General features: G+C 72.2%; 43 protein-coding genes (2 of these 43 only partly in view). 20 read left to right on the plus strand and 23 right to left on the minus strand.

The genetic code is table 11. The annotated features are described in order from the left end of the window. A protein-coding gene (locus ASC56_RS20635; protein ID WP_055492940.1) for a PLP-dependent aminotransferase family protein crosses the window boundary here: on the plus strand, positions 1-1,277 show its 3' portion. It extends 223 nt beyond the left edge of the window; the window shows 1,277 of its 1,500 coding nt (coding positions 224-1,500); the start codon falls outside the window, past its left edge; the stop codon is at positions 1,275-1,277. Between the two features lie 78 nt (positions 1,278-1,355). Here ASC56_RS20635 and ASC56_RS20640 read toward each other — a convergent pair whose 3' ends face one another. Then, on the minus strand, positions 1,356-2,909 hold the full coding sequence (locus ASC56_RS20640; RefSeq protein WP_055492941.1) for an ATP-binding protein: 1,554 nt from the start codon (positions 2,907-2,909) through the stop codon (positions 1,356-1,358). A 37-nt stretch (positions 2,910-2,946) separates the two neighbouring features. Continuing rightward, entirely contained in the window at positions 2,947-3,141 is a 195-nt protein-coding gene (locus ASC56_RS20645) for a hypothetical protein (protein ID WP_055492942.1), read from the minus strand. A gap of 335 nt (positions 3,142-3,476) precedes the next feature. On the opposite strand from ASC56_RS20645, the gene ASC56_RS20650 reads away from it, so the two are divergent. From ASC56_RS20650 to ASC56_RS20670, 5 genes are all read left to right on the plus strand, one after another. Further along, positions 3,477-3,869: an ankyrin repeat domain-containing protein gene (locus ASC56_RS20650; RefSeq protein WP_055492943.1), complete on the plus strand. Its 393-nt coding sequence runs from the start codon at positions 3,477-3,479 to the stop codon at positions 3,867-3,869. Positions 3,870-4,170: 301 nt separating this feature from the next. Next, complete coding sequence (locus tag ASC56_RS20655) at positions 4,171-5,589, plus strand: hypothetical protein (RefSeq protein WP_055492944.1); 1,419 nt, start codon at positions 4,171-4,173, stop codon at positions 5,587-5,589. Positions 5,590-5,728: 139 nt separating this feature from the next. Then, complete coding sequence (locus tag ASC56_RS20660; protein ID WP_055492945.1) at positions 5,729-6,895, plus strand: glycosyltransferase family 1 protein; 1,167 nt, start codon at positions 5,729-5,731, stop codon at positions 6,893-6,895. After that, positions 6,892-8,103 carry a glycosyltransferase gene (locus ASC56_RS20665; RefSeq protein WP_055492946.1) on the plus strand — a complete coding sequence of 404 codons (1,212 nt, stop codon included), beginning with the start codon at positions 6,892-6,894 and terminating at the stop codon, positions 8,101-8,103. Before ASC56_RS20660 ends, ASC56_RS20665 begins: the two co-directional genes overlap by 4 nt. Next, the gene (locus ASC56_RS20670) at positions 8,100-8,954 is read left to right on the plus strand and encodes an SGNH/GDSL hydrolase family protein (RefSeq protein WP_055492947.1); all 855 of its coding nucleotides are present in this window, start codon (positions 8,100-8,102) and stop codon (positions 8,952-8,954) included. The genes ASC56_RS20665 and ASC56_RS20670 overlap by 4 nt, the downstream gene beginning before the upstream one ends. 199 nt (positions 8,955-9,153) lie before the next feature. Here the strand turns inward: ASC56_RS20670 and ASC56_RS20675 are convergent, their stop codons facing one another. From ASC56_RS20675 to ASC56_RS20695, 5 genes are read right to left on the minus strand one after another with little or no spacing between them, the layout of a single operon-like run. After that, positions 9,154-10,023 (minus strand): biotin-dependent carboxyltransferase family protein, encoded by an 870-nt coding sequence (locus tag ASC56_RS20675; RefSeq protein WP_055492948.1) that lies wholly within the window; start codon positions 10,021-10,023, stop codon positions 9,154-9,156. Continuing rightward, the gene (gene pxpB / locus ASC56_RS20680; protein WP_055492949.1) at positions 10,020-10,637 is read right to left on the minus strand and encodes a 5-oxoprolinase subunit PxpB; all 618 of its coding nucleotides are present in this window, start codon (positions 10,635-10,637) and stop codon (positions 10,020-10,022) included. Before pxpB ends, ASC56_RS20675 begins: the two co-directional genes overlap by 4 nt. Then, entirely contained in the window at positions 10,634-11,386 is a 753-nt protein-coding gene (locus ASC56_RS20685; RefSeq protein ID WP_055492950.1) for a LamB/YcsF family protein, read from the minus strand. Before ASC56_RS20685 ends, pxpB begins: the two co-directional genes overlap by 4 nt. A 20-nt stretch (positions 11,387-11,406) precedes the next feature. Continuing rightward, complete coding sequence (locus ASC56_RS20690; protein ID WP_055492951.1) at positions 11,407-12,228, minus strand: putative hydro-lyase; 822 nt, start codon at positions 12,226-12,228, stop codon at positions 11,407-11,409. Further along, entirely contained in the window at positions 12,225-13,544 is a 1,320-nt protein-coding gene (locus tag ASC56_RS20695) for an MFS transporter (protein ID WP_055492952.1), read from the minus strand. Before ASC56_RS20695 ends, ASC56_RS20690 begins: the two co-directional genes overlap by 4 nt. Positions 13,545-13,682: 138 nt before the next feature. Between ASC56_RS20695 and ASC56_RS20700 the strand changes: the two genes are divergently transcribed. The 4 genes from ASC56_RS20700 to ASC56_RS20715 all read left to right on the plus strand — a co-directional run bounded on the left by ASC56_RS20700 (position 13,683) and on the right by ASC56_RS20715 (position 21,654). After that, entirely contained in the window at positions 13,683-14,378 is a 696-nt protein-coding gene (locus ASC56_RS20700) for a GntR family transcriptional regulator (RefSeq protein ID WP_055492953.1), read from the plus strand. A 91-nt stretch (positions 14,379-14,469) separates the two neighbouring features. Next, positions 14,470-15,996, plus strand: coding sequence for a hypothetical protein (locus ASC56_RS20705; RefSeq protein ID WP_055492954.1), 1,527 nt, complete (start codon positions 14,470-14,472; stop codon positions 15,994-15,996). A gap of 37 nt (positions 15,997-16,033) precedes the next feature. Next, on the plus strand, positions 16,034-16,921 hold the full coding sequence (locus ASC56_RS20710; RefSeq protein WP_055492955.1) for a hypothetical protein: 888 nt from the start codon (positions 16,034-16,036) through the stop codon (positions 16,919-16,921). A gap of 71 nt (positions 16,922-16,992) precedes the next feature. Further along, positions 16,993-21,654 carry a hypothetical protein gene (locus ASC56_RS20715; protein ID WP_055492956.1) on the plus strand — a complete coding sequence of 1,554 codons (4,662 nt, stop codon included), beginning with the start codon at positions 16,993-16,995 and terminating at the stop codon, positions 21,652-21,654. A 64-nt stretch (positions 21,655-21,718) separates the two neighbouring features. On the opposite strand, the gene ASC56_RS20720 is transcribed toward ASC56_RS20715, so the two are convergent. The 9 genes from ASC56_RS20720 to ASC56_RS20760 form a co-directional block, all read right to left on the minus strand. Beyond that, the gene (locus ASC56_RS20720; protein WP_055492957.1) at positions 21,719-23,269 is read right to left on the minus strand and encodes a GMC family oxidoreductase; all 1,551 of its coding nucleotides are present in this window, start codon (positions 23,267-23,269) and stop codon (positions 21,719-21,721) included. Between the two features lie 16 nt (positions 23,270-23,285). Continuing rightward, positions 23,286-24,857 (minus strand): APC family permease, encoded by a 1,572-nt coding sequence (locus tag ASC56_RS20725; protein WP_055492958.1) that lies wholly within the window; start codon positions 24,855-24,857, stop codon positions 23,286-23,288. 74 nt (positions 24,858-24,931) lie between these two features. After that, positions 24,932-26,398 carry an aldehyde dehydrogenase family protein gene (locus ASC56_RS20730; RefSeq protein ID WP_055492959.1) on the minus strand — a complete coding sequence of 489 codons (1,467 nt, stop codon included), beginning with the start codon at positions 26,396-26,398 and terminating at the stop codon, positions 24,932-24,934. After that, the gene (locus ASC56_RS20735) at positions 26,379-27,536 is read right to left on the minus strand and encodes an aromatic ring-hydroxylating dioxygenase subunit alpha (protein ID WP_055492960.1); all 1,158 of its coding nucleotides are present in this window, start codon (positions 27,534-27,536) and stop codon (positions 26,379-26,381) included. The genes ASC56_RS20730 and ASC56_RS20735 overlap by 20 nt, the downstream gene beginning before the upstream one ends. Positions 27,537-27,547: 11 nt before the next feature. Then, positions 27,548-28,702 carry an N-methyl-L-tryptophan oxidase gene (solA, locus tag ASC56_RS20740; RefSeq protein WP_055492961.1) on the minus strand — a complete coding sequence of 385 codons (1,155 nt, stop codon included), beginning with the start codon at positions 28,700-28,702 and terminating at the stop codon, positions 27,548-27,550. A gap of 9 nt (positions 28,703-28,711) precedes the next feature. Then, entirely contained in the window at positions 28,712-31,168 is a 2,457-nt protein-coding gene (locus tag ASC56_RS20745) for an FAD-dependent oxidoreductase (RefSeq protein WP_055492962.1), read from the minus strand. A gap of 45 nt (positions 31,169-31,213) precedes the next feature. Further along, positions 31,214-31,840 (minus strand): MBL fold metallo-hydrolase, encoded by a 627-nt coding sequence (locus ASC56_RS20750; protein ID WP_079102614.1) that lies wholly within the window; start codon positions 31,838-31,840, stop codon positions 31,214-31,216. Continuing rightward, positions 31,837-32,922 (minus strand): S-(hydroxymethyl)mycothiol dehydrogenase, encoded by a 1,086-nt coding sequence (locus ASC56_RS20755; RefSeq protein ID WP_055492964.1) that lies wholly within the window; start codon positions 32,920-32,922, stop codon positions 31,837-31,839. The genes ASC56_RS20750 and ASC56_RS20755 overlap by 4 nt, the downstream gene beginning before the upstream one ends. A 203-nt stretch (positions 32,923-33,125) precedes the next feature. Then, complete coding sequence (locus tag ASC56_RS20760; RefSeq protein ID WP_199836033.1) at positions 33,126-33,947, minus strand: IclR family transcriptional regulator; 822 nt, start codon at positions 33,945-33,947, stop codon at positions 33,126-33,128. A 409-nt stretch (positions 33,948-34,356) separates the two neighbouring features. On the opposite strand from ASC56_RS20760, the gene ASC56_RS20765 reads away from it, so the two are divergent. Together ASC56_RS20765 and ASC56_RS20770 are read left to right on the plus strand one after the other, a co-directional pair. Then, positions 34,357-34,680, plus strand: a complete 324-nt coding sequence (locus tag ASC56_RS20765) for a bifunctional 3-phenylpropionate/cinnamic acid dioxygenase ferredoxin subunit (RefSeq protein ID WP_055492965.1) — start codon at positions 34,357-34,359, stop codon at positions 34,678-34,680. Positions 34,681-34,723: 43 nt separating this feature from the next. Continuing rightward, positions 34,724-35,977 (plus strand): NAD(P)/FAD-dependent oxidoreductase, encoded by a 1,254-nt coding sequence (locus ASC56_RS20770; protein WP_055492966.1) that lies wholly within the window; start codon positions 34,724-34,726, stop codon positions 35,975-35,977. Positions 35,978-36,031: 54 nt separating this feature from the next. On the opposite strand, the gene ASC56_RS20775 is transcribed toward ASC56_RS20770, so the two are convergent. After that, positions 36,032-36,628 carry a hypothetical protein gene (locus tag ASC56_RS20775; protein WP_055493020.1) on the minus strand — a complete coding sequence of 199 codons (597 nt, stop codon included), beginning with the start codon at positions 36,626-36,628 and terminating at the stop codon, positions 36,032-36,034. A gap of 422 nt (positions 36,629-37,050) precedes the next feature. On the opposite strand from ASC56_RS20775, the gene ASC56_RS20780 reads away from it, so the two are divergent. From ASC56_RS20780 to ASC56_RS20800, 5 genes are all read left to right on the plus strand, one after another. Then, positions 37,051-39,843 carry a nitrate- and nitrite sensing domain-containing protein gene (locus ASC56_RS20780; RefSeq protein ID WP_055493021.1) on the plus strand — a complete coding sequence of 931 codons (2,793 nt, stop codon included), beginning with the start codon at positions 37,051-37,053 and terminating at the stop codon, positions 39,841-39,843. After that, positions 39,840-40,277: a roadblock/LC7 domain-containing protein gene (locus ASC56_RS20785; RefSeq protein WP_055492967.1), complete on the plus strand. Its 438-nt coding sequence runs from the start codon at positions 39,840-39,842 to the stop codon at positions 40,275-40,277. Before ASC56_RS20780 ends, ASC56_RS20785 begins: the two co-directional genes overlap by 4 nt. A gap of 9 nt (positions 40,278-40,286) precedes the next feature. Continuing rightward, entirely contained in the window at positions 40,287-40,682 is a 396-nt protein-coding gene (locus ASC56_RS20790) for a DUF742 domain-containing protein (RefSeq protein WP_055492968.1), read from the plus strand. 306 nt (positions 40,683-40,988) lie between these two features. After that, positions 40,989-44,606, plus strand: a complete 3,618-nt coding sequence (locus ASC56_RS20795; protein WP_055492969.1) for a hydantoinase B/oxoprolinase family protein — start codon at positions 40,989-40,991, stop codon at positions 44,604-44,606. Further along, the gene (locus tag ASC56_RS20800) at positions 44,587-45,192 is read left to right on the plus strand and encodes an ATP/GTP-binding protein (protein WP_055492970.1); all 606 of its coding nucleotides are present in this window, start codon (positions 44,587-44,589) and stop codon (positions 45,190-45,192) included. Before ASC56_RS20795 ends, ASC56_RS20800 begins: the two co-directional genes overlap by 20 nt. A 108-nt stretch (positions 45,193-45,300) precedes the next feature. On the opposite strand, the gene glpK is transcribed toward ASC56_RS20800, so the two are convergent. The 5 genes from glpK to ASC56_RS20825 all read right to left on the minus strand — a co-directional run bounded on the left by glpK (position 45,301) and on the right by ASC56_RS20825 (position 51,622). Further along, positions 45,301-46,821 (minus strand): glycerol kinase GlpK, encoded by a 1,521-nt coding sequence (glpK, locus tag ASC56_RS20805; RefSeq protein ID WP_055492971.1) that lies wholly within the window; start codon positions 46,819-46,821, stop codon positions 45,301-45,303. Between the two features lie 20 nt (positions 46,822-46,841). Next, complete coding sequence (locus ASC56_RS20810; RefSeq protein ID WP_055492972.1) at positions 46,842-47,603, minus strand: MIP/aquaporin family protein; 762 nt, start codon at positions 47,601-47,603, stop codon at positions 46,842-46,844. A gap of 576 nt (positions 47,604-48,179) precedes the next feature. After that, positions 48,180-49,796 carry a GGDEF domain-containing protein gene (locus tag ASC56_RS20815; protein WP_055492973.1) on the minus strand — a complete coding sequence of 539 codons (1,617 nt, stop codon included), beginning with the start codon at positions 49,794-49,796 and terminating at the stop codon, positions 48,180-48,182. Between the two features lie 192 nt (positions 49,797-49,988). Further along, positions 49,989-51,179, minus strand: a complete 1,191-nt coding sequence (locus ASC56_RS20820; protein ID WP_055493022.1) for a lipid-transfer protein — start codon at positions 51,177-51,179, stop codon at positions 49,989-49,991. Then, positions 51,176-51,622, minus strand: coding sequence for a Zn-ribbon domain-containing OB-fold protein (locus ASC56_RS20825; protein WP_371330202.1), 447 nt, complete (start codon positions 51,620-51,622; stop codon positions 51,176-51,178). The genes ASC56_RS20820 and ASC56_RS20825 overlap by 4 nt, the downstream gene beginning before the upstream one ends. A 257-nt stretch (positions 51,623-51,879) precedes the next feature. Here ASC56_RS20825 and ASC56_RS20830 point away from each other — a divergent pair, with 257 nt between their 5' ends. Beyond that, positions 51,880-52,416: an NUDIX domain-containing protein gene (locus ASC56_RS20830; protein WP_055492974.1), complete on the plus strand. Its 537-nt coding sequence runs from the start codon at positions 51,880-51,882 to the stop codon at positions 52,414-52,416. A gap of 109 nt (positions 52,417-52,525) precedes the next feature. Here ASC56_RS20830 and ASC56_RS20835 read toward each other — a convergent pair whose 3' ends face one another. Continuing rightward, positions 52,526-54,892 (minus strand): TIM-barrel domain-containing protein, encoded by a 2,367-nt coding sequence (locus tag ASC56_RS20835; RefSeq protein WP_055492975.1) that lies wholly within the window; start codon positions 54,890-54,892, stop codon positions 52,526-52,528. A 213-nt stretch (positions 54,893-55,105) separates the two neighbouring features. Here ASC56_RS20835 and ASC56_RS20840 point away from each other — a divergent pair, with 213 nt between their 5' ends. Next, positions 55,106-57,073 (plus strand): acetoacetate--CoA ligase, encoded by a 1,968-nt coding sequence (locus tag ASC56_RS20840; RefSeq protein WP_055492976.1) that lies wholly within the window; start codon positions 55,106-55,108, stop codon positions 57,071-57,073. Between the two features lie 102 nt (positions 57,074-57,175). Then, positions 57,176-57,671, plus strand: the 5' portion of a protein-coding gene (locus tag ASC56_RS20845) for a hypothetical protein (protein ID WP_055492977.1). 416 nt of this gene lie beyond the right edge of the window; 496 of the gene's 912 nt are visible here — the first part of the coding sequence; it begins with the start codon at positions 57,176-57,178; its stop codon lies off the right edge, out of view.

The raw sequence follows: 57,671 nt of genomic DNA on the forward strand, positions 1-57,671 counted from the left end.
CGGCCGCGTACGAGGCGCTGCGCACCGAGGGCTTCCTGGAGTCCCGCCGCGGAGCGGGCAGCTGGACGGCCGTGCCGGCCGGGAACCCGCTTCCGGCGCGCGGACTCGAACCACTCCCGCCCGAGGCGCTGGGCTCGATGATCGACCTGGGCTGCGCGGCGCTGCCGGCCCCGGAGCCCTGGCTCACCCGGGCGGTGCAGGGCGCCCTGGAGGAACTGCCGCCGTACGCGCACACGCACGGCGACTACCCGGCGGGTCTGCCCGCGCTGCGCGCCATGCTCGCCGACCGCTACACGGCACGGGGTATCCCGACCATGCCCGAGCAGATCATGGTGACCACGGGCGCCATGGGCGCGATCGACGCGATCTGCCATCTCTTCGCCGGGCGGGGCGAGCGCATCGCGGTCGAGTCGCCGTCGTACGCCAACATCCTCCAGCTGATGCGGGAGGCGGGCGCCCGGCTGGTCCCCGTGGCCATGGCCGAGGGGCTCGACGGCTGGGACCTGGACCGCTGGCGCCAGGTGCTGCGGGAGGCCGCGCCGCGGCTCGCCTACGTGGTGGCCGACTTCCACAACCCGACAGGCGCGCTGGCCGACGAGGACCGGCGCCGACGGCTGGTCGAGGCGGCCCGCTCCGCCGGGACGGTGCTGGTCGTCGACGAGACGATGAGCGAGCTGTATCTGGAGGACGGCGTGCGGATGCCGCGCCGGATGTGCGGCTTCGACCCGGCGGGCTCCACGGTCATCACCGTGGGGTCGGCGAGCAAGGCGTTCTGGGCGGGCATGCGCATCGGCTGGGTTCGGGCGGCCCCGGATGTGATCCGCAGTCTGGTGGCGGCCCGCGCGTACGCCGACCTCGGTACGCCGGTCCTGGAGCAGCTGGCCGTGAACTGGCTGCTGAGCACGGGCGGTTGGGAACAGGCGGTGGAACTGCGGCGCGGGCAGGCCCGGGAGAACCGGGACGCGCTGGTGGCCGCCGTCCGCAGGGAGCTGCCGACGTGGGAGTTCTCGGTGCCGCAGGGCGGTCTGACGCTGTGGGTGCGCACGGGAGGTCTGTCGGGCTCCCGTCTCGCGGAGGCCGGGGAGCGGGTCGGCGTCCGGGTGCCGTCGGGGCCGCGCTTCGGGGTGGACGGAGCGTTCGAGGGGTACGTGCGGCTGCCGTTCACGGTGGGCGGCGCCGTGGCGGAGGAGGCGGCGGTACGCCTGGCGGCCGCCGCCCGCCTGGTGGAGACGGGTGCCTCGGGCTCCGCCGAGGCACCACGCACCTTCGTCGCCTGACCCGGCGGCCCGGGGCCGGAGCTGCGACGGGCCGGCTGGTCTGCGTTCCCTGCCGCCGCCGGGGGTTGCCGGGGGGTGTCAGCCCTCCGTGGCCAGTGCCTCCGCCGGTACCGCCTCGACGGGGTCGCTGCGGCGCGGCAGCAGCCCCAGGACCGCCTGGCGGTGCTGCTCGCTGGTCGCGTCGTCGTACGGGTCCGGAGTGGCCGGTACCTGGAGACGGTGGACCGGGCCCGAGCCCAGGCGGGCGTAGCCGCGGCCGGGCGGGACGTCCTCGGTGGGCGTGGTGTGCGGCGGCGCGCCGAGTACGGCCTCCAGCTCGTCCGGCGCCGCGGAGCCGAGCACCACGCGCGCGCGGGTGTACTGCCGGACCGCGTCGGACAGCCCGTCCAGCCCGTCGAACTGCTCGGCGACCACCACCGTGACGTTGGCCGCGCGCCCGTGCCGCAGGGGCACCTGCAGCAGCGTCTGGGGATCGCCCCGGCCGTCGGCCGCCGCGAGATGCCCCAGCACGCTCGGCCGGTCCAGCAGGATCCACAGCGGTCGTCTGATGTCGTCCGGCGGAGGGTGTCCGGCCTGCCGGGCACGGTTGGCGGCGATCAGCCGCCGTTCCGTCTCGTGTGTCGCCCACTCCAGGCTCGCCATCGCCCCCGCGAGTCCCGACTCCACCGCCAGCACGCCGTGTCGGCCCGTCAGGCACGCGTACTCACCGGTGCCGCCGCCCTCGACGATCAGGACATCGCCGTACTGCAGCGCCTGGAGGGCGATGGAACGCACGAGCGTCGTCGTGCCGCTGCCGGGTCCGCCGACGATCAGCAGATGCGGTTCGGTGGAGCGCGTGCCCGTGCGCCACACCACCGGGGGGACGTCGCGCTGCTCCTCGCCGTGGGTGAGGGGGAGGGTGCGCTGGACGCCGGTCGGGTCGGTGAAGCCGAGGACCGTCTCGCCCGGGGCGGTCACGAAGCGCTGTGCGGCGATGTCCGTGGGCAGCGGCGGCAGCACCGTCACCGCCAGCTCGTTGCCCTCTTCGTTCCACGCGAAGTGGTACTCGCGGCCCCGGCCCGACTTGGCGTGCAGGAGCTGCTCGATCCGGGCCCGGGAGGCGGCCTCGCCGTCCGTGAAGTAGGCCGGGTAGCGGACGAGCAGGCGCGAGACGCGCCCGGTGTCGTCGAAGTCGTACGAGGGGAAGGCCTGCGTCCAGTCCCCGCCGTGCGCGTACAACGGAGCCGGGTCCCCGGCGGCCGAGAAGTACGGCACCAGCGCCTCGTACAGCGACCGAAGGCGCTTGGTCCCTGAGTCGTCCGGCCCCTTGGGCGCGGGCGTGCCGCGGCCGCGGCCCTGCCAGGCCGCCGCCGCCATCACGGTGGTGACGGCGAACAGCGGCCCGTACGGCACCAGGGCCACGACCAGGATCACCGAGGCGACCAGGAAGAGGAGCGGTCCCCGCCGGTCCTTCGGTGTGTCCGCCCACCTGCGCCGCCCTGCCCCGGCCAGCAGGCGCAGTCCACGGGTGACGGTGATCAGCGGCTGGAGGATGTCGGTGGCGCCGCCGGCCGCGGTTCGCGCCAGCTCCCGGCTGCGGGCGATCTGTGCGCTGCCGTTGCTCAGAATGCGAGGGAGTGGGCGCCGGGCCACGTCGTTCTCCTGGGTGTACGTGCGGTCGGGAGCGGGGTCAGAAATTGAGCCCGCTCAGGAGTCCCGCGAGGCTTTGGCCACCGGCCTTGATGCTCGGGGCGATCGCGGTGCTCGAGAGGAAGAACCCGAAGAGCCCGCAGACCGTGGCGTGAGAGCTCTTCAGGCCGTGGTTTCGGCAGAACAGGAAGACGATGGTGCCGAGCAGGACGACGCCCGAGATGTTCAGAATCATTTGCTCTCTCCTGGTTCGTGGCGGCAGTTACCATGAGTCCTTCCAGGTTCACAGAATGTATCCATAGGATAAAAGGTGCAACCGGGTGAAAACTAATGCAATTCGTCCGACTGGGGGAGTAGTCTGCACCGCCTGAGCAGGGCTGATGCGCTCAACAGGCGCTGCGCCGATCTTTGCCTGGTGCGGCGCCCGTCATGGGCCATGAAAGCCAGTACGCTGGCGATTCACCCGTACGGCGTCACCACTCGCCGCCGTTCGAGCCCGTGTACGACCGCTCCGCTCGCTGTCGTACGCTCCCGCAGTCCCAGCAGTCGCAGTGAGAGGCGGTCCGGCCGATGACTGAAGCCCCCGACCCCGAGGTCGTGGAGCTCGCGACCAAGATCTTCGATCTGGCGCGCCGAGGCGAGACCGAGACGCTCGTGGCATACGTCGACGCGGGCGTGCCGGCCAACCTCACCAATGACCGCGGCGACTCCCTCGTGATGCTCGCCGCCTACCACGGCCACGCCGGCACCGTCCGGGCGCTGCTGGAGCGCGGCGCGGAGGCCGACCGGGTCAACGACCGAGGCCAAACCCCGCTCGCGGGCGCGGTCTTCAAGGGCGAGGAAGAGGTCGTACGGGCCCTGCTGGACGGCGGCGCCGACCCGGCCGCGGGCACCCCCTCGGCCATCGACACCGCCCAGATGTTCGGCAAGAAGGACCTGCTCGAACTGTTCGGCGCACACTGATGCGAACGCTCTGACCAGCGAAGACGACGAAAACGGGGGAGGCGGTACGGGGCCGCCCGAAATAAGGTCGCGGCAGCGAGAGACGCCGGGTCATCATGACGTCGTGGTTCACGGACGCGATGGCTGGGCAGGTGTTGCCGCACCGCGCGGACCGTGATGCGGTCCGCACGGGCCACCGACGAGAGGCAGAGGAAGATGGTCTACAGCAAGCAAGAGACGGCGGGTGCCCCGACGTGTTGTCACGCGGCCAGGTAGTGCGTGTTCCCCGGTTGCGTCGACGCTTGATGTGAGGCTGTTTCCCATGTTCGAACCGGTCATAGCGCCCAGCGGTACGCTGCTCGGCCTGCTCCAGAGGGGTCGCGGCGACGGTACGCTGCATGCGCTCACCGCACCGCGTGCCGAGGCGCTCGCGGCTCTCGACCACTGTGTGCTGCGCGACCCCCGCCACGACTGGCAGGTGGAGAACCGCTCCCTGTACTACGCCCGGCTCTACGTCGATCTGAACGGCGAGCTGGACGGCATCGAGGCCCATCTCTTCAGCGCCGAGGACGTCCTCGACACCGACGAGTGCCGCACCGGGCTGTCCCTCGCGGTCCTCGGGCACCTCGCCTCCTACGGCAGGCGCGACGCGCTGGAACTGCTGCGCAGGTACGCGGCCTCGGGCGCCAACTGGGCCTGGGCCCTCGACGAGCTGGCGCTGCGCGACGACGACGCGGGGCTGCGCGCCCTCGCCGCCCCGGTCCTGGCACGCTTCCCCGCCGACGCCGAGGGCGAGGCCGAACTCGCCGTCGCCGTCCGGGACGCCTTCGAACCGCGGCCCTGGCGCCTGTGGGCCGACGACCCGCGCGAGTCCATCGCCACGCGGGTCCGTGCCGCCCATGAGGCCGGCTGTTTCGACCGCTGGCAGCGGCAGCTGCGACCGCAGGGACCCCGGCCGGGGTGGAGCGTGCAGGCCGTCTTCGACTGGGCCCAGCAGGGCATCGAACGCGGCGCCGCGCTCCATGTGCCCGCCGCCCGCTGCCTCACCGCCGTCGCGGGTCCCGAGGACCGCCCCGAGATCGTCGAGGCCGCGCGCGGGGGCAGCGACGGGGCGCGTTGTACCGCCCTGCGCTACCTCGCCGACGGCGACGATCCCGACGCCCTCGATCTCATCGAGGGCGCCGTGTCCACCGGATCCGCGCTCGTGGCCGACGCGGCCGCGGACGCTTTCGAACGCATGCGCAGTATCGCTGCCGTCGAGCGGGCGCGCGGCTGGGCCCACCGGCCGGACGTTCTGGGTGCCGCCGCCGGGCGCATGCTCGCCTGCCGGGGCGGTGCCCAGGATCGCGACCTGGTGCTCGCGGCGCTGCGGGAGGCGGTACGGGGCGAGGGCCCCGACGCGCCGACCCTGTGGACCCTCGTCGACGGCGCCGGACGGCTGGAAATCGCCTGCGCCGCACCCGTGCTGCGCCATGTCTACCGTGAGACCGCCTCGTCCCATCTCCGCGGCCGCGCGGCCCGCGCGCTCGCCGCCACCGACCCCTCCTTCCCCGCCGGGTTCGCCGTCGAATGCCTCTGGGACTGCGAGGAGTCCACCCGCGAGATCGCCGCACGGCACGCCGAGACCGGGGACGCCCGTGTCGTCGAGCAGTTGCGCCGGCTCGCCGCGGATCCGGCCGAGGAGGCCGAGGTGCAGACAGCGGTACGCAGCCGGATCGGGCCCGACATGCCTGCCGTATGAACGTTCGGTGACCCGGGAGTCAGTAACGCATGGACGCGGGCTGACCTGCTCGGCCGCGCAGCCCAACGCTCACAGGACGTTCCCCGGCTGGAAAGATCGACGTTGACGCGGCCACGTCCGGCGCGGCGAGAACACGGGTATGCGTGTCGTCATCGTGACCGAATCCTTTCCCCCCGATGTGAACGGCGTGGCCCACTGCGCGCTCCAGACCGCCCGGCACCTCGTCGATCGCGGTCACGTTCCCCTCGTCGTCGCTCCGGCCTCCCCCAAGTCCTCGACCTCGTCCGGACCGGGAGGCAGCGCCATCGCCGGCACCGGGCCGGACGCCCTCGCGCCCTGCCCCGTCGTCCGTGTCCCCTCCCTTCCGCTCCCCGGCTACCCCCAGGTGCGCGTCGCACTCCCCAGCCGACGCGTCGCCGCGGCCATCACCGAGCACCGCGCCGACATCGTGCACCTGGCCAGCCCCTTCATCCTCGGCGTCCGCGGCATGGCGGCCGCGGCCCGGCTCGGCATCCCGGCCGTCGCCATCTACCAGACCGACCTGGCCGGATACGCCCGCACCTACATGGGCGCCGGCGAGGCGGCGGCCTGGCGGCGCATCCGCTCGGTGCACGCCGCCGCCGACCGCACCCTCGCACCCTCCAGTGCGGCTCTGCAGGACCTTGAGGCACACGGCATTCCCCGGGTGAGGCTGTGGCCGCGCGGCGTCGACACGGTCCGCTTCCGCCCCGACCTTCGCAATGAGGCCATACGGCGGGAACTCGCCCCCAACGGCGAGCTGATCGTCGGCTACGTCGGCCGGCTCGCGCCCGAGAAGCAGGTCGAACTCCTCGCCGGTGCCTGCGGACTGGACGGCGTACGCGTCGTCGTCGTGGGCGACGGGCCGAGCGAGACGAGCCTGCGGGGCGCCCTGCCCGGCGCCGCCTTCCTGGGCCGCCGCACCGGCGACGAACTCGCCCGGATCTTCGCCTCCTTGGACGTCTTCGTGCACACCGGCCCCTTCGAGACGTTCTGCCAGACCGTGCAGGAGGCCATGGCGAGCGGTGTTCCGGTCGTCGCGCCCGCCGCGGGCGGGCCGCTGGACCTGGTCGCCCACGGCCGCACGGGACTGCTCGTCCCCCCCGGCGACGTGGCCGCGGTGCGGGACGCGGTGTGGGCGCTGGCCGTCGACCCGGCGCAGCGGCAGGCGTACGGGGCCGCCGGACGCGCCACCGTCGAGGGCCGCACCTGGGCGGCCGTCGGCGACCAGCTCATCGGGCACTACGCCGATGTGCTCGCCGAGCGCCGGACGGCGGTGGCGGCATGAGCTTCGCCACCGAGCGGACCGGCGGCGGTCTGCGGATCGTGCGGCTCGCCAACTTCGTCGCGCCCGCCTCCGGCGGTCTGCGCACCGCGCTGCGCGAGCTGGGCAAGGGCTTCAAGGAGGCCGGACACGAGCCGGTGCTCGTCGTGCCCGGTGACCGCCACACCGACCAGGAGACCGAGCAGGGCCGGGTCATCACCCTGCCCGCGCCGATGCTGCCCGGCACCGGCGGCTACCGCGTCCTGACGGACAAGCGGCGTGTCGCCGCCCTCCTGGAGGAGCTGGCCCCCGACCGCCTGGAGGTCTCCGACCGGACCACGCTGCGCTGGACCGGCAAGTGGGCGCGGCGCGCCCGGGTCCCCGCCGTGATGGTCTCCCACGAGACCGCCGACGGCGTCCTGCGCACCTGGGGCCTGTCCGAGAACCTGTCCCGGCGGGCCGCGGACGCCCTCAACATCCGTACGGCGCACACCTACGCGCGCGTGGTGTGCACCACCGAGTTCGCGGAGCGGGAGTTCGTCCGGATCGGGGCCCGCAACGTCGTACGGGCCCCGCTGGGCGTCGACCTGGAGCAGCGGCATCCGGCGCTGCGGGACCCGGCGCTGCGCGACCGGCACGCGCGCGGGGACGAGACGCTGCTCGTCATGTGTTCCCGCCTCTCCGTGGAGAAGCGGCCCGGTACGGCCCTGGACGCCCTGGAGGCGCTGCTGCTGCGCGGGCGGCGCGTAGTGCTGGTGGTCGCCGGGGACGGACCGCTGCGGGCCCGGCTCGAACAGCGGGCGCAGGAGCGGCGGTTGCCGGTGACCTTCCTCGGCCATGTCGGCGACCGGGACCTGCTCGGCGCGCTCCAGGCCTCCGCCGACGTGTGCCTGGCCCCGGGGCCCGCCGAGACGTTCGGGCTGGCCGCCCTGGAGGCGATGGCCTGCGGCACGCCCGTGGTGGCCAGCGCCTTCTCCGCGCTGCCCGAGGTGATCGGCTCCGCCGGGGCCACCGCCGTGAACACCGGCGACGCCTTCGCGGACGCGATCGAGCTGCTGATGGAGAGGTCCGAGGGCGAGCGTCGGCAGGCGGCACGCGCGCGTGCCGAGTGCTTCGGCTGGAAGAACGCGGTGGACGCGTTCCTCGCCGCCCACGACGCGCAGCCGGACACCGCGCCGTCGGCGGCCGGTGACGCCCGTGCGCGGGACGCGGCCCGGGAGGGCGTGCGATGAGACCCCTGCGGTTCGTCGCACTCGGCGACTCGCTGACGGAAGGCGTGGGCGACCCCCTCGGGGACGCCTGGCGGGGGTGGGCCGCGCTCCTCGCCGGAGGCCTCGGACCCGCTCACGCGCCCGCGGAGTTCACCAACCTCGCCGTCAGCGGCGCCCAGACCCGCGACGTCCTGGAACGGCAGACCCCGGCGGCGCTCGATCTGCGCCCGGACGTCGTCTCCGTCGTCATCGGCGTCAACGACACCCTGCGCTGCACCTTCGACATCCACGCCGTCGCGGCCCGGCTCGACAAGGTGTACGCGGCCTTCCGCGCCCAGGGCACGCTGGTGCTCACGGCCTGTCTGCCCGACCCCGGGACCATGCTCCGGCTGCCCGGGGCGCTGGCGCGTCCGCTGGCCCGTCGGCAGCAGGCCGTGAACACGGTCGTGCACGCACTGTCCGAGCGCTACGGGGCGGTGCATCTGCACGCCGCGGACGGGGACTGGATCACCGACCGTTCGATGTGGAGCGCGGACCGGCTGCACCCGGGGGAGCGCGGGCACCGGCAACTCGCCCTGCGGTTCCACGCGCTGCTCGCCGAGGCGGGCCTCGCGACCGGCACCGCCCCCGCGGCCGAGCCCGAGTTCCCCGCGCCCACCCGTTCGGCCAGCCTCTTGTGGCTGGCCACCGCCGGGACGGCCTGGGTGATGCGGCGGTGCACCGATCTGCTGCCCCAGCTGCTCACCCTGGCCGCCGCCGAGGTGCGCCACAAGGCCTGGGGGACCAGCTCCCGGCTGGACCTGAGCGCCTCGCACGCGGTGGCCTCGGCGCTGGCCGCGCTCTCGGCGGCGGAGCAGGCGGACGCGGCCTGAGCGGGCCGTCCAGGGCGCTTCTGACGGATCTCCGTGGACGACGAGCGGCGTCCGGTGCGTGCTCTCGGCGTGACGGGCGGAAGTCCTCGTAGCGGCGCTGCGTGGGCTTTCGCGCGGTGCGGCGGGCGGGGGCACCTCCCGGCCGAAGGCTGGGGGTGCACCGGGCGTCGCGACGCCGCGGAGATCCATCAGAAGCGCCCTAACGGCGGCCCACGACCCTGAACCGGACAGGGGTGCCCGGAGTCGCCTGGGCGGCCGCCGCGAGGTCGGCGGCGCGCACGACCGCGATCACCGGGTACCCCCCGGTGGTCGGATGGTCGGCCAGGAAGACGACCGGTCTGCCGTCCGGCGGCACCTGGACCGCGCCCAGCACCATGCCCTCGCTGGGGAGTTCACCCCTCAGGGCACGTGTCAGGGCGGGCCCCTCCGTGCGCAGTCCGATGCGGTTGCTCGCGGCGGAGACGCGGTACGCGCGTGTGACGAGGGTGCGCATCCCGTCCGCCGTGAACCAGTCGTCGCGCGGTCCCAGCGTCACACGCAGCACCAGTTCGGCGGGCGGACCCGGCTGCGCAGCGGCGTCCACGCGCGCGGGGGGCCCGGCCGGCCTCCCCAGGGGCAGCACGGCACCGTCCGTCAGCGGCGGCGGACCGAGCCCGGAGAGCAGGTCCGTGGAGCGGCTGCCGAGGACCGGCTCCACCGCCACGCCGCCCGCGACCCCGAGGTAGCTGCGCACCCCCCACCGAGCGGGCCCGATGTCGAGCAGCGCCCCGCCCGGCACGCGCACCGGCGCACCCCAGGGGGCAGGGCGGCCGTCCACGCTGACCGGACAGGGCGCGCCGCCGACCGCGACGACGACCGTCGAACGCGGGCGTACGGCACAGCCGCCCAGGGTCGTCTCCAGCACGGCCGCCTCCGGCGGATTGCCGACCAGCCGGTTGACGAGCGCCGCCGCGGGCGCGTCGAGGGCCCCGGAACGCGGCACACCGAGGTGGGCGTGGCCGGGCCGCCCCCGGTCCTGCACGGTGGTCAGCGCCCCGGCCCGCACGACGGACAGCGCACGGTCCGTCATCCGCACGCCACCGGGACGAAGCGGACCCGGGCGCCGGGAGCGAGCAGCGCGGCCGGTACGCGCGCGTGGTCCCACAGGACCGTGTCGGTCGTGCCGATGAGCTGCCAGCCGCCCGGCGACGAACGCGGGTACACCCCGGTGTATGGGCCCGCGAGCGCCACCGAGCCCGCCGGGACGGCCGTGCGCGGGGTGGCCCGGCGCGGCACGTCGTAGCGCTCCGGCAGCCCGGTCAGATAGCCGAAGCCGGGCGCGAACCCACAGAACGCCACCCGGAACTCGGCGGCCGCGTGGATCCGGGCCACCTCGTCCCGCGGCACACCCCACACGGCGGCGACGTCCGCGAGATCGGGACCGTCGTACCGTACGGGGATCTCGATCGGCTCCTCCACGGGCGCGGGGACCGGCGGGATCTCCCAGGCGGCGAGCCGGGCCGCGAGCCGGGCCGACTCGGACAGGCCGTCGAGCAGGACCGTACGGGCCGCCGGGACGATCTCCCGCACCGTGAGCTCCCCGGCCGCCCTGCGGCGCAGCAGCTCGGCGTGCAGCGCCTGGGCCTCATCACCGGAGGACACCTCCACGAGCAGTGCGTCGTCTCCGACGGGGAGCGCCTTCATGCGAAGGCCTCCACCCGGACGCCCGAGGCCTCCAGGCCGGCGCGGACCCGGTGGGCCAGGTCGACCGCCCCGGGCGTGTCACCGTGCAGACACAGGGAGCGGGCCCGGACGGGGATCTCACGCCCGGAGCGCGCGGCGACGACCCCCAGGCGCGCGAGGCCCACCGAGCGTTTAACCACCGTGTCGGGATCGGTGACCACCGCGCCGTCCTCGCCGCGCGGCACCAGCGTGCCCTCGTCGGTGTACGCGCGGTCCGCGAACGCCTCGGTGACGACCGGGAGTCCGGCCTTCCCGGCCACCTCCAGGAAGCGGGATCCGGGCAGCCCGAGCACGGGAAGGGCGGCGTCGGCCAGCAGCACCCCGTCGACGACCGCCTCGGCCTGCCGCTCGTCGCGCACCACCCGGTTGTAGAGCGCGCCGTGTGGCTTCACATACGACACACGGGAGCCCGCCGCTCGGGCGAACACCTCCAACGCCCCGATCTGGTAGGCGACTTCGGCCGCCAGCTCGGCGGGCGGCACGTCCATCGCGCGCCGCCCGAACCCGGCCAGGTCGCGGTAGGAGACCTGGGCGCCGATCCGTACGCCGCGTTCGGCCGCCAGCTCGCACACCCGGCGCATGGTCGCGGCGTCCCCGGCGTGGAAGCCGCAGGCCACGTTGGCGCTCGTGACGACCGACAGCAGCCGCTCGTCGTCGGTGAGCCGCCAGCGACCGAAGCCCTCGCCGAGGTCGGCGTTCAGATCGATCATGGTCCCTCCTGGTCGGGACGTCAGGCGACGCGGTACTGGTCGTCGCGGGCGTCGGTGATGAACATCTGCCCCGGCGCGTGGGTGATGGCGAACGGCGGGCGCGAGGCCATCACCGCCGCCTGCGGGGTCACACCGCAGGCCCAGAACACCGGGATGTCGTCCGGTTCGGCGTCCACCGGGTCGCCGAAGTCGGGCCGGCCGAGGTCCTCGATGCCCAGGCCCGAGGGATCGCCGCAGTGTACGGGGCTGCCGTGCACCGCCGGCAGCAGACTGCTCTCCCGGATGGCGGCGGCCAGGTGCTGCGGCGGCACCGGGCGCATGGACACCACCATGGGGCCGTGCAGCCGTCCCGCCGGACGGCACTGGCGGCCGGTGACGTACATCGGGACGTTGCGGCCCTGCTCGATGTGGCGCAGGGGGACGCCCGCCTGGGTGAGCGCCCACTCGAAGGTGAAGCTGCACCCGATGAGGAAGGACACGAGGTCGTCGCGCCAGTGGCCGAGCACGTCCGTCGGCTCGTCCACCAGTCGGCCGTTCTGCCACACCCGGTAGCGGGGCAGATCGGTGCGCAGGTCGGCGCCGTCCGCCAGGACCGTGGTGACGGAACCGGCGTCGGTGACGTCCAGGACCGGACAGGGCTTCGGGTTGCGCTGGCAGAACAGCAGTGTCTCGTAGGCCCAGTCGGCGGGGACCGAGATCAGGTTGACCTGGGTGTGGCCCGCGGCGGCCCCGGCCGTGGGGCCGGTCAGGCCCTCCCGGAAGCGGGCCCGGGCGTCCTTCGGGCTCCACGCGTGCGCGTGCTCGTCGACGAGGGTCAGGGGGCGGTCTTCCGTACGGTTCACTGCAGCTCCTTCCCGCGGGTCTCCGGCAGCCCCAGCAGCGCGAGTGCCGCGAGGCCGTAGCCCACCGCTCCGAAGACCAGCGCACCGCCCACGCCCCAGCCGTCGGCGAGGAAGCCCACGAGGGTCGGGAAGACGGCGCCCACGGCGCGGCCGGTGTTGTAGGTGAAGCCCTGTCCCGTGCCCCGGACCGCGGTCGGGTACAGCTCGCTCAGATAGGACCCGAAGCCGCTGAAGATCGCCGACATGCAGAACCCGAGGGGGAAACCGAGCACCAGGAGCAGGGTGTTGGCGCCGCTGGGGATGTTCGCGTACACGAGGACGCAGATCGCCGAGAGCAGCGCGAAGAGCCAGATGTTGCGCCTGCGGCCCAGCCGGTCGGTGAGGTGGCCGCCGGTCAGATAGCCGATGAAGGCTCCGGAGATCAGGAACGTCAGATAGGAGCCGGTGCCGACGACGGACAGGCCGCGTTCCGTCTTCAGGTACGTGGGCACCCAGGTCGCCAGGGTGTAGTAGCCGCCCTGGACACCGGTGGAGAGCAGGCCCGCGAAGACCGTCGTGCGCAGCAGACCCGGCGCCCCGGCCCTGCCCGGCTTGAAGATCGCCGCGAAGGAACCCCGCTGGGGGCTCCGTTCGCGCTGGGCCGTCGCCTCCGGCGCGTCGTGCACCCGGCGGCGCATCCAGATCACCAGCAGCGCGGGCAGCGCCCCGGTCCAGAACATCACGCGCCAGGCGAGGCCGGCGCCCACGAAGGAGAACACCAGGGTGTAGACGATGGCGGCCAGCGCCCAGCCGACGGCCCAGGAGCTCTGGATCGCGCCGAGCGTACGGCCCCGGTGCCTGGCGCTCGCGTACTCGGCGACCAGGATCGCGCCGACCGCCCATTCGCCACCGAATCCGAGGCCCTGGAGGGCGCGGAAGACCAGCAGCGTCTCGTAGGTGGGAGCGAAGCCGCAGGCGACCGTGAAGACGGCGTACGTGATCACCGTGATCATCAGGGCCTTGACCCGTCCGATGCGGTCGGCGACCACGCCCGCGACGGCGCCGCCGACCGCCGAGACGACGAGCGTGACCGTGGTGAACAGACCGGTCTGGCCGCTGTCCAGACGGAAGTACGCCGCCAGCGCGACCATGCTCAGCGGCAGCGTGAAGTAGTCGTAGGCGTCCAGGGCATAGCCGCCGAAGGCGCCCGCGAAGGCGCGTCGGCCGCGTGGACCCAGGGCGCGCAGCCAGCCCGACGCGCCGTCGTCGGCGCTGAGTTCACCCGTGTCGGAAGGGGTGTCAGGGGTCAGGGCCCGGGATGGAGGGGTTGTGCTCATGGGCACCTCGCAGTGAGGGACGAAGGGTGCTTGAGGGATGAGCCGTGCGGTGAGCCGTTGCAGCAACGTAGAGGATCGTTGAACGATCCTTCAATACCCCTGTTGTTTCGTTCTCGTGTCTGCGATTGAATTCCGGGCATGGCAGAGCAGCTGACGGGCCTGGCCGACGACCGCGCCCTGCTGGGGCGCACCAGCACCGCCGAGCGGGTCTCGGACATCCTCAGAAGCCGGATCGCCGAGGGCTACTTCCCGCCCGGCACCCGGCTGTCGGAGGACAGCATCGGCGGCGCCCTGGGTGTCTCCCGCAACACCCTGCGCGAGGCGTTCCGGCTGCTCACGCACGAGAGGCTGCTCGTTCACGAGCTGAACCGCGGGGTCTTCGTACGGGTACTGACCGTCGAGGACGTCGAGGACATCTACCGCACCCGCAGACTCGTCGAGTGCGCCGTCGTGCGGGGCCTCGGCGAGCCGCCGTACGCGCTCGACGGGCTCGCCGAAGCCGTCGCGGAGGGGCAGCGGGCCGCGCGCGAAGGTGACTGGAAAGGGCTGGGTACGGCCAACATCCACTTCCACCGGGAGCTGGTGGCGCTGGCGGCCGGCGAACGCACGGACGAGCTGATGCGCAGCGTCTTCGCCGAACTGCGGCTCGCCTTCCATGTCGTGGACGAGCCGCGCCGGCTGCACGAGCCGTATCTCGTACGCAACCAGCAGATCCTCCAGGCCCTTCAGGCGGGCCGGAGGGACGAGGCCGAGGAGCTGCTGGCGGTCTATCTGGACGACTCGCTGGAACGGGTCGTGGAGGTGTACCGGCGGCGGGTCGGCGGTGACGGGTAGCGGGTCGGCCGCGGCGGTGTGACGGCGCGGACGCCGGGGCGTATCTGCGTCGTTTGGGTTGTTGTCACACCGAGGACCTAATCTGTGCACCGTGACTTCGCCTGCACCGACGGACCGTGTTCCGCCCCAGCTCAGCGCGGGGCCGCGCCCCGCTCCGGGGCCGGCCGCCGACGAGGGGCTGGCGCGGCGGCTGCGCGCGCTCGCCTGCACCGCGCCGCTGCACGACCTGGACGCGCGCAAGGCGAACCTCGCGGGCGAGTACTCGATGTACGGGATGGCGGAGATCGCCCTCGCCGCCATCGACCTGGTCACGCTGAACATGGACTTCGACACGGGCGCGGACCACGACCAGATAGTCGCCCGCCTCCTCCCGCGCATCGCCGCCCAGGCCCCGCGGCGACCGGTCGCCGAGCATGAGCGCGTCGCCCGCTGGGTCCTGGAGAACCTGATCAACGTCGGCAGCGTCGACCGAGGCTTCCGGGCGGTTTACGGCACGTTCGCGCCGGATGGCACCTATGTCCGCCGGGACTACGACTTCAAACTGATCGAAGAGGTGCCGGGGCACGGCGGAAGCGTCTACCTGCGGACGACGGACGAGGCGGTCAACGTCCTCGTCGGCGCCCTGGACACGGACGTGACCAGCGCTCAGATCGCCGCCGAGGTCAAGCTGGAGGTGCTGATCAGCCGCGGCCGCCTCGCCGACGCCCAGCTCGCCGCCGAGCAGGCGCGCTACCGCACCGTGCAGTACTCGGAGTCGCTGCGCAGGGCCCTGGACGCCACCCGGCGCAACGTCCGGGCGGTGGACTGGCTGAACGCGGTGCCGGACATGATCGCCGAGGCCCTCGACCACGTCGCCGACCGCTACCGCCACGAGAACGCGATCCTCACCAACATCCGCAAGGCCCGCGACGAGTCGGAGGACCCGGAGCAGAAGCGACGGGCCGCCGAGCTCGTCGACATCGTCAAGGACTGCATCCGCCGGCACACACAGCTGCAGTCCCGCCTCCTCGAAGCGGGCCCGCTGTTCCGCGCCGAGCAGGACCGGCAGGCCTTCGCCACGCCGATGACGACATCGGGGACGGATCTCTACGGGCATCTCCTGGCGCCCTTGCTGCCGCTCCCGCTGGAGCAGGCGATCCGGGTGACGGACGCCTTCTTCGCGCACGGGACGGGGCTGCGCACACCGGGCGCCGTGCGGGTCGGGGACCTCGTCGACCTGCTCCTGACACCTCCGGTGGAGCGTGAACACCTCGGGGCCGAGATGCCCGAGCCGGATCTGATCGCCACGCCGGACGACAGCCGGTTCAGCGAGGAGCAGCTGGCCGCCGCGACAGAGCTGCTCGACCTGCCGGCGGATGCGCCGCGCCGGCTGTCCGGGCTGCTGGCGGAGGCGCGTCGCCGGGATCCCGAACTGCCCTACCTCGTCGCCCTGCTGGCCGTGCACGCGGCCAGTCCGCCCGTCGGTACGGCCTATCGGCAGGGCGAGGAGAAGCTGTTGTTCGCCGTGGACGACGGGAGCGAGCTGGATGATCCCGAGTTCGGCGGCGCGGACCTGATCGTCGGTACGGCGCTGCTGGACGCGGCGGGCATGGCGGCGGACCGGACCGAAGCGGCATGACCAGCAGTCAGTACCAGTGCAGCAAGGAGCCCCAACCGTGACCGAGCACGTCGAGTGGAGTGAGCCGGAGGCCGCCGCCCCGTCGGTGAGCAGTGCCGTCACCCCCGCCGACGCCGCCGACGCGGCGCGGCTCGTCGCCTTCGGGCTGCAGCCCAAGCTGGGGCCCGCCCGCGACCAGGAGTACGCGGAGCTGCTGCGCCGCTACCGCGAGAACCCGCCGTTCGCGCGGCTCGCCGACGCGGTCGCCACCGGGCTCGGGCTGGTCGTCCTGGAGGTGTCCCCGCGCGCGGGCATGGCCGTGACCGCCGGCGAGGACTCCGTGTTCGCGGCCCGCATGGGGGACTACGCGCGTCGCACCTCGGCCGACTCCGGGGACCGCTTCCTGCACGGTCTCGCCCATCTCGCCGTCGCCGCCCTGGCGTTCCCGCGCCCCGAGGACCTGGCGGACGACGGCTACATCGGGCGGGTCACGGTCAACGGCGTCGACGCCTTCGTGCGCCAGGCCTGCCGCCGACTGGAGGAGCGTGCCGACGAGCGGGGTGAGAACACCGACCCGGCCACGGAGGCGCCGGGCCTGGAGGCGGCCTGGCGGATCTGGGCCAGACGCAGCGCGACCGGGGCCACCAAGGACGCGCGCAGGCTGGCGGGTTCGACCACCGGAATCGTCGGCAAGGCCGTGACGTTCCTCACGGACTCCGGGTTCCTGCAACGCACGGGCGACGAGCACGGCGGCACCTACCGCACGACGGCCCGCTACCAGCTCCAGGTGCGTGACATGGCGGGCAGCGCCGCACTGTCCGAACTCCTCGAACTGGGGGTCGTCCCGGTGACCGACGGCACGGCCACCCTGCTGCCCGCCGAGGACACCGACGACCTGGAACTGGTGGCCGACGCCGGGCTGCCGTTCCACTCCGGAAGCTCCTGAGACTCACCCAGCTCACCAACTGCCCCGCGTTTCCCAAGACTTGGCACGCCTTACCACGAGAGTCCGCCACCATGTACGAGCTGTCCCGGGTCCGCCTCTACTCCATCGGTCCGGCCGGTGCGCGCTATGCCGACACCGTGCTGGACCTGCGGGGTGTGGGTGATCCGGTACCCGACCCCGCGCCCACCCAGGCGGAGTTCTTCGAGGAGGAGCCCGCCGGGCCGCCGCGCCGTCCGGCGCCCGCGGGCGTGCTCTTCCTGGAGAACGGCGGCGGCAAGTCCGTCCTGCTCAAGCTGATCTTCTCGGTGATGCTGCCGGGCCACCGCAACACCCTCGGCGGCGCCAGCTCCGGTGTGCTGCGCAAGTTCCTGCTCGCCGACGACTGCGGGCATGTGGCGCTGGAGTGGCAGCACACGCTGACCGGAGAGTGCGTGGTGGTCGGCAAGGTGAGCGAGTGGCGTGGGCGCCAGGTCTCCAACGACCCGCGGAAGTTCGCCGAGGCCTGGTACTCCTTCCGGCCGGGTCCGGGGCTCAGCCTGGACAGTCTGCCGGTCGCCGAGTCCACCGCCGTACGGCCGCCCGTCGAGGGAGCGTCCGGGGCGCAGGGGCGCCGCCGCACGATGAAGGGGTTCCGGGACGCCCTGATGGAAGCGGGCAAGGCGTACCCGCATCTGGAGGTGCACTGGGAGGAGATCCACGACCGTTGGAACGAGCAACTGACGGATCTCGGTCTGGATCCCGAACTCTTCCGTTACCAGCGGGAGATGAACGCCGACGAGGGTGAGGCAGCCGGTCTCTTCGCGGTCAAGAAGGACTCCGACTTCACGGACCTGCTGCTGCGCGCCGTCACCGACACCCGGGACACCGACGGGCTCGCCGACCTCGTCAGCGGTTTCGGCAACAAGCTGGGTCGGCGCTCCGAGCTGATCGCCGAGCGTGACTTCACCGCCGGGTCCGTGGACCTGCTGGGCCGCATCGTCGACGCCGCCGAGGCGCGTTCGCGGGCGCGCGACATCCACGCCGGCGCCGAGCGGCGGACGCGCACGCTGGCGCGACGGCTGTCCGCGCGCGGGGTGCAGGAGCGGGTGCGGGCCGGTGACCTGGCCCAGCGGGTGACCGCCGCCGCCTACGCCGTCACGCACGCCGAAGGCACCAGGGAGCGCAGTGCGCTGATCGCCGCCGAACTCGCCTACCGTCACGCCTCCCTGGCACTCGCCGGCGCGGAGAAGGCCGCCGCCGCGCAGAAGCGCGAGCTGGCCGACGCACGCCAGTTGTACTCCGCGTGGCAGGCCGCCGAGGCCGTGCTGCGGCACCGTGCCGCCGCCGACCGCTCCGCGCGGGTGGCCGCCGCGATCCGCGAGGCGGAGCGGGACGCCGCACCGGCACTCGCCGCCCGCGCCAAGGCGGCCGTCGATCTCGTACGGGCGTTGCACGCGGCCGCCGAGAGCGCCGAGTCCCTCGCCAACGAGGAGGAGGAGCGGTCCGCCGCGCTCCAGGAGGTGGGCGAGTCGGCGTACCGGGACTCGACCGCCGCCGCCACCGAGGCGCAGCGGGCCCGCAGCGAGGTCGGGCACCTCAAGCAGCGGCTCGCCGAGGTCGAGCAGGAGACCGCCGAAGCCGTGCGGGCAGGCTGGCTGGACGACAGCGCGCCCGACGCCGACCCCGCACGGGCCGCCCTCGCCGCGAGCGACGCCGAGAAGACGGCCGTCGCGGCCTGGGACACCGCCCGCGAGGCCGCCCGCCGGGCGTCCGAGCACGCGCGCGAGACGGCGTCCGCCGAGTCCCGCGCGGAACTGACGGCGGCCCGCGCGGCCGACGCGGCGACGGCCGCCGAGCGGGCGTACGAGGCCGAGCGCCGGACGGCCGCGGCACTGGCGGCCGAGGAGCGCCCGGCGGAACTGCTGAGCCTGTCGGGCAGGGACGTGCGTGCCCGGGTGCCAGGACCTCGGCACGAGGCGGACACGAGCGCGGCCGGCGCCCCGGCCGCCGAACCGGCCCCCGAAGGAGGCCCGCTCACCGCCGAGGAGCTGGACCGCTTCGCCGACGAGCTGCGCGAGTTGCTCGACGGCTCCGTCTCCTCCGCCGAGCGGCAGCTGTTCGAGCTGCGCACCGCGGCGGCCGACGACGCGCGCATCCTCGGTGCGCTCGGTGACGGCGGGCTGCTGCCACCGGGTCCGGACGTGCTCGCGACGGTCGCGTTCCTCGGCGAGCACGGTATCCCCGCGCTGCCCGGCTGGCGCTATCTCGCGCAGGCCGTCGACCCGGCCGACCACGCGCGCGTGCTGGCCGCCCGCCCCGAGCTGGTCGACGGCGTGATCATCACCGACCCGGACTCGCACGCCCGGGCCCGCGAGGCGCTCAGCGACGCCGCGCTGCTGCCGCGCTCCGCCGTTGCCGTCGGCACCGCCGCCGCGCTGCTGGCCCCGACCCCGGCCCTCGACGAGGGCGACGGCGGGGTCCCCGGCGTCTTCCTGGTACCGCCGAACCCCGCCATGCACGACGAGCACGCCGCCGACGAGGAGCGGCATGCGCTGCGCGCCCGGGCCACCGAGCGGGACGAGGAGATCAGGAAGCTCGCGGCCCGGCTCGGCAAGGACCGTGAACTGGCGGCCCGCCTGGCCTCCTGGCGCACCGGCTGCCCGGCCGGCCGGCTGACCGAACTCGCCGCGGCCGCCCGGGACGCACGTGCGTTCGCCGAGGAGGCCGAGGCCGAGCTGGCCGCGGCGCACACCGCCCGCGCCGAGGCCGAGGAGGCCGCCGCCGAGGCTGCCCAGGTGCGCGAAGAGCGGCAGGAGGCCGCACAGAAGGCCCGGCGTGCCGCCGACGCACTCGCCGGGCTCGCCTTCCGGCTGCGCGAGCGCGCGGGCTGGCAGGTCAAGCTGCGCGAACTCGCCGACGAGGCGGTCGAGTCCGAGGCCCGCGCCCAGTCCTGTCTGGAGCGCGCCCGGGCCGCCGACGAGGACCGCCGCGCCGCCCAGCGCGCCGCCGACGACGCTCGGCGCACGGCGCGTGCGCTGCGCGCCGAGCGCGCCGAGATCGCGGGCGCCCCCGACGAGGTACCGGACGACGACACGGACGCGCCGAAGACGTCCCTGCCGGCCCTTCGCGAGGCCTACCGGGCCGCCTCCCAGGTCTACGAGAAGGTCGGTGTCGGCGCCGACCTGCGGGCCGAGCAGGCACGGGCGGAGAGCGACGAGTCCGCCGCGCTCGCCGAACTGGACCGGCTCACCAACAAGGTGCGCACACGCGCCGAGCAGCTGCTTCAGTCCCCGGACGGCTCCGACGGCCCCTCCCGGCAGGCCGCCGCCGTGCGCGCCGAGGAACTGGTGCAGCTTCTGGAGACGCGCATGTCCACGGCGAGCGAGCAGCTCGGCCGACTGCGCGGCGAGGCCGAGCGGCACGCGCCCGAGAACGGCGAGGCCCACACCGAGCTCCCCGCGGAGCTCGTCCCCCGCGACACCGAGCACGCCCAGGCCCTGCTGCGCACGGCGACCGGTGAACTCGCCTCCCGCACCGAGGCGTTGAGCCAGGCACGCGAGGCCCACGCCGAACTCCTGGAGGCCCATCGAGCGGCCGAGGACGCGGCGGGCGGCTTCGACGAGATCGCCGCGATGCTCCGCGACCTGCTGCGCGAGCAGGCCTCGGACGACGATCAGGGGGAGCCGGAGCCGTACCCGGGCACGCTGGAAGAGGCCCGTCGGACCGCGGCCGAGGCCCGCCGGTCGCTGCGTGGCTGCGCCGCCGACCTGTCCGCCGCCGAGGCAGCCGTGCGCGAGGCCTCCGACGTGCTCGTCCGGCACGCCAACTCCACGCGGTACGAGCACGTCCGCACACCCGCACGGCAGCAGATCCGCGAACTGCCCGCGTCCGCGCTGCCGGAGCACGCACAGAGGTGGGCGGAGGCCTTCGCGCCCCGATTGAGGGTCCTCACGGACGAACTGGCGCAGCTGGAGCGCAACCGCGACTCGATCGTGGACCGGCTGCGGGGGCTCGTCGAGTCGGCCCTCGCCACGCTGCGGTCCGCGCAGCGGCTCTCCCGGCTCCCCGAGGGGCTGGGCGAGTGGTCGGGCCAGGAGTTCCTGCGCATCCGCTTCGACGAGCCCGACCAGGCCACGCTCGTCGAACGGCTCGGCGAGGTCATCGACGAGGCGACCCGGGCCGCCGTCAAGAAGAACTCGGACCTCAGGCGTGACGGCATGTCACTGCTCCTGAGGGGCGTCGGCGCGGCACTCCAGCCGAAGGGTGTCGCCGTCGAGATCCTCAAGCCGGACGCCGTGCTGCGCGCCGAGCGGGTGCCCGTGGGGCAGATGGGGGACGTCTTCTCCGGGGGTCAGCTGCTGACCGCGGCCATCGCGCTGTACTGCACGATGGCGGCGCTGCGCTCCAACGACCGCGGCCGCGACAAGCACCGCCACGCGGGCACGCTGTTCCTGGACAACCCCATCGGGCGCGCCAACGCGACCTATCTGCTGGAGCTGCAGCGGGCCGTCTCGGATGCGCTCGGCGTCCAGCTCCTCTACACCACCGGTCTGTTCGACACCACCGCGCTCGCCGAGTTCCCGCTGGTGATCCGGCTGCGCAACGACGCCGACCTGCGGGCCGGGCTGAAGTACATCCGGGTGGAGGAACACCTCCGGCCGGGACTGCCACAGCAGCCCCGGGCCGGAGAGGCGGTGCACAGCGAGATCACGGCGACACGGATGTTCAAACGACCGGCTGCCGGCGCCCCGTGAGGGGCGGGGAACTGCGCGATCCGCCACGGACCACTCGCAGTTCCCCCGCGACCCGTCGCCGTCCCTAGGCATCCTCCTTCAGGAGATCAGCGCACTTCTCGCCGATCATCATCGTCGTGATGCACGGGTTGACGGCGATCAGGTCCGGCATGACCGATCCGTCCGCGACCCGCAGACCCTCGACCCCCTTGACCCGCAGCCGCGCGTCGAGCGGGGCCGAGGGGTCGTCGTCCGCGCCCATCTTCACGGTGCAGGAGGGGTGATACACGGTGTTGTGGGTCTTGTGGATGTAGTCGATCAGCTCGTCGTCGGTCCGCACGTCCGGCCCGGGCGCCAGCTCGGCGCCCGCCCAGCCGCTGAGCGCCGGCTGCGAGGCGATCCGGCGCGCGAGCTTGAGCCCGTACGTCATCACGCGCACATCGTGCTCGTGGGTGAAGTACCGCGGATCGACCTTCGGCTTGTCCCGGTAGTCGCGGGTGCGCAGCCGCACCGTCCCACGCGACTTGGCGCGCGTCACGTTCGGTGTGAGGCAGAACGCGTTCTCGGACGTCGGGTATCCGTGCCGCGCGGTGTTCATGTCGAACGGCACCGAGCCGTAGTGGAACATCAGATCGGGCCGGTCGAGGCCCGGTTCGGTGTCGTAGAAGATGCCCGCCTCCCACCACTGGGTGGACGTGGTGGTCATCGGCTGCCGGGCCTCCCACATGATGACGCCCTCGGGGTGGTCCTGCAGGTTCTCGCCCACGCCCGCCGAGTCCACGACCACGTCGACGCCCACCTCGCGCAGGTGTTCGGCGGGCCCGATACCCGACAGCATCAGCAGCTTCGGGGTGTCGATCGAGCCGCAGGACACGACGACCTCACGCCGGGCCCGTACGGTCCGGGTGTGGACCAGGTCCGGGTCCAGATAGTCCGCGCCCACGCACCTGCGCCCCTCCAGGACCAGCTTCTTGGCCCGCACCCCGGTGCGGATCTCCAGGTTGGGGCGCTTGCCGATGATCGGGTGCAGGTAGGCCACCGACGAGGACTGACGGATGTTGTTCTCGTCGGAGTTGATCTGGAACCAGTTGGCTCCGCGGACCACGGTCCGGCCCGTGTTGAAGGGCACCGTCGGGATGCCCGCCTGTGCACACGCCTCCAGCAGGGCCGTCCCGCACGGGTCCTCGCCCTTGAGCGTGCGCAGCTTCACCGGGCCCGTGCGGCCGTGGTGGTCGCCGGGAGCGTCGTTCGACTCCAGCCGCCGGTAGAGCGGGAAGAGATCGGCCGCGCTCCAGCCGGTACAGCCCTTGGCCGCCCAGTCGTCCAGGTCCTCGGCCGGGGCCCAGAACGCGATGCACGAGTTGTGCGAGGAGCAGCCGCCGAGCACCCTGGCGCGGGCGTGCCGCATGAAGCTGTTGCCGCTGGCCTGCGGCTCGACCGGGTAGTCCCAGTCGTAGCCGGACTCCAGCAGGCCCATCCAGCGCTCCAGCTTCAGGACGTCGTCGTCGCCGACGTCGCTGGGCCCCGCCTCCAGCAGGCAGACGGTGACGGACGGATCCTCGGAGAGCCGGGCCGCGACCACGTTGCCCGCGGTGCCGCCGCCGACCACGACATAGTCGAACTCGTCGAAGCTCATGAGCTGGTGACCTCCTTCAGTCGGCCGCCGGGGCGGCGAGGGGAGCGGTCGGGACGGCGGCAGCCGGCTCCAGCCGGTGCTCGGCCAGAACACCGGTCCGGTGCCGCTGGACGAACCAGTAGTAGGCGAAGCCGCCGCCCGCGATGACCGCGACGAACAGGACCGCGCCCCAGCGCAGATACCAGTGGTACGGGGCGGCCGCGTTGTAGACCGCGGCCCGCGGCCAGATCAGGTTGACGGTCATGGCCACGCCCCAGACCACGGCCACGATGTTGACCAGCAGCCCCCAGCGGCCCAGCGAGAACTTGCCCTCGGCCGCCGGCTGCCACTTCCCGCGCAGCCTCGCCACCAGCATCGGCGCGGTGACACCGAGGTAGGCGAGGTAGATCATGATGATGCCGATGCTGGTGACGACCGTGAAGATCTGCGGCTGACGGATGTTGACCACCAGGATCGCCAGCGCCAGGACCCCGATGATCACGGCAGGGACCACCGGGGTCTGGAAGCGCGGACTCACCCGGGCCATCAGCGAGGACGCGGGCAGGTTGTTGTCACGGGCCATCGCGAAGGCCAGCCGGATCGCGGCCGTGTGCACGGCCAGCGCGCACACCGTGACCGCGATGAGCACACACCACAGCATCGCCTTGCCGGCCGTCGGGCCGAGCACGTCGAGCACGATGTACTGCAGACCGTCCGTGGACAGCTTGTCGCCCTTCAGGCTGGAGACACTCATCAGGGCGAGCAGCAGCACCAGCCCGCCCAGGATGAAGGAGGCCACGATCGCACGGATGATCGCACGCGGCGCGTTCCGGGACGGGTCCAGGCACTCCTCACCGAGCGAGGAGGCCGTGTCGAACCCGTACATGACGTACGCCGACGCCAGGGAGGCCACCAGGAACGCGCCCAGGTACCCGGTCGAGTACCCCGCCCCGGTCCCGGCCGTCTGCATGACGACCTGCGGGCCACGGGTGATGTGCACCGCGAACAGGACGATCAGTACGACGGTGGCGACCAGTTCGATGAACACACCCGCCGTGTTGATGGTGGCCATCAGCTTGACGCCGAAGGCGTTCACCAGGGTGGTGAACAGGATCAGCACAGCGGCGAGGACGACGGCGTTCGTCGCCACGTCGTACTTGCCGGTGCCGTCTCCCACGAACTGGAAGACGGACGAGATCTGCGGCAGCGTCAGCTGGTAGGCGAGCGCCACGGCCGAGATCGACACGATCGACGCGATCAGCATCATCCAGCCGGCGAGCCACCCGAGATGCGGATTGCCCACCTTCTTGGACCAGTTGTAGACGGAGCCCGCGATGGGGTAGCGGGCGGCCAGCTCCGCGAAGCACAGAGCGACCATGAACTGGCCGACGAAGACCATCGGCCACGACCACCAGTAGGCGGGGCCACCGCTGCCGTAGCCGAAGTAGAACAGCTGGAAGGTGCCGGTCAGGATGGAGATGTAGCTGATCCCGGCGGCGAAGGTGTGGAAGTTGCCGAGGCTGCGCTTGAGCTCGGGCTTGTAGCCGAACTCGGCGAGTTCGGCGTCATCGCCCTGCTGTGGGCCTGACGGTTGCTCGATTGTCGTCATGAGCGGACTCCTGGTGGGCCAGGGGGAGGGGTGAGGGAGCGCGGCTCCTGCGGGTGCCGTGGTTTGGGGGGGAGTTACGCGAACCAGCCCTGCGGTGCCGGGTCGGTGTTCCGCCAGATGTGCTTCGCCTCCCGGTACTCTGCGAGTCCCGAGGGCCCCAGTTCCCGGCCGAAACCGGACTGCTTGAAACCGCCCCACTCGGCCTGCGGGACGTATGGGTGGTAGTCGTTGATCCAGACGGTGCCGAGCCGCAGGCCGGCCGTGACCCGCTGTGCCCTGGCCTCGTCGCTGGTCCACACGGCGCCCGCGAGCCCGTAGATCGTGTCGTTGGCGAGGCGCACGGCCTCCGCCTCGTCCGTGAACCGCTCCACGGTCAGGACCGGACCGAAGGACTCCTCCTTGACGACGCTCATCCCCGGGGAGCACTCGTCCAGCACGGTCGGCAGATAGTAGAAGCCCTCGTCGAGGCCGGGACCGGACGGCCGGGCGCCGCCGCAGCGCAGCACCGCCCCCTCCTCGATCCCTCGGGCCACATACGCCTCGACCTTGGCCCGGTGCGCCGCCGAGATCAGTGGCCCGGTCTGCGCCCGGTCGTCGAACGGGCCCCCGAGCCGGATCCGAGCCGCCCGCCGTACGACCTCCTCGACGAACCTGTCGTGCAGCCCGTCCTCGACCAGCAGCCGCGCCCCGGCCGAACAGACCTGCCCGGAGTGCAGGAACACCGCCGTCAGCGCCATGTCGACGGCCGCGTCGAAGTCGGCGTCGGCGAAGACGATGTTGGGGTTCTTGCCGCCGAGTTCCAGCGCGACCTTCTTCACCGTCCCGGCCGCCGCCGCCATCAGCCGACGGCCCGTCTGAAGACCCCCGGTGAAGGAGACCAGGTCCACGTCCGGATGGTCGCCCAGGGGCGCGCCCGCCTCAGGACCGGCGCCGAGGACCAGGTTGGCCACGCCCGGCGGTAGACCGGCCTCCTGCAGCAGCCGCATCAGATGGATCGCCGTGTGCGGGGTCAGCTCGCTCGGCTTCAGCACGAACGTGTTACCGGCCGCGAGGGCCGGAGCGACCTTCCACGCCGTCTGCAGGAGGGGATAGTTCCAGGGGGTGATCAGGGCGCAGACGCCCACCGGCTCGTACACGACCCGGCTGTCGACGCCCTGCGTGCCGGTGTCGATCACCCGGCCCGTCTCCTGCGCCGCGAGCCGCCCGAAGTACCGGAAGCAGCGCACGATGTCGTCGATGTCGTACGCGCTCTCGACGAGTCGCTTCCCGGTGTCCAGGGATTCCGCGCGGGCGAGTGCGTCCTTGTCCCGGACGAGCAGACCGGCGACCCGCAGCAGCAGGTCACCGCGTTCGTTCGGAGAGGTGCGCGGCCACGGGCCCTCGTCGAAGGCGCGGCGTGCCGCGGCGATCGCCTCGGCCGTGTCCTTGCCGCCCCCCTCGTCGACGACTCCGACCAGGGAGCCGTCGGCGGGACAGCGGATCTCCCGGGTGCGCTCGTCGACCGCGCCCCGCCACTCGCCGTCAATGAACAGGTCCGGCATGACCGCCTCCCAGCTTCTCGATCATCCATGCGTGGAAGATCCCGATGTGGTGCTCGGTGGGAACCAGCACGCCGCCCTTGCGGTACGCCCGGGACGACATCGCCGGCTGCGTCCGCTCGCACGCCTCGAAGTCCTGGGCGTTCACCCGATGGAACAGTTCCACCGACTTCGACACGTCGGCGCCGGACTCGACGACGTCCGGCGCGTACAGCCAGTCGCACTCGACGACCGTGCGGTCCTCGGCGAGCGGGAACATGCGGTGCAGGATCACATGGTCCGGGACGAGGTTGATGAAGACCGTCGGCTTCACGGTGATCGCGTAGTAGCGGCGGTCCTGGTCCTCCGACACGTCCGGCAGCTTGGCGAAGCCCTCACTGCCGTCGACCGTGAAGCCCCGGATCTCCTCGCCGAACTCGGCGCCGTGCCCCACGTAGTACTGGGCGGCGTACCCGTCGGCGAACTCCGGGAGCACGTCGACCAGTTCGGGATGGATCGTCGCGCAGTGGTAGCACTCCATGAAGTTCTCGACGATCAGCTTCCAGTTCGCCTTCACGTCGTAGACGATCCGCTTGCCGAGCGCCAGGTTCTCGGTGCCGTAGTGCTCGATCGCGGCCGTGTCGCCGAGCCGCTCCACGGCCGCGCCCATCACCGTGTCCTCGAAGGAGGGCGGCTCGTCGGCCAGGCACACCCAGGCGTAACCCAGCCACTCGCGCAGCGCGACCGTGGTCAGGCCGTACTCGACGCGGTCGACGTCCGGCATCTTGACCAGGTTCGGCGCGGCGACGAGCTTGCCGTCGAGGTCGTAGGTCCAGGCGTGGTACGGGCACTGAAGGTTGCGCTTGACCTCGCCGGACTCCTCCAGGCACAGCCGGGCCCCCCGGTGGCGGCAGACGTTGAGGAAGGCGCGCAGCTCGCCGGTGCGGGTGCGGGTGATCAGGACGTTCTCGCGGCCGACCTGGACGGTGCGGAACGCGCCCGGCTTGGCCAGGTCGGCACTGCGGACGGCGCAGAACCACATCGACTCGAAGAGCAGCTCCTGCTCCTGCCGGAAGACCTCCGGATCGGTGTAGTAGTGCCCCGGGAGGGTGGCGATCAGGCTCGGCGAGATCTGCTGGGGGGAGACGGGGATCGTCGTCACGTGCGTGCTCCTCAGGCGGGCGCGGCGGCGAGGCGGGAGGGGTCGAACAGCCCGATGGGGTGCTCGGTGGTGCCGGTGAGGGCCAGGTCGGCCAGGATCTCGCCGACGACGGGCACGAACTTGAAGCCGTGCCCGGAGAAACCGCAGGCCACGGTCACGGACTCGGGGTGTGCGGGGTGGCGCGAGATGACGAAGTGCTCGTCGGGCGTGTTGGAGTACATGCAGGTGGCGGCCTTCAGGAAGGTGCCGGGCAGATCCGGGATGCAGCGGGACATGTGGTCCGCCATGGCCTGGATCTCGTCCTCGTGCACGGTCCGGTCGATGGTCTCCGGGGTGCAGACGACGCCCTTGCGGAAGAAGGCGACCTTGGCGCCGAGGTCCGGGCCGTCGATGGATGGGAAGCCGTAGACCTGGACCTCGTCGGCGTCCTCCCAGATGTAGATGGGGTGGTTCTCCGGGAGGAAGGGCCGGACGCCCTGCTTCGGCTGGAACCAGTACATGACCTGCCGCTCGATCGTGAACGGCACCCCGAGGTCCCTGAGCAGCTGCGGAGCCCAGGCCCCCGGGCAGATCACCAGCCGGCCCGCGGTGTAGGTGTTCTCGGCGGTGTGCACGCGGACCCCGTCCCGGTACGGCTCCCAGCGGACCATCGGCTCCTCGAAGTGCAGCTCCGCGCCCTGCCGGGTGGCCAGTTGGAGGTGCGCGGCGACCATGTTCTCGGGGCGGACCAGGCCGGCCTTCTTCTCGTAGAGCGCGACCTCGTCGTCCTTCGGGGCGAGGGTCGGGAATCGGCGGCGGATCTCCGTGGCGTCCAGCATCTCGTGCGGCAGATCCCACTCGACGGCCGAGCGCAGCGAACCGGAGACGGTACGGGACTCGGGCGGCCCGACCATGACACCGCCGCACAGCGTGGCGATCTCACGGCCGGTGGCCCGCTCCACGTCCTCGTACAGTTCGTACGCGCGCAGCAGCAGCGGGACGTACGCCGGATCCTCGAAGTACGACTGCCGGGTGATCCGCGAACCGCCGTGGCTGGAGCCGCGGTTGTGGACCGGGCCGAACTTCTCCAGACCGAGGACGCGGGCGCCGCGTGCGGACAGATGGTGGGCGGCGGCGCTGCCCATGCCGCCGAGACCGATGACGATGACGTCGTAAGAGGGGGACACGGGCGTCTCCTAGCGGCGGATGCGGGTCATCTTCGGGTCGAACAGCGGCTCGTCGGCGACGGTCGCGGGCACCTTCTCGCCGAAGTACTCGATGTGCACACCGGTGCCGGTCGCGAGCGGCGGCAGCCAGGCGTAGGCGATGCAGCGGCCGAGGGTGTAGCCGTACGAGGCGCTGGTGACATAGCCGGCCGGAAGGCCGTCGACGTACACGGGCTCCTTGCCCAGGACGTTCGCGGCAGGGTCGTCGAGCAGCAGCGGGGTGAGCCTGCGGGTGGCCTCGGGCAGGCCCTGGAGCGCCTCCTGTCCGACGAAGCCGTTCTTGTCCATGCGGACCGCGAAGCCGACGCCGGCCTCGTACGGGTCGTGCTCGTCCGTCATGTCCACGCCCCAGGAGCGATACCCCTTCTCCAGGCGCAGGGAGTTGAAGGCGGACCGCCCGGCCGCGATCACCCCGTGCTCCTGGCCGGCCTCCCACAGCGTGTCCCAGAGGCGCAGCCCCAGGTCGGCGGTGGTGTACAGCTCCCAGCCCAGTTCGCCGACGTAGCTCAGCCGCATGGCCGTCACCGGGACATGGCCGAGGTAGGTCTCCTTGGCGCGGAAGTAGCCGAAGCCCTCGTGCGAGAAGTCGTCACGGGTCAGGGGCTGGACCAGGTCCCGGGCGAGCGGGCCCCAGACGCCGATGCAGCAGGTTCCTGACGTGATGTCCCTGAGGTGGACGTCTGCGGGGGCGTGCCGTGCCAGCCAGTCGAGGTCGGCCGGGGAGTTCGCGCCCACCTGGAAGCGGTCGGGGCCCAGCCGCGCCACGGTGAGGTCGGAGCGGATGCCGCCCGTCCCGTCGAGGAGCAGTGTGTAGGTGACCGCGCCCGGCTTCTTGCGGAGGTTGTTGGTGGTCATGCGGTCGAGGAAGGCGAGGGCTCCGGGCCCGGTGACCTCCAGGCGGCGCAGGGGGGTCATGTCGTACAGCGCGACCTTCTCGCGGGTCGCCCTCGCCTCGGCCGCCGCGATCGGCGACCAGTAGCGGGCGGACCAGGCGTCGCGCTCGGGCAGGGCGAGGCCGTCGACGAGTGGGGCGTTCGCCTCGTACCAGTGCGGGCGCTCCCAGCCGCCGCCCTCCAGGAAGAAGGCGCCGAGCTCCTGCTGGCGGGCGTGGAAGGGGCTGACCCGCAGCGGGCGCGGGTCCTCCATCGGCTGGAGCGGGTGGAGGACGTCGTACACCTCGACGAACTGCTGCGAGCCGCGCTCCGTGATGTACGCCGGTGAGCGCCGCGCGTCCTCGAAGCGGGTGAGGTCGCACTCGTGGACGTCGATGGACGGGCGCCCGTCGACCATCCACTCGGCGACCGCCTTGGCGACACCGGCGGAATGGGTCACCCAGACGGCCTCGGCCAGCCAGAAGCCGCGCACGGTGCGGGACTCGCCGAGGACCGGCATACCGTCCGGGGTGAAGGAGAAGACGCCGTTGAAGCCCTCCTCGATCTCCGTCTCGCGCAGGGCCGGGATCAGCCAGCGGCAGTCCTCCCAGCTGGGGGCCCAGTCCTCGGTGGTGAAGGGGTACGAGGAGGGCATGTCCATGTTCCGGGCGCGGGCCTCTTCGTACGCCGGGATCGCGAACGGGTCGACGGGCAGGGGCCGGTGGGCGTAGCTGCCGATGCCGATGCGGTCGGTGTGCTCGCGGAAGTAGAGGTCGCGGTCCTGGAAGCGGAGGATGGGGCGCGAGGCCTCGTGCCGGTGCTCCGCCAGATCGGGGAGCGGCTTGGTCCTTGCGTACTGGTGTGCGAGCGGCTGGAGCGGCACGTCGACCCCGGCCATCCGGCCGATGACCGGACCCCAGAAGCCGGCCGCGGAGACGACGTGGTCGGCGGGGAAGATGCCGTGGTCGGTGACCACGGCGGTGACCCGGCCGTCCTGCTGTTCGATCCCGGTGACCGTGTGGCGGTCCAGGAAGCGGGCGCCCCGGCCGGTCGCGCGCTCCATCTGCGCGCGGGCCGCGAACAGGGCGCGGGCCAGGCCGTCGTCGGGAGTGTGGAAGCCGCCGAGGACCACCGACTCGTCGACGAGCGGCCAGAGTTCCTTGCACCGGGCCGTGCTCACGACCTCGCCGCGCACGCCCCAGGAGGCGGCGAGGCCCGCCTTGCGGTGCAGGTCGGCCAGGCGCTCGGGGGTCGTGGCGAGCTCCAGTCCGCCGACCTGATTGAAGCAGGAGACCCCGTCGATCTCCAGGGAGCAGAACTTCTCGACGGTGTACTTCGCGAACGCCGTCAGGGTCTTGGACGGGCTGGTCTGGAAGACGAGACCCGGCGCGTGCGAGGTGGAGCCGCCCGGGGCGGGCAGCGGGCCCTGTTCGAGGACGGTGACGTCACTCCAGCCGCGGGCGGTCAACTCGTCGGCGAGAGAGCAGCCGACGATGCCGGCGCCGATGACGACCACACGGGGACTGCTGGGGCGGGTTTCGGGCGTGCTGGACATGCCCCTCCTTGTGGTGGCGGGGATGGCAGGTATCGGGGAAGCCGCCTAGGCGGCGGGCACGTTGGGCCGCTCGGCGGCGATGGTGGTGTTCTGTCCGTGTCCGGTGTGGACGACGGTGTCGCCGGGCAGGGTGAGCAGCCGGTTGCGGATGGAGGCCTCGATGGTCGGGCGGTCCGAGTATGAGCGTCCGGTGGCGCCCGGACCGCCGTGGAAGAGGGTGTCGCCGGTGAACACCGCGTCCAGGAACGGGGCGTAGAGGGAGCAACTGCCCCAGGTGTGACCCGGGTTGTGAATGACCTGGAGCTCGATGCCCGCGACCGTGAGGATCCGGCCGTCGTTCAGCTCGCCGTCCGGCTTGCGAGCTGGGTGGGTGTGGGACCACAGCTCGCTGTCGTCGGGGTGGAGGAGTACGGGCGCCCCGGTCAGCACCGACAGTTGGGCCGCGGCGCCGATGTGGTCGTCGTGCGCGTGGGTGCAGACGATCGCGGTGACCCGGCGGCCGGCGACCGCCGCGTGGATCGTCCGGGCGTCGTGCGCGGCGTCGACGATCAGGACCTCCTCGTCGTCGCCGACGAGCCAGACGTTGTTGTCCACGTCGAAGGTCTGGCCGTCGAGGCTGAAGGTGCCGGAGGTGACGACGCGCTCGACGCGCACGGTTCCGTGGGCGCTCACAGGACCACCACCGAGCGCAGCACCTCACCCCGGTGCATCTTGCCGAACGCCTGCTCCACCTGGTCCAGGGCGATCGTCTCGCTGACGAACGCGTTCAGGTCCAGCAGACCGTAGAGGTACTGGTCGATCAGGAAGGGGAAGTCCCGGCTCGGCAAGCAGTCGCCGTACCAGGAGGACTTGATCGCGCCGCCGCGCGAGAACACGTCGATCAGCGGCAGTTCCACCTTCATCTCGGGGGAGGGGACGCCGACCTGGACGAGCAGACCCGCGTGGTCGCGCATGTAGAAGGCCTGCTTGAACGTCTCGGGCCGGCCCACCGCGTCGATGGCGATGTCGACACCGAAGCCGTCGGTGAGGGCGCGCACGGCCTCCACCGGGTCCGTGCCTCGGGAGTTCACGGTGTGCGTGGCCCCGAACTTCTCGGCCTGGTCGAGCTTCTTGTCGTCGATGTCGACGGCGATGACCTTCATGGCACCGTTCAGACAGGCGCCCGCGATGGCTGCGTTGCCGACCCCGCCGCAGCCGATGACGGCGACCGAGTCGCCACGGCCCACGTTGCCGGTGTTGACGGCGGCGCCGTAGCCGGCCATCACGCCGCAGCCGATCAGCCCCGCGGCCTCGGGACGGGCGGCCGGGTCGATCTTCACCGCCTGACCGGCCGCGACCAGGGTCTTCTCGGCGAACGCCCCGATGCCGAGGGCGTTGGTCAGCGCAGTGCCGTCCAGCAGGGTCATCGGCTGCGCGGCGTTGCGGGAGTCGAAGCAGTACCAGGGGCGGCCACGGCGACACGAGCGACAGGAGCCGCAGGGGGCGCGCCAGGCCAGCACCACGTAGTCGCCGGGTTCGAGGTCGGTGACACCGGCGCCGACCGCCTCGACGGTGCCCGCCGCCTCATGACCCAGCAGGAACGGGAAGTCGTCGTTGATCGCGCCCTCCCGGTAGTGCAGATCCGTGTGGCAGACCCCGCAGGCCTGGACGTTGACGAGCACCTCGCCGGGGCCCGGATCGGGAACGACGATCGTCCGCACCTCGACGGGTGCGCCCTTCTTGACAGCGACTACGGCACGGACCTCGTGGGGCACGACAAGCTCCTCTGCTGTTGCGCAATGCACGATGGGTTGCGCGATGGGGAACATACTGAGAACGCCGTCACGGAGCCGTCAAGAGGGGTGCGTTAACCCTTGGCAAAAGGAACGGGGCGGCTGAAACCCGCCCGACACACGGCGGCGCGGGACCGGGAGAGTCCCGGTCCCGCGCCGTGGTGCGCCCGTCCGCGGGCGGTGCCTCAGAATCCGTAGCCCATCCGGCGGGACAGCTCGGCTCCCGCCGCCACGGTCCGCTTGGCCAGCTCCGGCAGCCGGTCGCCGTTCAGCCGGTACACCGGTCCCGAGACGCTGATCGAGGCGATCACCTTGCCGTCATGGGCGCGGACCGGTGCCGCGACGGCCGCGAGTCCCAGCTCCAGCTCCTCGATCGTGACGCCGTAGCCCTGCTCGATCACCGCCTCCAGTTCCGCGCGCAGCGCGCTCGTGCCGGTGATCGTGCGCTCGGTGAAGCGCGGCAGGGAGCGCGCGAGCAGGCCTTCGCGCAGCGTGGGCGACATGTGCGCGAGCAGCACCTTGCCGCTGGAGGTGGCGTGCAGCGGGGTGCGCCGGCCCAGCCAGTTCTGCGCCGTCACGGACGCTGTGCCGCGGGCCTGCATGATGTTGACCGCCGCGTCGTCGTCGAGGACCGCGATGTTGACGGTCTCACCCAGCTCGTCGGCGAGCTCCCGGCAGACCGGGACGCCCTCCTGCGAGATGTCCAGACGCACTGCCGCCGCCCCCGCCAGGCGTAGTACGCCGGCGCCCAGGTAGTACTTCCCGCGGTCCTTGGCCTGGGCCACCAGGCCGCGGTTCTCCAGGACGCCGAGCAGCCGGAAGGCGGTCGACTTGTGCACGTCCAGCTCGTCGGCGATCTCGGTGACCCCCGCCTCGCCGTGCCGCGCGAGGATCTCCAGCACGCTCACGGCGCGGTCCACCGACTGGACGGCACTGGCCGCGCCTCTGCCGTTCTGCTTCTGCTGATGCTCCTCGCCGCCCTCGGACTGCTTCTGCGTGCGGGTCATGACTCAACTCTCACCACCTGAGGGCCCTGTTTGGGCCGCATCTGCGGGAAACCCTTGACGCGACGGTCGCCCCGCCCGGATTCTGTTGCGCATAGCGCCACCTCGTGCGCCATACGAAACATCATGTTACCGAAGCGTCCGGATCCCGGAAGGGGACCGGCGCCGGAAAGGGGCCGGTCCCGCAAGGTGCCGACTCCCGGACCGGGTCCGGTTCCGCAAGGTGCCGACTCCCGGACCGGGTCCGGTTCCAGTTCCGCCAGGGGCCGATCCCCGGACCGGATCCGGTTCCGCAAGGGGCTCGACGACCTGGACCAACGACGGTCCCGGTCCTTCCGCACCTGCCTGAACTCCCTGACTGCCTGGACCGATTGGGTCCCGGACCGTGCGTCCCGGACCGAGAGGGGGGCCCGTGATTCCCGTCTGCCGCCTTGAAGACCTCCCCGCGGGTGAGGCCGTCCGCATCGACACCGAACCGCCCATCGCCGTGTTCCACACCGAGGACGGCGAGTTGTACGCCATCGACGACACCTGCACCCACCAGGACGCCTCCCTGTCCGAGGGCTGGCTGGAGGGGTGTCTCGTCGAATGCCCGCTGCACGCGGCCTCATTCGACCTCCGGACGGGCGCCCCCACCTGCCTGCCGGCCCGGCGCGCCGTGCGCACCCACCGGGTCACGGTCGACGAGGGCGTGATCCATGTGCACCTGGTGGTGGAGGAGGGCAGCGCGGCATGAGGATGCGGACCCGCATCGGCGTTCCCTCGCTGGAGACCGCCTCATGAGGACCGTCACCGTCGTCGGCGCCTCGCTCTCCGGGCTCTACGCCGCCCGCGAGCTGCGCGCCCAGGGCTTCGACGGACGGCTGGTGATCGTCGGGGAGGAGCCCCACCGGCCCTACGACCGCCCGCCGCTGTCCAAGGACTTCCTCACCGGCCGTGCCGACGAGGAGCGGATCGCGCTCACCGACGCCGAGGAGAGCGCCGGACTCGATGCCGAGTGGCTGCTCGGGGTAAGGGCCCGGGGGCTCGACGCCCGCGGCCGCACCGTGCTCCTCGACGGCGGCCGTACGGTGTCCACGGACGCGTTGGTGATCGCCACCGGAGCGTCCGCGCGCCGTCTGCCCGGCGACGACCTTGCCGGAGTGCACACCCTGCGCACCCTCGACGACGCCCGCGCACTCCGTGACGAACTCGCCCAAGGAGCGCGCCACGTCGTGGTCATCGGCGGCGGCTTCATCGGCGCCGAGACGGCATCCTCCTGTGCCGCCCTCGGTCACGACGTCACGGTCGTCGAGGCGGCCCCCCTGCCCCTCGTCCCGCACCTCGGGCCCGAGATGGCCGCCGTGTGCGCCGCACTGCACCGCCGCGGCGGCGTCGGACTGATCACCGGCATCGGGGTCGCCCGGCTGCACGGCGCCCCGGTCACCGGCTCCGAGGTCACGGGCTCCGAAATCACCTGGCCGCCCGGCACGGAGGGGCCACCGAGCCGTGCCGTCACCGGGGTGGAACTATCCGACGGACGCGTCCTGCCCGCCGACAGCGTGATCGTCGGCATCGGCGCGACGCCCAACACAGGCTGGCTCGCGGGTTCGGCGCTCGCCCTGCACGACGGCGTGCTCTGCGACGACGGCTGCGCGACGGCCCTCCCGCAGGTGGTCGCCGTCGGTGACGTCGCCCGGGTCGGCGGCCACCGCGCCGAGCACTGGACCTCCGCCACCGAGCAACCCCGCGTCGCCGTACGCAATCTGCTCGCCGGGCGCACGGTGGAAACGGTGCGGTCGCTGCCCTACTTCTGGTCCGATCAGTACGGCTCACGCATCCAGTTCGCGGGTCGGCGGCACGTGAGCGACACGGTACGGATCGCCGAGGGGGCGGTCGAGGACGGCGCGCCGGGCGCGGACGGCCTTCTCGCCGTCTATGAACGCGACGGCCGGACCACCGCGGTCCTCTCCGTCGACCGGCCCCGCCCCTTCATGCGGGCCCGGCGCGAACTGGCGCGCGGCGCCGACCCGGTGGAGTCGGCGGCACTCTGACGAGGCCACCGGCGGGGCGGGCCCGACATCGGCCCGCCCCACCTCCTCACCCAGCTACGGGTGCGACAGCTGTCCCGCCCCGGTCTGCCTGCGTATGCGCTTCTGTGCCCGCTCCGCGGCCCGTGCCTGGCGGCGGGCCGTGCGGAGCTCGCGGCGCAGGGCCCGGGCCGTGCTGCTGGGGGCGGACACCACTCCATGTCGCTGGCTCCACACCTGGCGCGTCACCCAGACGTCGAGCGCGCCCCAGGTCGCCACCACCGTGCTGGCCACACTGCTCAACACCATCGGGAAGGCCAGCCAGGATCCGGCGAGAGTGCAGAGGAAAGCGATGACCGCCTGGATCAGCGTGACCGCGATGATGAGCACCGCCCGCACCGCCGCCGTACGCACCGGATCGGGAAGCCGCCGACGGCGCGCTGGCTCCTCGACCCACAACGGCCGGTAGGACGACGTCCCGTACTGCTCCTCGTCCGTCGTGCCGCCCCGCCCGGCCGGCGGGGCATCGCCCCCGTCCACCGGGTCGCCCTCCTCCGCCGTGCTCCGGCCCCCGCCCGCCGGAGTACCGTGCTCCGGTGTCCGCGGGCCCCGTCGCGCCGTCGCGGGCGCCGCCGTGCCCGTCCCGCGCGTCTCGCGCTTCTCCGCCGTGCCCATCACCCTGTCACTCCCCACCGCCCGCAGACCGCTCGTCCCGGTGTCATCCGACTCCGGCTCCTCAGTGGCTGCCCGGCTTGCGCTCATCTACGCCGCCTGAGTGAGGCATACGGCACCTATGGCCGATTCCGCCCCCGGTTTCCCATACAGGAAGACGGCCGATGTGCCGCGAAGATTCCCGACCAACGCAAAATTCCGGCCAACCGGCCCGGATCCCCGATCCGTCGTCCGCCCGCTTCACACGCCGGATTCCGGGAGGCAATCTCCCGTAATGACGGGACAACCGCCCCTGTCCGGTTGGCTGTCCATGGGAGGTGCGCCCGGTCGGCCCTTCGAGATACCTGTGTGTCGGTAGTAGGCTCACGCCGTTTGTTGACGCACATGTGTACCCCCGGCCGGAGGGGGTCGAGCTGGGGGAGGCCATGCGCTTTCGCGGGAAGTCCATCCGCCGGAAGATCGTGGCGCTGCTTCTCGTGCCGCTGCTGTCCCTGACCGCCATCTGGGCGTTCGCAACCGTGATCACCGGCCGTCAGGCGCAGTCGCTGTTCAACGTCTCGTCAATTGTCGAGAAGGCGGGCTATCCCACCGAGGACACCGTCCGCGTGCTGCAGCAGGAGCGCCGCCAGACTCTCGTCTACCTCGCCGACCCGCGCGCCTCCCAAGCCCTCGCCGCGCTGCGCCGCAGCCGAGCCGCCACCGACGAGGTCGTGGCCAAGCTCCGTCGCAACAGCAAGGACGAGAACCTGCACGACGTCATGGGAGAAGGCACCGCCGAGAATCTCGCCTCGCTCCTGGACGCCCTCGACGGAATCGATTCGCTGCGCCGCAGCGTCGAGGACGGCACCGTCAACGGCTCCCAGGCGCTCGACCTCTACAACCGCCTGGTCGACCCCTGCTTCACGCTGCTGGCCGATCTGCACATCCTCGACAACGTGGATGTGGACAAGCAGGGCCGCGCGCTCGTCAACGTCTTCCGCGCCCGGGAGCTGCTCTCCCGAGAGGACGCCCTGCTGGGCTCCGCGCTCGTTTCGGGCCGGATCACCCGCGAGGACATCCACGACGTCTCCGACCTCGTCGCCCAGCGCGCCGTGATGTACGACGTCAGCCTGCCGCTGCTGCCGGACTCGGAGAGCGAACGCTTCCAGGGCTACTGGAAGAACGCCGACACCGCACCCCTGCGCGTGGCCGAGCAGGCCCTCGTCAACGCCACCCCCGGCACCCCGCACGGCGTGAGCGCCAAGAGCTGGGACGAGGCCGCCGGCCAAGTCCTCGACCGGCTCGACAGCATGAGCACCCAGGCGGGCGACCGTTACCAGGAGCGCGTCCGCCCCTTCGCCGTCGACGTCATCATCAAGGCGGCCGTCGCGGGCGTCCTCGGCCTCGGGGCCCTGCTGGTCTCACTGATCATGTCCGTACGCATCGGCCGCGGCCTCATCCGCGATCTACGCCGGCTGCGTCTGGAGGCCCACGAGGCGTCCGGGGTGCGGCTGCCCAGCGTGATGCGCCGTCTGTCCGCGGGCGAACAGGTCGACGTCGAGACAGAGGTGCCCCGCCTGGAGTACGACAAGAACGAGATAGGCGAGGTCGGCCAAGCCCTCAACACCCTTCACCGCGCCGCCGTCGAGGCCGCCGTCAAGCAGGCCGAGCTGCGCGCCGGGGTCTCCGAGGTCTTCGTCAACCTCGCCCGCCGCAGCCAGGTCCTGCTGCACAAGCAGCTCAGCCTGCTCGACGCGATGGAACGCAGGACCGAGGACACCGAGGAACTCGCCGACCTGTTCCGCCTCGACCACCTCACCACGCGCATGCGCCGCCACGCCGAGGGCCTGGTCATCCTCTCCGGCGCCGCGCCCTCCCGGCAGTGGCGCAAGCCCGTCCAGCTCATGGACGTCGTACGCGCCGCCGTCGCCGAGGTCGAGGACTACGAGCGCATCGAGGTGCGCCGACTGCCCCGTGTCGCCGTCACCGGCCCCGCGGTCGCCGACCTGACCCACCTGGTGGCCGAACTACTGGAGAACGCCACGGTGTTCTCGCCGCCGCACACCGCCGTCCAGGTCGTCGGCGAACGCGTCGCCAACGGATTCACCCTGGAGATCCACGACCGCGGCCTCGGTATGGCGGCCGAGGCGCTCCTGGACGCCAACCTCAGGCTCGCCGAGACCCCCGAGTTCGAGCTCTCCGACACCGACCGGCTCGGCCTCTTCGTGGTCAGCCGGCTCGCGCAGCGGCAGAACGTCCGTGTCTCCCTGCAGCCCTCCCCGTACGGCGGCACCACGGCGGTCGTCTTCATCCCCGACGGCCTGCTGACCGACGACTCCCCCGACACCAACGGCATCGGCTTCCGTCTCGACCGCGCGCTGCCCGACCAGGAGGCCGAAGCCCAGGAGGAGCCGGGGCGGTCCCAGGGGCCCGTCGCGCTCCCCGGCCTTCCGGCGTCGGTCCTGGACGGGCCGGTCGAACTGGAGGCACCCGTCGACCTGGACACGCTCGGCGACTTCCCGGTCGCCCTCGACGACGAGGACGGCGAACGCGGCGGCCTGTTCCGCCCACGCCGCTCCCTGGCGGAAGCGCCGGGCGGACAGCACCAGCAGGCCCGCGACCCGCGGCGCGAACCCGCCCGTCCCGACGACACCGACTCCGTCCACGCGGGCGCCCCGGTGCCCCTGCCGCGCCGCCGCACTCCCAAACTCGTCAGCTCGCACGGCCGCCCCGTCACCGGATCGGGACCCCGGCGCGGGGGATCCGACGAGGGAACCGAGCCGCTCGACCGGCGCGTGACGGAACTCCAGGAGGCCAGGCGCTCCTCCGGTCGCTCCGGGGAACCCGGGGGAGGCGCCGCACGTCCGCACGGTGATCGCTCCGAAACCCCCGCCCTGCCGCAGCGGCGCCGTACCCGGCCCCCGGCCGACCCGGACGGGACCAACCCGCACCCGGACACGGCGGCCGGAACGGCAGAATCGGCCGCGGGCGCGCTGCCCCGGCGGGTACGGCAGGCCAGCCTTGCCCCGCAGCTGAAGGAAGGCCCCGACCGGCGCGCCGAAGGCGAGCGGTCCGGCGCCGCGCATCGGCCGGGTCTCGCCGAGCGCGACGCCGACGAGGTCCGGAGCCGTTTCGCCTCGCTCCAGCGGGGCTGGCAGCGCGGCCGCGAGGAGAACGCCGTGGGCGACGAGGCCCAGGACGGCTCAGCACGAGGAACGACAGAGAGGGACGGTCGATGACCGCACCGAAGGCCGCAGGGCCCAACGCGACCAAGGGGTCGGGAGAGCTGAACTGGCTCCTCGACGACCTGGTGGAGCGCGTCGCCAGCATCCGCAAGGCGCTCGTGCTCTCCAGTGACGGCCTGCCCACAGGGGTCTCCAAGGAGCTGAGCCGGGAGGACAGCGAGCACCTGGCCGCGGTCGCCTCCGGATTCCACAGTCTCGCCAAGGGCGTGGGCCGGCACTTCGACGCGGGCGGAGTCCGCCAGACCGTCGTCGAACTCGACAAGGCGTTCCTGTTCGTGACGGCCGCCGGCGACGGCAGCTGCCTCGCCGTCCTCGCGGACGCCGACTCCGACGTCGGTCAGGTGGCGTACGAGATGACCCTCCTGGTCAAGCGGGTCGGCGCACATCTGGGCGCGGCTCCGCGCACCGATCTGCCCACGGGTGGGTAGTGGGATGACATGAGCGGAGACGGTCAGGGAAGCAGCCACTGGTTCGACGACGAGGCCGGACCGGTCGTGCGCCCGTACGCCATGACGCGCGGCCGCACCAGCCACGAGGTCCAGCACCGTCTCGACCTGATCGCGGTGGTCGTCGCGGAGCCGTACGTGGACGACCCCGAAGCGGACCCGTCGCTGTCCCCGGAACACGTGGACATCGTCGAGCTGTGCCGTGACACCCCCCAGTCGGTCGCCGAACTCGCCGCCGAACTCGATCTGCCCGTCGGCGTGGTGCGGGTCCTCGTCGGGGACCTCATGGACGAGGAACTGGTGCATGTGTCGCGTCCCGTGCCGCCCGCCGAACTGGTGGACGAGAGCATCCTGCGCGATGTGATCAACGGCTTGCGCGCCCTGTGATCGAGGGTTTCCGCCCGCTCCCGGTGAGCGCGCGGAAACCCCGGCCGTCACGGCGGCCGGCCGCCGGAGCTCGGCGGAGGCCGGTCCGCCGGAGTGGGGAGACACGTGCGGGCGGTGTCCGCAACCGGGGCGGAGCATCGCGCCGCCTGGTCGGGCGGGGTGCGCGCGGCCGTCGCGCAGGCTTCCTCGGACCGGCGTCGAGAGGGCCCTCCCGTTATGATCTGAGTGATCGTCGACGACCAACCGCAGCGTGCCGATCAGCCGCCTGCGGACACGGTTGCTGGAAGCGCGATCGGAGAGACGGACGTGACCAGGGGCTGGCAGTTCTGGGTCGACCGCGGCGGCACCTTCACCGACGTCGTCGCCCGCCGCCCGGACGGCCGTCTGCTCACCCACAAGCTGCTGTCGGACAACCCCCACCGGTACGCCGACGCGGCAGTCGCGGGCGTACGCGAGCTCCTCGACGACGGCGGGCCGATCGACGCCGTCCGCATGGGCACCACGGTCGCCACCAACGCCCTCCTGGAACGCAAGGGCGAACGCACCCTGCTCGTCATCACCCGGGGCTTCCGCGACGCCCTGCGCATCGCCTACCAGAACCGGCCGGGCATCTTCGCCCGCGCCATCGAACTGCCCGAGCTGCTGTACGAGCGGGTCGTCGAGGTCGACGAGCGCATCGCCGCCGACGGCAGCGTCCTGCGCGCCCCCGACCTGGACGCTCTCGCCGGGGCGCTCCAGGAGGCGTACGACGACGGGATCCGCGCCCTCGCCGTGGTCTGCATGCACAGCCATCTGCACCCCGCCCACGAGCAGGCCATCGGCGAGCTGGCCACCCGTACCGGCTTCCCGCAGATCTCGCTCTCCAGCGAGGTCAGCCCGCTGATGAAACTGGTCCCGCGCGGCGACACGGCCGTGGTCGACGCCTACCTCTCGCCCGTCCTGCGCCGCTACGTGCAGCATGTCGCCGATGAACTCGAAGGCGTGCGGCTCATGTTCATGCAGTCCAACGGCGGGCTCGCGGAGGCCGGGCAGTTCCGCGGCAAGGACGCCATCCTGTCCGGGCCCGCGGGCGGCATCGTCGGCATGGCCCGGATGTCGCAGCTCGCCGGCTTCGACCGCGTCATCGGCTTCGACATGGGCGGCACGTCCACCGACGTCTCGCACTTCACCGGCGAGTACGAACGCGTCTTCACCACCCGGATCGCAGGCGTCCGGCTCAGGGCGCCCATGCTGGACATCCACACGGTCGCGGCGGGCGGCGGCTCGATCCTCCACTTCGACGGCTCGCGCTACCGCGTAGGGCCGGACTCGGCGGGCGCGGACCCGGGGCCCGCCTGCTACCGGGGCGGTGGCCCGCTCACCGTCACCGACGCCAACGTCATGCTCGGCCGCATCCAACCCGCCCACTTCCCGAGGGTGTTCGGCCCCGACGGCGACCAGCCCCTGGACGACGCACTGGTCCGTGACCGCTTCACCGCCCTGGCACGCGAGATCCGTGAGCGGACGGGGGACGACCGCACCCCCGAACAGGTCGCCGAGGGCTACCTGCAGATCGCCGTCGCGAACATCGCCAACGCCGTCAAGCGGATCTCGGTGCAGAAGGGCCACGACGTCACCCGCTACGCGCTCACCACCTTCGGTGGAGCGGGCGGCCAGCACGCGTGCAGGGTCGCCGACTCGCTGGGCATCCGCACCGTCCTCGTGCCGCCCATGGCCGGCGTGCTGTCCGCGCTCGGCATCGGGCTCGCCGACACCACGGCCATGCGCGAACAGTCCGTCGAGGTGCCCCTGGAGCCGGCCGCGATGCCCGGCGTCCGGAAGACCGCCGACGACCTGGCAGGCGCCGCCCGCGCCGAACTCCTCGCCGAGGACGTGCCCGAGGACCGCATCCGGATCACCCGCAGGGCCCAGCTGCGCTACGACGGCACCGACACCACCCTCACCGTCGAGCTGACCGAGCCCGACACGATGCGTCACGCCTTCGAAGAACGTCATCGCGCCACGTACTCCTTCACGCTCGACCGCCCGATCGTCGTCGAAGCCCTCTCCGTGGAAGCCACCGGCATCACCGAACCCCCCGATCTCTCCGCCCTCGCCCCGTACGAAGGCCGCTCCGCCGCCCCCGGGACCGTCCGCCTCCACACGGGCGGCGCCTGGCGCGACGTACCTCTCCACCGCCGGGAGCACCTGCCCCCCGGCGACACCGTCACCGGCCCCGCGATCATCACCGAGGCCGGCGCGACGACCGTCGTCGACGACGGCTGGCGGGCCACGGCGACCGACGACGGGCATCTGGTCATGGAACGCGTGGCGATTACGGAGAGTTCCGATCTCGACACGAAAGCCGACCCGGTTCTCGTCGAGCTCTTCAACAACCTCTTCATGTCCATCGCGGAACAGATGGGCGCCCGCCTGGAGTCCACCGCCCAGTCCGTCAACATCAAGGAGCGCCTGGACTTCTCCTGCGCCCTGTTCGATCCCGAGGGCAACCTGGTCGCCAACGCCCCGCACATTCCGGTGCACCTGGGCTCGATGGGCACCAGCGTCAAGGAGGTCGTCCGGCGGCGCGGGGGCAGCATGCGCCCCGGCGACACCTACGCGGTCAACGACCCGTACCACGGTGGCACCCACCTGCCCGATGTCACCGTCATCACCCCGGTCTTCGACACCGAGGGCGAGCGGATCCTCTTCTACGTCGCCTCCCGCGGCCACCACGCGGAGATCGGCGGCATCGCTCCCGGCTCCATGCCCGCGCACAGCCGCACGATCGAGGAGGAGGGCGTCCTCTTCGACAACTGGCTGCTCGCCCAGACAGGCCGCTTCCGGGAGGAGGAGACGTTCCGCCTGCTCACCGGGGCGCCCCACCCGTCGCGCAACCCGAAGACGAACCTCGCCGACCTGCGTGCCCAGATCGCCGCCAACCAGAAGGGCGTCGACGAAGTCCGCCACATGATCGAGGACTTCGGGCTCGACGTCGTCCAGGCGTACATGAAGCACGTCCAGGACAACGCCGAGGAAGCCGTCCGCCGCGTCATCGACGCCCTGGACGACGGCGCGTACGCCTACGAGACCGACTCCGGCGCGGTCATCCGCGTCCGCGTGCGCGTGGACCGGGACAACCGCTGCGCGACCGTCGACTTCAGCGGTACGTCCCCGCAGCTGACCACCAACTTCAACGCGCCCTTCTCGGTCGTCAACGCCGCCGTCCTGTACGTCTTCCGCACCCTGGTCGCCGACGACATCCCCCTCAACGACGGCTGTCTGCGCCCCCTCGACATCGTCGTGCCGCCCGGCTCGATGCTGGCACCCGAGTCCCCGGCCGCCGTCGTCGCCGGCAACGTCGAGACCTCCCAGGCCATCACCGGCGCCCTGTACGCGGCACTGGGCGTGCAGGCCGAGGGCTCCGGCACCATGAACAACGTCACCTTCGGCAACGACCGATACCAGTACTACGAGACCGTGGCCTCGGGCTCGGGCGCGGGCGACGGCTTCCCGGGAGCACCCGTCGTACAGACCCACATGACCAACTCGCGTCTGACCGATCCCGAGGTGCTGGAGTGGCGACTGCCGGTCGTGCTGGAGGAGTTCGCGGTACGGTACGGCAGCGGCGGCGCCGGCCGCTGGCGCGGCGGGGACGGTGCCGTCCGCCGCATCCGGTTCCGGGAGCCGATGTCCGTCTCCACGCTCTCCCAGCACCGCAGGATCCCGCCCTACGGGATGGCAGGCGGCGAGCACGGAGCGCTCGGCGCCAACCGCGTGGAACGCGCGGACGGGAGCGTGCTGCACCTGAGAGGCAGTGATTCGGCAGACGTCGGCCCGGGCGACGTACTGGTCATCGAAACCCCCGGCGGCGGAGGCTACGGACCGCCGCCGACCAACCCCCACCGAGCAGGAGAAGAGAACGATGATCTTCGGGCGCAGTGAGCGCGGCAAGCCTCCGGTCGAGCCCGTCACGCTCAAGATCCTCGTCGCCGGCGGATTCGGCGTGGGCAAGACGACCCTCGTCGGCGCGGTCAGCGAAATCAGGCCGCTGCGCACCGAGGAGCTGCTCACCGAGGCGGGCCGCCCGGTCGACGACACCAGCGGCGTGGAGGGCAAGCACACCACCACCGTCGCCATGGACTTCGGGCGCATCACCCTCCGCGAGGACCTGGTGCTGTACCTGTTCGGGACGCCCGGCCAGGACCGCTTCTGGTTCCTGTGGGACGAACTGGCCAGCGGTGCCCTGGGGGCCGTGGTCCTCGCCGACACCCGTCGCCTGGAGGACTGCTTCGCCGCCGTCGACTACTTCGAGCGCCGTGCCATACCGTTCGTCGTCGGCGTCAACTGCTTCCAGGGCGCCGCCCGTCACCGGGCCGAGGACGTACGACGGGCCCTGGACCTGGATGACGACGTCCCGGTCGTCCTCTGTGACGCCCGCGACCGGGAGTCGGTCAAGGAGGTCCTGATCGAGGTCGTCCGGCACGCCATGGCGCACACGGCCGACCGTCGCGAGAGCGTCACCGGCTGATCCGGCGGTGGGGCACGTGCGGCCCGTACCCCCGCCGACCGGGGTACGAGCCGCAGCGGTGCACGCGCGCGTGACGCACGTGGGGCGCACGCACGCGTGGAGGGCAGCTCAGTCCACCCCGTCCTCGTGCCAGCCGAAACTCTTCTCCACGGCCTTGCGCCAGTTGTGGTACTCGCGGTCGCGCACCGACGCCTCCATGGCGGGCCTCCACTCGACGTCCTGTTGCCAGTGCGACTTCAGCTCGTCGAGGTCGTTCCACACACCCGTCGCGAGCCCCGCGGCGTACGCGGCGCCCAGGCACGTCGTCTCGGAGACCTTCGGACGGATCACGGGCACGTCCAGCACGTCCGCCTGATGCTGCATCAGCAGGTTGTTCTTCGTCATGCCGCCGTCGACCTTCAGCGTGGTGATCTGCACGCCGGAGTCCTGGTACATGGCGTCCACGACCTCGCGGGTCTGCCAGCTCGTGGCCTCCAGCACCGCTCGCGCGAGATGTGCCTTCGTGACGTACCGCGTCAGGCCGGTGATCACACCGCGCGCGTCGGAGCGCCAGTACGGCGCGAACAGGCCCGAGAACGCGGGCACGATGTACGCTCCGCCGTTGTCCTCCACGCTCGCCGCCAGCGTCTCTATCTCGTCCGCCGTACGGATGATGCCGAGCTGGTCGCGGAACCACTGCACCAGGGCGCCCGTGATCGCGATCGAGCCCTCAAGACAGTAGACCGGAGCCTCACCGCCGATCTTGTAGCCCATGGTCGTCAGCAGCCCGTTCTTCGACGGCACCGGCCGGTTGCCGGTGTTGAGCAACAGGAAGCTGCCCGTGCCGTAGGTGTTCTTCGCCGTGCCCACGTCGTAGCAGGCCTGCCCGAACACGGCGGCCTGCTGGTCCCCCAGTGCCGACGCGACCGGCACGCCCGTCAGCTGCCCGACGGCGGTCCCGTACACCTCGGAGGACGACCTGATCTCCGGCAGCACGGCCTCCGGGACGTTCATGGCGGACAGGATCGAGGAGTCCCACTGGAGCGTCTCCAGGTTCATCAGCATGGTGCGCCCGGCGTTGGTGACGTCGGTGACGTGCCGGCCGCCGTCCGTGCCGCCGGTCAGGTTCCAGATGAGCCAGGAGTCGATGGTGCCGAAGGCGATCTCGCCGCGCTCGGCGCGGGCCCTGAGGCCGGGCACGTTGTCGAGCAGCCAGGCCGCCTTGGGCCCGGAGAAGTAGCTCGCGAGCGGCAGTCCGGTCTGCTCACGGAAACGATCCTGCCCGTCCGAGCCACCGAGTTCGTTGCACAGCGCGGCGGTCCTGGTGTCCTGCCAGACGAGCGCGTTGTGCACGGGCTTGCCCGTGGCGCGGTCCCACAGGACCGTCGTCTCCCGCTGGTTGGTGATGCCGAGCGCGCTGATCTGGTCGGCGCGCAGCCCGGCCTTGGCGATCGCGCCCGCGACCACCGCCTGCACCTTGGACCAGATCTCCGTGGCGTCGTGCTCCACCCAGCCGGGCTTGGGGAAGATCTGGCGATGCTCGCGCTGGTCGACGGCGACGATCGCGCCGCTGTGGTCGAAGACGATGCAGCGGCTGGACGTGGTGCCCTGGTCGATCGCGGCGACGTACTGCTGGGCGTTGTCCGTCATGACGTCCCCTTCGTCAAGGGTCAGAAGGCTGCTTTGTACACAAGGGCCGACAGCACACCGCCGATCAGCGGTCCCACCACCGGTATCCAGGCGTAACCCCAGTCCGACGTCCCCTTGTTGGGGATCGGCAGCAGGGCGTGGGTGATGCGCGGGCCGAGGTCGCGGGCCGGGTTGATCGCGTACCCGGTGGGTCCGCCGAGGGAGAGACCGATGCCGACGACCAGCAGGGAGACGAGCAGGATGCCGATGCCCGAGCCGTACGCCGTCTGCGTGCCGGGGATCGGGCCGATGCCGGTGCCGAGGTTCTTGCCGAAGAACAGGATCGGCAGCACCAGACCGACGGTCGCGATGATCTCGGTGATCAGGTTGGCGACCGGCTTGCGGATCTCCGGGGCCGTGGAGAAGATCCCGAGCGTGGGCAGGGCCTTGTCCTCCTCGGCGTTGGCCTGGAACTGGGCGAAGTAGAGCAGCCAGGTCAGGACGGCACCGAGGATCGCGCCCGCCATCTGGCCCAGCAGGTAGTACGGGACGTCCGCCCACTTGGTGATGCCGGCGATCGCGAGGCCGACGGTGACCGCCGGATTGAGGTGACCGCCGGACTTCGGAGCGGCGCTGTAGGCGCCTGCGAGGACGCCGAAGCCCCAGCCGAAGGCGATGACGACCCAGCCCGCGCCCTTGGCCTTGGAGTGGTTGAGGGTGACAGCGGCGCAGACTCCCGCGCCGAACAGGATGAGGATGGCCGTTCCGATCAACTCGCCGACGAAAATGCTTCCATGGGTCATGGCGGCTCCTAGGCCCTCGCCCGGGGCGGTCCCGCCCCGTGTCCGTCCTCCGTGCAGGGTGCGTTTCCCTTGGCGACTTCAGCCGAAGGCAGGGAGGGCGCCGCGCCCCGCCCGGCGTCCGCGACGAGCGTGCCTGTGCAGCCGAATCGCCCGTGGGGGATGACCGTCCTACTGGCGTGGGCCTCGGGGCGCACTTCTGAATACGCCCTAATGCGGCGATGCCGACTGACATCCGGAAGTTTTCCCCTGCTCCCAGGGAGCGTCAAGGTCAGCGACGGCAATGGTTGAGCGCTAAGAGCTCTAAGTCCGGCGGCCCTGGGGACCGGGTGGCCGGGGTGGGGGTGGCCGGGGATCGACCGGGGCTCGCGGGGCGGTGGCGCGGAGGCCGGCCCCCGATCGCTACCCGCAGGTCCGGGGCGTCGGCTACGCGCAGGTCCGCGGCGTCGGCGAGGTGCCCCGCGGCCGCGCGGGCGAGACGGTCGCCCGCGACCGGCACCGGCCGAGCGGAAGCTCGCCGCAGGGCCGCGCCGGGTCATGGCCCGGGCCCCGTGGACCTCGGCCCCAAAGAACGTCCGTCTACGCCGGGGCCACCACCGAGCCCCGGCGTATCTCATGGCCCGGCAGACCGGCCCGGCCCAGGACCCAACTCGCGCCGGTCAGCGCCTTCGCGGCCTGCTTGAGAGGTGCGAGACAAGCCGCCGCCTGACGGTGGTCGGTCACGCTGCCGGGTGCGCACAGCACCGTGGCCAGGGACAGCGTGACGGTGCGCCCACCGGCCGACCAGGGTGCGTCCAGCACCGATGCCGCCAGCGGATCGAGTCCTTCCGGATCAGCCAGCACCAGGAAGTCGTCCCCGCCTATGTGCCCCACACGGGTGCTCCCGGAGGCGGCGCCCTGCAGAGCCCGGCCCACCGCGCGAATCAGTTCGTCGCCCGCGGCGAACCCCGCCCCGTCGTTGACCTGCTTGAATTGGTCGACGTCCAGCCAACTCAGCGCGAACATCCGCCCGTCCGCGATCCGCCGGTCCACCTCACCGGTGATCGCGTCCGAACCGGGCAGCCGGGTCAGCGGATTGAGCCCCGCCGCCTCCTCGACCCGGTTCTCGGCCAGTGCGCGTACGAGATCCGCGAGGCGTACGACGCCCACGCACCGCCCGCAGTGGTCGACCACCGCCACGTCGTCCGAGGTGCGGTCCCGTTCTCCGTCCGCCACCACGTCGAGCACCTCCCACGCCGTGGCCTCGACGCCGACCGTACGCGGCGGATCACCGAGCTTCGTGGCCGGCCGGTCGGCGTACAGGGCATGTCCGTAGCGCCCCGACATCGACAGCAGGAAGCGCGAGCGGTGCACCGAACGGATCGGGACCCCGGCCGGATCCACCAGTAACACCCCCGACACGTCGGGCGACCCGGTCAGCAGCGCTCGCACCTGCCCGGCCGAGGCCGTGGCGGGCAGCAGCGCGGCGGGACGCAGGAACTGCCGTACGGACGGCCCGGTGCGCGGTGTCGCCACCGCGGAAGAGGGCAGCGCGGGAACGTATACGTCGGCGGCGGGCCGCCGTGACGGCGGCGCGAAGAGATCGCCCTGCGCCAACTGCGCCCCTGCCGCCCGCATGGCCGCGCACTGCCGTTCGGTCTCCACGCCCTCCACCGACAGCAGCGCGCCCAGCTGCTCGCACAGCGTGCGCATGCCCCGCACCGCGGCAGGTCGCGTCAGCAGGGACGCGTCCAGCTTCATCAGGTCCGGCGCCATGTCCGACAGCAGCCGCAGCGGTACGTCGCCGTCGCCTACGCCGTCCGCGCAGATCCGGAAACCCTGGCCGCGCAGTACCGCGACGGCTTCCAGCAGCGCGCGGTGCGGCACGTGCGTGTACGGCGGTCCGATGTCGACCGTCACCTCCCACGGCAGGCGCCCCGCCTCGTGCACGGTGTTCCGCAGCGCGGCGAGTCCACCCAGATCGGCGAGGGTCGCCGCGAACACGTTGACGTGCAGCGGCAGCAGCGTCTCCTTGCGTGCCGCCGCGCTGACCGCCAACGCGGCCAGGTTCCCGTCGAGTTCGGGGTCCCGGCGAGCCTGCGCGAGGACGTCGCCGGTCTCCGGGCGCGCGAGTATCTCCAGCGCCGCAACCCCTCCGGTCGTCAGGTTGACCACCGGCTGGAAGGCGAAGCGGAGAGTATCCGTCCAGGAGGGCACGGGAGCATGATGACGCCGTCGGCGCGCGCCGAGACCCAGTTCACGACCTGTTCACACAGGATTCCCGGCCGCTCACGGAGCGTATGAAGGGCGCCTGGCCAGGATGAGCAGATCGCTGTCGTACGAAGACCGGGGCGGCCCTGCCCGTGGCCCCTGCCGTCCGGGTCGCGTGCGGACCGGCGCCGTACCGGGTCACCGGACCGCGATCACGGCGGACCCGTGCCCGAACAGCCCCTGGTTCGCGGTGATCCCGACCCGTGCCCCCGCCACCTGCCGGTCGCCCGCGTCGCCTCGCAACTGCCAGGTCAGCTCGCACACCTGGGCGATCGCCTGAGCCGGAACGGCCTCCCCGAAGGACGCCAGCCCACCGCTCACGTTGACGGGTATGTGCCCTCCGAGCGCCGTGGCCCCGTCCCGCAGCAGCTTCGCCGCCTCGCCTTCCCCGCACAGGCCCAGATCCTCGTACCACTGCAGCTCCAGGGCGGTGGACAGGTCGTAGACCTCGGCGAGGGAGAGGTCCCCGGGGCCGACCCCCGCCTCCTCGTACGCGGCCCGCGCGATCGACGCGCGGAACGTCTCGCCCGCCGGCTCGACCGCCACCGCCGAGTCCGTCGCGATGTCCGGCAGATCGAGCACGGTGTTGGGGTAGCGCGGCGTCACCGTCGACACCGCCCGGATCCGCACCGGGTCCGTCACTCCGTGCCGTCGCGCGAACTCCATGCTGGACAGCACGAGCGCCGCTCCGCCGTCCGAGGTCGCGCAGATGTCGAGCAGCCTGAGGGGATCGGCGACGACCGCGGAGGCGGCGACCTCCTCGGCGGTGACCCGCTTGCGGTAGCGGGCGTTCGGATTGAGCGCTCCCAGGGCCGCGTTCTTCACCTTGACCCGGGCGAAGTCGTCCACCGTGTCCCCGTGGACGGCCATCCGCCGGCGCGCGTACAGCCCGAAGTACGCCGGATTCGTCGCCCCGAGGACCCGGAACCGCAGCCAGTCCGGATCGTCGGGCCGGTCGCCACCCGCGGGACGGAAGAACCCCTTGGGCGCGGAGTCCGCACCGACCACGAGCACCACGTCGGCGAGTCCCGAGAGGATCTGCGCCCGTGCCGTGCCGATGGCCTGAGCTCCCGACGCGCACGCCGCGTACACGCTCGCGACGCGCGCCCCCTGCCAGCCGAGCGCCTTGGCGAACGTCGCCCCCGCCACGTACCCGGGATAGCCGCCCCGCACCGTGTCCGCGCCCACGATCGAGCCGACGTCCCGCCAGTGGACCGCCGCGTCGGCGAGCGCCGCGCGCGCCGCGGCCGTCCCGTACAGGACGAAGCTGCGTCCCCACTTCCCCCAGGGGTGCATGCCCGCGCCGAGCACCGCCACGTCCTGCGTCATACCGCCACCCCCGTCGGCCGCCAGTGCCATGTCGTCCAGGTCGTCTCCGCGTCCTCGCTCAGCACGCCGGGGACGACCTCCACCTCCATGCCCACCGCCAGATCGGCGACGGTCACCCCCGGAACCGCCTGCCCGAGCACCACGATCCGCTCTGCTTCCAGCTCCACCGCGACCAACGCGCAAGGCTCCCACGGAAGTTCCGGATTCGTCACATAGGGTGACGGAGGCCGGTATCGGGTGTCGGTGTACGACCAGATTCGCCCTCGTCCGGACAGTGACACTTCGGCGAGATCCCGGCCCCCGCACCCCGGGTTGCGACACAAGTCGTTCTCGCGCGGGAAGAACACCGACCCGCACGTCGTACACCGTGTGCCGACAAGACGGAAGTCGTCCCCATCGCCGGCGAACCAACCGGCCATCACGGGCATGCGGACACGCGACATGACCCCTCCCGGCATCGGATCTGAGAGAATCTGACGAAACGTCAGAAGTCTGCCATGGGCTCCCGCGAAACGGCAGGTGTGCGGAGAACCACATGGCCCGTACCGGCGTCGGTGTATCGGTGGGACGGCCGGGGCCCACGGGGGTGGTTTCGGCCGTCCCGCTCCGCCGAGGCGCTTCAGTGGCCTTCCGGGGCCAGACGCCCTCCAGCGACCTCCCCGGGCAGACGCCCTCCGTGTGATCGGCTACAGTCCGCCACGTGTCCGAATCTCCGTTCCCATCCGCCGACTCCGTGCCGGACTCCCACTGCACCAGTTGCGGTGCGGCCTATGGAGTGGGCGTGGCCGGCTGGCCCCGCACCTGCGCCGCATGCGGCTCGGTGGCCTACCGCAACCCGCTGCCCGTCGCGGTGGCCCTCCAGCCCGTGTACGACACCAAGGGCACGGCCCTGGTCGTCATCACCCGAACCATCGCTCCCGCGCGTGGCGGCATCGCCCTCCCCGGAGGGTTCATCGACCACCGGGAGGACTGGAGGCATGCCGTCGTCCGTGAGCTGAAGGAGGAGACCGGCATCGACGCGGCCGCCCGCGATGTGCGGCTCGTCGACGCGATGAGCTCGCCCGACGGCCATCTGCTGCTGTTCGGGCTCCTCCCCGAGCGACCGGCCGCGGACCTGCCGCCGTCCGTCGGCACGGACGAGACGGAGGGCTGGCACCTACTGCGCCGGCCGGCCGAACTCGCCTTCCCGCTGCACACGCTGGCGGTGCAGGGGTGGTTCGAGGGCCGCTACGTGTGAGCCGCGGGCGGGACGGCACCCCCGCGCGTCCCGCCTGATCGGGCCGGGTGACATCGCGTGCGTCCCGCCGACGCCGGTTCGTGCGCACATCGCGGGTGTCCCGCCCGTGTCACTCCCGGCCGCGGCCCCGCACACGCACCGGTCGGGTGGGCTCGCCGCGGCCTTCGGCGTCGTCCCGCTGGACGACCACCTGTCGGCTCTTCCACCGCGTCACATACCGCTCGATCTCCGGCTCGGCCCAGCCGTCGCCCGCGTCCGGCACCACCGTTCCGCCGCCGGACCGCCCCCGCGCGGGCGCCCAGACCTCCAGCTCCAGGCCGCCGTCCTCACCCCGCACGGGCAGGACGGCGCCCGCGCGCGCGAGCACCGGAATCCGCCCCGAAGGGGCGTCGATCAGTACCTGGCCGGGCCCTTGGTACGCCTCCTCGGTCGCCGTGTCGTACCACCGCCCGCGCGGCAGCAGCACCGTCCGGCGGACCACGCCGGGATCCAGTACCGGCGCCACCAGGAGGCCCTCGCCGAGCAGGAAGGCGTCCTCGCAGTCCCTCAGTGCCCGGTCCTCCGGCGTGCCCCACCACAAGGGCCGCACATAGGGCGCGCCGGTGCGCCGCGCCAGATGCGCCAGAGTGACGAAGTACGGCAGCAGACGACGCCGTTCGGCGAGCGCCACGCGCGCGTGCTCGAGGACCTCGTCGCCGAACTCCCAGGGCTCCCGGCGCCCCGCCCGCAGACTCGCGTGTGTACGAAACAGCGGCAGGTACGAGGCGAGCTGGAACCAGCGCAGGTACAGCTCCGGCGACGGGCTGCCGTCGAAGCCGCCGACGTCCGGCCCGGAGTACGGGACCCCGCACAGTCCGAGGCCAAGCACGAGCGACAGTGAGGCTCGCAGTCCGGGCCAGCCCGTGGCCACGTCCCCGGACCAGGTCCCCCCGTAGCGCTGCATGCCCGCCCACCCCGAGCGCGAGAAGAGGAACGGTCTCTCCTGGGGGGCCAGGGCGCGCAGGCCCTCGTACCCGGCCCGGGCCATGCACAACCCGTACACGTTGTGCGCCTCTCTGTGGTCACCGCCACGGCCCTCCAGGACGTGCCGGGCCGAGCGGGGCAGGGTGTTCTCCCCGAAGGCCGTGAACGACACCGGCTCGTTCATGTCGTGCCAGAAGCCCGCGAAGCCCTGCGCGAGGCGTTCCTCGTAGAGCCCGCCCCACCACCGCCGCACGCGCGCGTGCGTGAAGTCGGGGTACACCGCTTCCCCGGGCCACACGACGCCTTCCACGAGCCGCCCGGAGGCGTCCCGTACGAACGCGTCCTCGGCGCTGCCGCTGTCGTACACGGCCTGGCCCGGCTCGGCCTTGACCGCGGGGTCGACGATCGACACGAGGCGGATCCCGTCCCGGCGCAGTTCCTCGGCGAGCACCGGCAGCTTCGGGAAGCGCGTCCGGTCGACCGTGAACACCCGGTGGCCGTCGTAGTGGTCGATGTCGAGATGAACGGCGTCGAGCGGAAGTCCGCGCTCCTGGTAGCCCGCGACGATTCGCCGCACCTCCTGCTCGCTGCCAAAGCCCCACCGCGCGTGATGATGACCCAGCGCCCACGCGGGCGGCAGGGCGGGAGCCCCGGTCAGGGACGCCCAGACGAGCAGCACGCGCGCGGGCGTTCCCACCATCACCCAGCAGCGCAGCGGTCCGCCGTCCATCCGGACCTCGCAGGTGCCCACCCGGTCGTGTCCGGAGCCGGCGCCCTCCGCGCCCTCCCGCAACGTCACCGTGCCGTCCCACGAGGTGTCGTGGAACACCAGATGCGTGGCCGCGTCGGCGACCACCACCTGCACCGGCATCGTGATGTACAGGGGATCGTCGGCGGGCCCGAAAGGCCGCGCCGGGTCCGTGTTCCACAGCCGGTACGTGCCGTCCCGCAACCGAGGTCCCGAGGCCCGCCCGCCGAGCCCGAAGAACCGTGCGTCCGGCGCGACTTCGGACCGCTGCATCCAGCGCGCACCGCCCCCGTCCACCGGCTCCCACCACCGGGGCGGCAGATCCCGGCGCAGGGTCACCCCACCCGGCGTGCGCACCTCGATCGCGCCGTGCCTCGACACCACGACCGTGACGCGCTCCGCCACGACGCGCCAGCCGCCGTCCTTGTCCGGCTCCAGCACGGCCCGCGGATCCGGCTCGGGTCCGGGGCCCGCGAGCGCGTACGACGGCTCCGGCGCGGCCCCGTCCCAACCCCAGAACACGGCCCCGTTCACGGCGACCGTGATCCGAAGCTCGGCCCGGGCGAACCGTACGATTCCACCTCCGGGTCCGGGCTCCACGTCCTGCACAGGTCCGGGCACCCGTGCCCGCTCCGCACCTCGCCGCGGCAACCCGGTGGCGTCGGCCCGCCTCCTGCGCCACGCGGCCCGCATCGTGCGCAACCCCTGGGCCGCACCCCCCGAACCGACCGCCTTCACCGAACCCACCAGGTCACGACCGTCCATGCTGCTCACCCTGCCATTGACGTCCCCGCACAGGGGCGCCGTTCAACTGTCGTTCACCCGTGGCGAGAGCACATCTGCACGATGCCGACTATGTGGGGCGCACCCTGGTGCAGAAGTCGATCACATGGCATCGTCCGTGTCAGCCGCGTAACGCGCACACCCCAGCTCGTGCGCGACCGACGCACACGACGCGCACAGTCCGGGAGCCGCCCCATGACCTCAGCGAACCCCACGCCCCTCTGGCAGCCCGACGCGGACCGCATCGCCCGGGCGCAGATCACCAGGTTCCAGGCCTGGGCGGCCGAACACCACGGAGCCCCGGCCGAGGGCGGTTACGCGGCCCTGCACCGCTGGTCGGTGGCCGAGCCGGACACCTTCTGGAAGGCCGTCACCGAGTGGTTCGAGGTACGGTTCTCCACCCCCTACGCGCGCGTGCTCGGCAACCGCTCCATGCCGGGAGCGGAATGGTTCCCCGGCGCGACCCTGAACTACGCCGAACACGCCCTCCGTGCGACGGCCACCCATGGCGACGAACCGGCTCTCCTGGCCGTCGACGAGACGCACGAGCCCCGTCCGGTCACCTGGTCCGAGCTGAGCCGCCAGGTCGGCTCCCTCGCTGCCGAGCTGCGCGCCCTCGGCGTACGCCCGGGAGACCGCGTCAGCGGTTACCTCCCCAACATCCCGCAGGCCGTCGTCGCCCTCCTCGCCACGGCCGCCGTCGGCGGTGTGTGGACCTCCTGCGCACCCGACTTCGGCGCGCGGAGCGTCCTGGACCGCTTCCAGCAGGTCGAACCCGTCGTCCTGTTCACGGTCGACGGCTACCGATACGGCGGCAAGGAGCACGACCGCCGTGAGACCGTCGCCGAGCTGCGCCGTGAGCTGCCCACCCTGCGCGCCGTCGTCCACATCCCGCTGCTGGGCACCGAGGCCCCCGAAGGCGCCCTCGAGTGGTCGGCCCTGACCTCGGCGGACGTCGAGCCCGTCTTCGAACAGGTCCCGTTCGACCACCCGCTGTGGGTGCTGTACTCCTCGGGCACCACCGGTCTGCCCAAGGCCATCGTCCAGTCCCAGGGCGGCATCCTGATCGAGCACCTCAAGCAGCTCGGCCTGCACTGCGACCTGGGCCCCGGGGACCGGCTCTTCTGGTACACGTCCACCGGCTGGATGATGTGGAACTTCCTCGTCTCCGGCCTCCTGACCGGCACCAGCGTCGTCCTGTACGACGGCAGCCCCGGCCATCCCGACACGGGAGCCCAGTGGCGGGTCGCCGAACGCACCGGGGCAACCCTCTTCGGTACGTCCGCCGCGTACGTCATGGCCTGCCGCAAGGCCGGGGTGCACCCGGCGCGCGACTACGACCTCACCCGCGTGCAGTGCGTGGCCACGACCGGCTCACCGCTGCCGCCCGACGGCTTCAGCTGGCTGCACGACGAGGTCCGCGACGACCTGTGGATCGCCTCCGTCAGCGGTGGTACAGACGTCTGTTCCTGCTTCGCGGGAGCCGTACCGACCCTCCCGGTGTACCTCGGCGAGCTCCAGGCGCCCGGCCTGGGCACCGACCTGCAGTCCTGGGACCCCAGCGGCAGGCCCCTGATCGACGAGGTGGGCGAACTGGTCGTCACCAACCCCATGCCCTCCATGCCGGTCCGCTTCTGGAACGACCCCGACGGCAGCCGCTACCACGACAGCTACTTCGACATGTATCCGGGAGTGTGGCGCCACGGCGACTGGATCACCGTCACCTCCCGCGGCTCCGTGATCATCCACGGCCGCTCGGACTCCACACTCAACCGCCAGGGCGTCCGCATGGGTTCGGCCGACATCTATGAAGCCGTCGAGCGCCTTCCCGAGATCAGGGAGTCCCTCGTCATCGGCATCGAACAGCCCGACGGCGGCTACTGGATGCCCCTGTTCGTCCACCTGGCCGACGGGGCCGTCCTGGACGACGCCCTCCTGAACCTCATCAAGCGGACCATCCGCGAGCAGCTCTCACCACGCCACGTCCCCGACGAGATCATCGAGGTCCCGGGCGTCCCGCACACCCTCACGGGCAAGCGCATCGAGGTCCCGGTCAAGCGCCTTCTCCAGGGCACGCCCCTGGAGAAGGCCGTCAACCCGGGCTCCATCGACAACCTCGACCTGCTGCACTTCTACGAGGAGCTGGCCCGCAAGCGAGCCTGATGTCTGCCCCCGCCACCGGACGACCCGACCAACCCCCGCAGGCGTTGTCAGTGGCGCCGGTTACGGTGAGTGAGAATCGATCGACTGCACGTAGGGGGAATCATGCAGCACACCGAGCACCGGGCCATGCGTCGCGTCCTGCGCCGCGAAATGGCGGGCACCATCGGCCTCCTGACCGACGAGGACGACTTCACCGCGATGCGGCGCTACCGCACCTTCACGTTCGACGACCACACCACCTACCTCCACCAGGTGGAGGACTTGCTCAGGACTCTCGCCGCGCAGGGGAGCCACACCACGGTCGCCCTCTTCGACCCGCAGGAGTTCGCCGACTTCTGCGCCGACAGCGGGCTGGAACCGGACGCCCCGACCAGTCGCACCCGCTTCACGGCCGAACTGGCCGCCACCGGACCGACCGTTCCCTACGAGGGACAACCACTGGCCGAACTCGTCCCGAACCTGATCGACGAAGCCGTACGACGGGCCACCTGGCAGTACGCGACCACGGTGCTCGCCCACCTCGGCGCCTGCGCCTCCTGCGGAGAGGACATCGGACGCGCTGCCTTCGCGCAGGCATCGCGGCTGCTCACCCGCATCC

This window comes from Streptomyces sp. TP-A0356, from assembly GCF_001417775.1.
In the GTDB taxonomy this organism is placed as follows: Bacteria; Actinomycetota; Actinomycetes; order Streptomycetales; family Streptomycetaceae; genus Streptomyces.

What these genes read in the sequence shown, in the direction of transcription:
- ASC56_RS20820 (WP_055493022.1), bottom strand. Translation starts at nt 51,179, where the DNA reads ATGACGCAGGACGTGGCGGTGCTCGGCGCGGGCATGCACCCCTGGGGG.
- ASC56_RS20650 (WP_055492943.1), top strand. Translation starts at nt 3,477, where the DNA reads ATGACTGAAGCCCCCGACCCCGAGGTCGTGGAGCTCGCGACCAAGATC.
- ASC56_RS20670 (WP_055492947.1), top strand. Translation starts at nt 8,100, where the DNA reads ATGAGACCCCTGCGGTTCGTCGCACTCGGCGACTCGCTGACGGAAGGC.
- ASC56_RS20700 (WP_055492953.1), top strand. Translation starts at nt 13,683, where the DNA reads ATGGCAGAGCAGCTGACGGGCCTGGCCGACGACCGCGCCCTGCTGGGG.
- pxpB (WP_055492949.1), bottom strand. Translation starts at nt 10,637, where the DNA reads ATGAAGGCGCTCCCCGTCGGAGACGACGCACTGCTCGTGGAGGTGTCC.
- ASC56_RS20745 (WP_055492962.1), bottom strand. Translation starts at nt 31,168, where the DNA reads ATGTCCAGCACGCCCGAAACCCGCCCCAGCAGTCCCCGTGTGGTCGTC.
- ASC56_RS20720 (WP_055492957.1), bottom strand. Translation starts at nt 23,269, where the DNA reads ATGAGCTTCGACGAGTTCGACTATGTCGTGGTCGGCGGCGGCACCGCG.
- ASC56_RS20730 (WP_055492959.1), bottom strand. Translation starts at nt 26,398, where the DNA reads ATGCCGGACCTGTTCATTGACGGCGAGTGGCGGGGCGCGGTCGACGAG.
- glpK (WP_055492971.1), bottom strand. Translation starts at nt 46,821, where the DNA reads ATGACGGACAACGCCCAGCAGTACGTCGCCGCGATCGACCAGGGCACC.
- ASC56_RS20660 (WP_055492945.1), top strand. Translation starts at nt 5,729, where the DNA reads ATGCGTGTCGTCATCGTGACCGAATCCTTTCCCCCCGATGTGAACGGC.
- ASC56_RS20810 (WP_055492972.1), bottom strand. Translation starts at nt 47,603, where the DNA reads ATGACCCATGGAAGCATTTTCGTCGGCGAGTTGATCGGAACGGCCATC.
- ASC56_RS20685 (WP_055492950.1), bottom strand. Translation starts at nt 11,386, where the DNA reads ATGATCGATCTGAACGCCGACCTCGGCGAGGGCTTCGGTCGCTGGCGG.
- ASC56_RS20800 (WP_055492970.1), top strand. Translation starts at nt 44,587, where the DNA reads ATGATCTTCGGGCGCAGTGAGCGCGGCAAGCCTCCGGTCGAGCCCGTC.
- ASC56_RS20790 (WP_055492968.1), top strand. Translation starts at nt 40,287, where the DNA reads ATGAGCGGAGACGGTCAGGGAAGCAGCCACTGGTTCGACGACGAGGCC.
- ASC56_RS20675 (WP_055492948.1), bottom strand. Translation starts at nt 10,023, where the DNA reads ATGACGGACCGTGCGCTGTCCGTCGTGCGGGCCGGGGCGCTGACCACC.
- ASC56_RS20665 (WP_055492946.1), top strand. Translation starts at nt 6,892, where the DNA reads ATGAGCTTCGCCACCGAGCGGACCGGCGGCGGTCTGCGGATCGTGCGG.
- ASC56_RS20695 (WP_055492952.1), bottom strand. Translation starts at nt 13,544, where the DNA reads ATGAGCACAACCCCTCCATCCCGGGCCCTGACCCCTGACACCCCTTCC.
- ASC56_RS20775 (WP_055493020.1), bottom strand. Translation starts at nt 36,628, where the DNA reads ATGGGCACGGCGGAGAAGCGCGAGACGCGCGGGACGGGCACGGCGGCG.
- ASC56_RS20760 (WP_199836033.1), bottom strand. Translation starts at nt 33,947, where the DNA reads ATGACCCGCACGCAGAAGCAGTCCGAGGGCGGCGAGGAGCATCAGCAG.
- ASC56_RS20780 (WP_055493021.1), top strand. Translation starts at nt 37,051, where the DNA reads ATGCGCTTTCGCGGGAAGTCCATCCGCCGGAAGATCGTGGCGCTGCTT.
- ASC56_RS20725 (WP_055492958.1), bottom strand. Translation starts at nt 24,857, where the DNA reads ATGACGACAATCGAGCAACCGTCAGGCCCACAGCAGGGCGATGACGCC.
- ASC56_RS20715 (WP_055492956.1), top strand. Translation starts at nt 16,993, where the DNA reads ATGTACGAGCTGTCCCGGGTCCGCCTCTACTCCATCGGTCCGGCCGGT.
- ASC56_RS20835 (WP_055492975.1), bottom strand. Translation starts at nt 54,892, where the DNA reads ATGGACGGTCGTGACCTGGTGGGTTCGGTGAAGGCGGTCGGTTCGGGG.
- ASC56_RS20770 (WP_055492966.1), top strand. Translation starts at nt 34,724, where the DNA reads ATGAGGACCGTCACCGTCGTCGGCGCCTCGCTCTCCGGGCTCTACGCC.
- ASC56_RS20785 (WP_055492967.1), top strand. Translation starts at nt 39,840, where the DNA reads ATGACCGCACCGAAGGCCGCAGGGCCCAACGCGACCAAGGGGTCGGGA.
- ASC56_RS20825 (WP_371330202.1), bottom strand. Translation starts at nt 51,622, where the DNA reads ATGTCGCGTGTCCGCATGCCCGTGATGGCCGGTTGGTTCGCCGGCGAT.
- ASC56_RS20840 (WP_055492976.1), top strand. Translation starts at nt 55,106, where the DNA reads ATGACCTCAGCGAACCCCACGCCCCTCTGGCAGCCCGACGCGGACCGC.
- ASC56_RS20655 (WP_055492944.1), top strand. Translation starts at nt 4,171, where the DNA reads ATGTTCGAACCGGTCATAGCGCCCAGCGGTACGCTGCTCGGCCTGCTC.
- ASC56_RS20645 (WP_055492942.1), bottom strand. Translation starts at nt 3,141, where the DNA reads ATGATTCTGAACATCTCGGGCGTCGTCCTGCTCGGCACCATCGTCTTC.